Genomic DNA, 57,671 nt, shown 5'->3' with positions numbered 1-57,671 from the left:
GTACACCGTGGACGCGGTGTCGTGCCGGGTCGGCGAAACGGCCCGCCCGGTGCTGGGCCGGCCGCTGGCCAACACGCGCGCCTACGTCGTCGACCAGGCCCTGCGGCCGGTGCCCGCCGGCGTGCCCGGCGAGCTGTGCCTCGCCGGGGCGCAGCTCGCGCGCGGCTACCTCGGGCGCCCGGGCCGGACGGCCGGGAGCTTCGTCGCCAATCCGTTCGGGGCGCCGGGGGAGCGGATGTACCGCACCGGCGACCGGGTCCGCTGGACCGCGGACGGGCAGCTGGAGTACCTGGGCCGGCTCGACGACCAGGTGAAGATCCGCGGCTTCCGGGTCGAGCCGGGCGAGGTCGAGGCCGCGCTGGCCCGCCTGCCCGAGGTCGCCGCGGCCGTCGTGGTCGCCAACCGGCCGGACGGCGGCCACGCCCGGCTGGTCGCCTACGTCGTCGGCGCCGGACCGGTGCCGCCCACCGCCGACGAGCTGCGCGCCGCCCTGCGGGCCACGCTGCCGGACTACCTGGTGCCCTCGGCGTTCGTCCCGATCGACGCGATCCCGCTGACCCCCCAGGGCAAAGTCGACCGGCGGGCGCTCCCCGCCCCCGACGCGCCGTCGGACAGCGGCCAGGCCTACGTGCCCGCGCGCACCGCCGTCGAGCACCAGCTGGTGGCGATCTGGTCCGAAGTGCTCGGCAACGACCGCATCGGCGTCGAGGACAACTTCTTCGGCCTCGGCGGCGACTCGATCCTCAGCATCCAGGTGGTCGCCCAGGCCCGCCAGGCCGGCCTGCGGCTCACCTCGCGGGACATCTTCCTGCACCAGACCATCGCCGGGCTCGCGACCGCGGTGCAGACCACCGCGATCCACCCCCCGGCGGCGGGCCCGGTCGCCGGCCCGGCCCCGCTCACCCCGATCCAGCACTGGTTCTTCGCCACCCACGGGCCGCTGGCCCACTTCACCATGTCGCAGCTGCTCGAGCTGCCCGGCGGCGTCGACCAGCAGGCCCTGCGGACCGCCCTCGACGCGGTCGTCGCCCACCACGACGCCCTGCGGACCCGGTTCTTCACCGTCGACGGGCAGTGGCGGCAGGAGGTCGCGCCGGAGCCGCCGACCGGCGTCCTGCGGATCCGGGACCTGTCTTCGCTCGGCGAAGCCGGGCAGCGCGCCGGTATCGAGGCCGCGGCCGCGCAGGTGCGCGCCGGCCTGGACCCGGCGACCGGCACCCTGGCCGGCGCGGCGCTGCTCGCCCGCGGCACCCGGCCGCCGCTGCTGTTCCTGGCCGTGCACCACCTGGTGGCCGACGGCGTTTCGCTGCGGCTGCTGCTCGGCGACCTCGAAACCGCCTACGGCCAGATCGTCGCCGGCGCGCCGGTCCGGCTCGCGGCCACCGCCACGCCGTTCACCCAGTGGGCGCACCTGCTGGAGCAGCACGTCCGCGCGGGCGGCTTCGACGACGACCTCGAACACTGGACGCGGGTGGCGCGCCGGGTCCCGGCGGCACTGGCCGCCGACCACGCGGGCGCGGGCACCACCGGCTCCACCCGCACGCTGACCGTGACCCTCGGCGCCGAGGACACCGACGCGCTGCTGCACCGCGTCCCCGCCACCTACCGGACCCAGGTCAACGACGTGCTGCTGAGCGCCCTCGGCCGGGCCCTGGCCGACCGCACGGGGCAAAACGGGGTGCTGATCGCCCTTGAGGGGCACGGGCGCGAGGACTTCCTCGACGGCGTCGATCTTTCCCGCACCGTCGGCTGGTTCACCACGCAGTTCCCGGTGGCGCTCGACCTGCCGCCGTCGGGGGACTGGGGCGCCACCCTCAAGGCGGTCAAGGAGCAGTTGCGGGCGGTCCCGCGCCGCGGCTTGAGCTACGAAGCCCTGCGGTACCTCGGCGAGCCCGGCGCGCCGGGTCACGCGCTGCAGGCGTTCCCGCTGCCGCAGATCTGCTTCAACTACCACGGCCGCTGGGACGCCCAGGCCGGTGCCGACGGGCTGTTCCGCGGCCGGCACGACAGCCCGGGCGCCGACGTCGCCCCGGACGGGGCCAGCACCTACCAGCTGGACGTGACCGGCGTCGTCGAATCCGGCGAGCTGTCGCTGACGTGGTCCTACTCCGACCAGGTCAACGACTCCGGCACCGTCCGCGAGCTGGCCGAGGCGATGCTCGCGGGCCTGCGGGAGATCGTCGCCCACTGCGCGCGACCCGGCAGCGGCGGCCGCACGCCGTCGGACTTCCCGCTCGCCCGGCTCGACCAATCCACTGTGGACAGGATTGCCGGCGACGGCCGCGCCGTCGACGACATCTACCCGCTCACCCCGCTGCAGGCGGGCATGTTGTTCCACAGCTTGCTCGATCCCACCGCCGACGCCTACGTCGACCAGGCGCGGATGCTCCTGGACGGTGTTCGCGACCCCGACGCCTTCGCGCAGGCCTGGCAGCAGGTCGCCGACCGCACCCCGGTCCTGCGGACCGAACTCGTCTGGGAGGGCGTCAAGGACCCCGTGCAGGTCGTGCGGCACCGGGCGGTCGTCCCGATCACCCGCCACGACTGGCGTGGCCTGTCCGAAGCCGAGCAGAGCGCCCAGCTGGACCGGCTCTCGGCCGCCGACGCCGCCACGGGCCTGGATCTCACCACGGCGCCGCTGATGCGGCTGGCGATCATCGCGCTGACCCACGACCGCGTGCTGCTGATGTGGACCTCCCACCACATCGTGCTCGACGGCTGGAGCCTCGCCCAGATCTTCACCGAGGTGTGCGAGCAGTACGCCGCGCTCACCGAGCAGCGGATCCCGCGGGTGCCGGCGCACCGGCCGTTCCGCGACTACCTCGGCTGGCTCGCCGCGCAGGACGTCACCGCGGCCGAAGACCACTGGCGCGGGGTGCTGGCCGGCTTCGCCGCCCCGACCCCGCTGCCGTGGGACCGGTCCCCGGCGCAGGCGCACCGGACGCGCTCGTCGCGGACGGTCCGGACGTCTTTGTCCACTGAGGACACCGCGCGGCTGCGGGAGGTGGCCCGGCGCCACGGCCTGACCGTCAACACGCTCGTGCAGGGCGCCTGGGCGCTGCTGCTGGCCCACTCCAGCGGCGAGTCCGACGTCGTGTTCGGCACCACCGTCTCCGGCCGTCCCGACGACCTGCCGGGCGTGGAGACCATGATCGGGATGTTCATCAACACCGTCCCGACCCGGACGTCGATCGAGGGCGGCGAGCGGGTGCTGCCGTGGCTGCGGCGGCTGCAGGACGAGCAGAACCAGGCCCGCCGCTACGACTTCCTCGCGCTCGGGAAGCTGCGCGCCCTCAGCGACGTCCCGCCGGGGGAGAACCTGTTCGACAGCATGGTCGCGTTCGAGAACTACCCCTTCGACGAGAACGCCGCCGCGCAGGCGGGTGTCACCCTGCGCGAGGTGACCGCCCTCGACGCCACGACGTTCCCGGTCACCCTGCGCGCCTACGTCGACCGGCGCCTGGGCTTCGAGCTGGGCACCGACCCGGCCCTCTTCGACGAGGAGACCGCCGCCGCGATGGCGGCCCGGCTGGAGACCCTGCTGCTCGGGCTGGCCGAGAACCCGGACCGCCCGATCGCGCGGCTGCCGTGGCTGTCGGCCGAGGACCGCGCCGGGCTCACCGCCGGCCGGCCCCCGTCGCTGCCCGCCCCCACCATCACCGAGCTGTTCGCCGCCCAGGTCGTGGCGCACCCGGACGCGGTCGCCCTCACCGGCGACGGCGTCTCCCTGACCTACACCGAGCTCAACGCGCGGGCGAACCGGCTGGCGCACCGGCTGATCGAGCTCGGGGCCGGGCCGGAGCGGTTCGTCGCGCTGCGCCTGCCGCGCTCGCCGGAGCAGGTCGTCGCGATCCTCGCCGTGCTCAAGGCCGGGGCCGCCTACCTGCCGATCGACCCGGCCACGCCGGCCGAACGCGTCGACCGGATGCTCGCCGACACCGAGCCCGTCGCCGTCCTCGCTCCGGAAGACGTCGACGTCGAGACGGGCCCGGAGACCGACCCGCCGCCGCGGTGCACGCCGGACCACCCCGCCTACGTCATCTACACCTCCGGCTCGACCGGGCTGCCCAAGGGCGTGGTGATCCCGCACCGCAACGTCACCCGCCTGTTCGCCGCGACCGGCGCCCGGTTCGGCTTCGGCGCCGAGGACGTCTGGACGCTGTTCCACTCCTACGCCTTCGACTTCTCCGTGTGGGAGATCTGGGGTCCGCTGCTGCACGGCGGCCGGCTCGTCGTCGTCCCGCACGCGGTGTCCCGGTCGCCGCGGGAGTTCCTGCGCCTGCTGGCCGACGAGGGTGTCACCGTGCTCAACCAGACGCCGTCGGCGTTCTACCAGCTCGTCCGGGCCGACGAGGACGATCCGGAGGCCGGCGCCCGGCTCGCGCTGCGGTACGTGGTCTTCGGCGGCGAGGCCCTGGACACGCGCCGGCTGGCCGGCTGGTTCGGCCGCCACGGCGACCGCACGCCGCGGCTGGTGAACATGTACGGCATCACCGAAACCACCGTGCACGTCACCCACCACGACCTCGTGTCCGACAGGGACACAGTGGACGCTCCGGGACTCATCGGCACCGCCCTGCCCGACCTGCGCGGGTACGTCCTCGACGCGGATCTGAACCCGGTCCCGGCCGGGGTGCCCGGCGAGCTCTACGTCGCCGGCGACGGCCTGGCCCGCGGCTACCTCGGCCGCCCCGGGCTGACCGCCGCCCGGTTCGTCGCCGACCCGTTCGGCGCGCCCGGCTCCCGGATGTACCGGTCCGGCGACCGGGTGTCCCGCACCCGCGAGGGCGCCCTGCGCTACCACGGCCGCGCCGACCAGCAGGTGAAGATCCGCGGCTTCCGGATCGAGCCGGGCGAGATCGAAGCCACCCTGCTCGCGCTCCCGGAAGTCGGCTCGGCGGCGGTACTGGCCCGCGAAGACGAGCCCGGCCGCAAGCGGCTGGTCGCCTACGTCGTCGCCGCGACGCCGGAGGAGCCGCCGAGCACCGCGCGGCTGCGGGAGCACCTCGGCCGGTCGCTGCCGGACTACATGGTGCCCTCGGCGTTCGTCACGCTCGACGAACTGCCGTTGACCCGCAACGGAAAGCTCGACCAGCGCGCGCTGCCGGCCCCCGCCGCGGCGGCGCCGGAAAGCGCCGAGTTCGCCGAACCCCGCACCGAAGCCGAGCGCACGGTCGCGGCCGTGCTGGCCACCACGCTCGGCCTGGAGCGCGTCGGGGCCGACGGCAACTTCTTCACCCTCGGCGGGGATTCCATCCTCAGCATCCGGTTCACCTCCGCGCTGCGGGAGGCCTTCGGCGTCGAAGTGTCCCCGCGCACGGTGTTCGACCACCCGACGGTGGCCGGCCTGGCGGCCGCGCTGCCGGCCGCGTCCGCCACGCCGCTGACCGCGGCGATCACCCCGGTGGCCCGCGACGCCGAGCTGCCGCTGTCCTTCGCCCAGCAGCGTCTCTGGTTCCTCGACGACTTCGCGCCCGGCAGCACCGACCACGTCACGGTCTTCGGCGTGCGGCTGCGCGGCGCCCTGCGGCCCGACGCGCTCGGCCGCGCGCTCACCACGCTGATCGCCCGGCACGAATCGCTGCGCACCACGTTCCCGGCCGTCGACGGCCGCCCCCGCCAGGTCGTGGGGGAGCCGTGGCAGCTCGCGCTGCCGGTCACCGACCTCTCGGGCCCGGCGGTGGAGGAGGAGCTGCGGCGGCTGCTGGCCGAGGACCTCGCCCGGCCGTTCGACCTCGCCCGGGGCCCGCTGCTGCGGGCGCGGCTGGTCCGCCTGGCCGCGGACGGCCACGCGCTCGTGCTGTCCCTGCACCACATCATCACCGACGGCTGGTCGATGGGTGTCCTCGTCGGCGAGCTGGCCACGCTCTACGGCGACGAGCGGGTCGACCTGCCTGCGCTGTCCGTCCAGTACGCGGACTTCGCGGCGTGGCAGCGCGAGCGCCTCACCGGTGCCTTCCTCGACGAGCAGCTCGGCTTCTGGCGCCACGAGCTCGAGGGCCTGCGCCCGCTGGACCTGCCGGCCGACCGCCCGCGCCCGGCCACCCGGACGTCGAACGGCGCCGAGCACGAGTTCGCTCTCGGCGCCGAGGCCCTCGCCGGGCTGCGCCGGCTGAGCCACGACCGCGACACGACGCTGTTCACCGCGCTCGTCGCGGCCTGCCAGCTGGTGCTGCGCCGCTGGTCCGGCCAGGACGACGTCGCCGTCGGCACCGTGACCTCCGGCCGCGACCACCCGGAGGTCCAGGACCTCGTCGGCCTCTTCGTCAACACCGTCGTGCTGCGGTCCCGAGTGGACGGTCGGCGGGGCTTCGGCGAGCTGCTCGGTGCCGTCCGCCGGACGGTCCTGGACGCCTTCGCCCACCAGGAAGTGCCGTTCGAGCGGATCGTCGACGAGCTGAGCCCCGACCGCGACCCCAGCCGCACCCCGCTGTTCGAGGTGCTGGTGACCCTGCAGAACGCCGGCAACCGCCTGCCCGCCCTCGCCGGGCTCACCGCCGGTGAACTGACGCTGCCGATGACCACCGCGGGCTTCGACCTGAGCGTCGAGTTCGAGGAGCGGCCCGACGGGCTGCGCGGCCTGCTGAACTACAACACCGACCTGTTCGACGCGGCGACGATGCGGCGCTTCGCCGAGCACCTCACGGTGCTGCTCACCGCGGTCGTGGCCGACCCGGACCGGCCGGTCGACGCGCTGCCCCTGCTGCCCGCCGCCGAACGCGACCTCGTCGTCGAGACGTGGAACGCGACCGGCCGGGCGATGCCGGACACGACCGTCGTCGAGCTGTTCGAGGCCCAGGCCGCCCGGACTCCGCACGCGACCGCGCTGGTCAGCGGCGACACGACGCTGACCTTCGCGGAGCTGAACGCCCGCGCCAACCGGGCCGCGCGGGTGCTCGTCGCCCGCGGTGCCGGGCCCGAGCGGCTGGTGGCGGTCGCCCTGCCGCGGTCCGCGGAAGCCGTGGTCACGATCCTCGCCGTCCTCAAAGCCGGTGCCACCTACCTGCCCCTGGACCCGGAGCTGCCCGCCCCGCGGCGGGAAGCGTTGCTGGCCGATGCCCGGCCGGTCCTGGTGGTCACCGAACCGGTGGTCGCGGACGGAACCGACACGAACCTCCGCACCCCGATCAGCCCGGACCACGCGGCCTACGCGATCTACACCTCCGGCTCGACCGGGACGCCCAAGGGTGTGCTCGTCACCCACCGCGCGCTGGCCAACTTCGCCGTCGACCACGGGGATCAGTTCACCGCCGCGGCCGGGAAGGACCGGCTGCGGGTGGCGCTGACCGCCGCCTTCTCGTTCGACGCGTCCTGGGAAACCGTGCTGCTGACGCTCACGGCCGGGCACGAGCTGCACGTGATCGACGGCGACACCCGGCTCGACCCGGCCCTGCTCGCCGGGTATGTCGCCGAGCACGAGATCGATCTGGTCAACTCGACACCGTTGTTCGTCCGGCACCTGCTGGAAGCGGGACACTGCCCTCCGGTGCTGCTGGTCGGGGGAGAAGCCGTCGGCGAAGCGCTGTGGCGCGACCTGAGCGACCTCGACGGCGTCACCGCGTTCAACCTCTACGGCCCGACCGAGTGCACCGTCGACGCCACCTTCTGCCGGATCGGCGAGACCGCGCGCGAGGTGATCGGCCGCCCGCTCGGGAACGTGCGGGCCTACGTCCTCGACGACCGGCTGCGTCCGGCACCGATCGGCGTGCCCGGCGAACTGCACCTGGCCGGCGTCCAGCTGGCCCGCGGCTACCTGAATCGGCCCGGGCTGACGGCGGACCGCTTCCGCGCCAACCCGTTCGGCCCGCCCGGCAGCCGGGTGTACGCCACCGGCGACCGCGCCCGCTGGACCGCCGAGGGCTACCTGGAGTACCTCGGCCGCGTCGACGACCAGGTCAAGATCCGCGGCTTCCGGATCGAGCCCGGCGAGGTCGAGGCGGCGCTGCGGGCCCTGCCCGAGGTCGCCGACACGGTCGTCGTCGCCCGCCGCGACGACGGCCACGCCCGGCTGGTCGCCTACGTCGTCCCGGGTTCCACAATGGACCCGGCCCGGCTGCGGGCGGAGCTGAAGGAAACCCTGCCCGACCACCTGGTGCCGTCGGTGTTCGTCCCCCTGGACCGGCTGCCGCTGGCCACCAGCGGCAAGGTCGACCGCCGCGCGCTGCCCGCGCCCGCCGTCCACCCGGCCCCGGCCGAGGGCCGGACCGCGCCGCGCACCGCGACCGAACGGCTGCTGGCCGAGATCTGGGCGGATGTCCTCGGCGTCGCGGAACCGGGCGTCGACGACAACTTCTTCGCCCTGGGCGGGGATTCCATCCTCAGCATCCAGGTCGTCTCGCGGGCCCGGCGGCGCGGCCTGCGCCTGACCTCCCGGGACGTCTTCCGCCACCAGAGCATCGCCGAGCTCGCGCTCGTCGCCGGCGCCGAAGCGGCCGCCGAGCCCGAAGCCGCGTTCACCGGCTCGGCGCCCCTCACCCCGATCCAGCGGTGGTTCTTCGAAACCGGCCACCACGACCACTTCACGATGTCCACGCTCGCCGAACTCGACCCGGACGTGGACGTTCCCGCATTGGAAACGGCTCTGGGCGCGGTGCTGGCGCGGCACGACGCCCTGCGCACCCGGTTCACCCGCACCGGCGACGGCTGGCGGCAGGAATTCCGGCCCGACGCGGAAATCCCGGCGCTGCGGCACGTGCCCGATGGAGACACTGTGGACATCAGCACGGTCGCGGCCGAGGCTCGGGCGGCGCTGCGGGTCGAGGGCGGCCCGCTCGTCGCGGCCGCGCTGATCACCGCTCCCGGGCGGGCACCGCGGTTGCTGCTGGTCGTCCACCACCTGGTGGTCGACGGCGTGTCCTGGCGCATCCTCTTCGACGACCTGGAAACCGCCTACCGCCAGGTGGTTTCCGGGCGGCCGGCCGACCTCGGCCCGGCGCCGGTCAGCTTCCTCCGCTGGGCGGACCGCCTCGCGGGGCACCCGTTCGACGCCGAACAACCGTACTGGAGCGAAGCGCTCGACGGAGTCGACCCGGACCTGCCGGTGGACGCGGCGGGGGAGAACACCGCCGGAAGCGCCCGCACGGTCACCGTCCGCCTGGACTCCGCCACCACCGACGCCCTGCTGCACCAGGTGCCCGAGGTCTACCGCACGCAGATCAACGACGTCCTGCTCGGCGCGCTCGGCCGGGTACTGGCCCGCTGGACCGGCCGTGAACGCGTCCTCGTCGGCTTGGAAGGGCACGGCCGCGAGGAAATCTTCGACGACCTCGACCTGTCCCGCACGGTCGGCTGGTTCACCGCCGAGTACCCGGTCGCGCTCACCCTCCCCGCGACCGAAGACTGGGGCTCGACCCTGAAGGCCGTCAAGGAGCAGCTGCGGGCCATCCCCGGCAAGGGCCTCGGCTACGGCGCGCTGCGGCGGCACGACGACCCGGTGCCGCAGATTTCCCTGAACTACCACGGGCAGTGGACCGCCGGCGGCGACGACGGCGGGCTGTACCGCGGCTGGGGCGGCGACCTCGGCGACGACATCGACCCCTGGCGGCCGCGCACGGCCCTCCTGGACGTCGTCGGCATCGTCGACGGCGGCCGGCTCGAACTCGCCTGGACCTACGCCCCCGGCGTGCACCACGAGGACACCGTGCGCGGGCTCGCCGAGCAGGTCCTCACGGCCCTGCGCGAAATCGTCGAGCACTGCGCCGGCCCGGACGCCGGCGGCCGCACGCCGTCGGACTTCCCCCTGGCCCGGCTGAGCGCGGCCGAGCTGGACGCCGTGGCCGGCAACGGCCGCGCGGTCGAGGACGTCTACCCGCTGACCCCGCTGCAGGCCGGGATGGTGTTCCACACCCTGGTCGACGACGGCTCCCCGGCCTACTTCGAGCAGGTCCGCATCCGCCTCGCCGGCGTCACCGACCCCGCCGCGCTCGCCGCGGCCTGGCAGCGGGTCGTCGACCGGACCCCGGTGCTGCGCACCCGGCTCGTCTGGACGGGTGTCGAAGAGCCCGTGCAGGTGGTGGACCGCGCCGCGACCCTGCCGGTCACCCACCACGACTGGCGCGACCTCGGCCCGGAAGAGCGCGAAGCCGCGCTGCGGGACGCCCTGGCGGCCGACCGGGCCGTCCCGTTCGACCTGACCCGGGCCCCGCTGACCCGGCTGACGATCGGCGCGCTGCCCGGCGACGAGGTCGACCTCGTGTGGACCTCCCACCACGTGCTGTTCGACGGCTGGAGCTCCGCGCAGGTCTTCGCCGAAGCCTGCGAGCAGTACGCCGCCGCGACCGCCGGCGTCCGCCCGGCCCTGGTCACCCGGCGCCCGTACCGCGACTACCTCGGCTGGCTGGCCGGGCGCGACCAGGCCGCGGCCGACGCGTTCTGGCGGGACACCCTGGCCGGCTTCGACGCGCCGACCGCGTTGCCCTACGACCGCCCGCCGGCCGAAGCCCACCAGTCCCGGTCCACCGATTCGGTGCGGATCGAGCTGCCGCCGGCCGCGACGCTGCGGCTGCGGGAGTTCGCCCGGACCCACGGCCTGACCGTCAACACCGTCGTGCAGGGCGGCTGGGCGCTGCTGCTGGCGATGCTTTCCGGCGACCGTGACGTCGTCTTCGGCACCACGGTCTCCGGCCGCCCGGCCGACCTGGCCGGCGTCGAAACGATGATCGGGCTGTTCATCAACACCATCCCCACCCGCGTCCGCATCGACGGCACCCAGCCGGTCGCGCGGTGGCTCGGGCAGCTGCAGACGGCCCAGAGCGAGGCCCGTGACCACGACTTCGTGTCGCTGGCCCGGCTGCGCCCGCTCAGCGACGTCCCGGCGGGGCAGAACCTGTTCGACAGCATGGTCGTGTTCGAGAACTACCCGATCAGCGAACCCGCCACCGCGGGCGCGCCCCGGGTCGTCGAGGTCGCCTCGGCCGACGCCACGAACTTCCCGCTGTGCCTGCGCGCGTCCCTCGACGAAGGACTCGCGCTCGACCTCGCCTACGACCCGGCGCTGTTCGACCGCGACACCACGGCGGCCCTGACCGACCGGCTGGGCCGGCTGCTCGACGCCGTCACCGCGGACCCGGACCGCCCGCTGGCCCGCGTGCCGTGGGTCGCCGCCGCCGAGCGCGCCCGGGTGCTCGCGGACGCCCACGGCCCGGGTGCGGCCGGGACACCGTCCACGGTGCCCGCGCTGTTCGCCGACCAGGTGCGGCGGCGTCCGGACGACGTCGCCGTGCTCGCCGGCGACCGGACCCTGACCTACGCCGAGCTCGACGAGCGGGCGAACCACCTGGCCGCACGGCTGGCCGAACTGGGTGTCGCCGTCGAGGACCGGATCGGGCTGCTGCTGGAGCCCTCGGTCGAGCACGTCGTCGCCGAACTCGCCGTGCTCAAGGCGGGCGCGGCCTACGTGCCCCTGGACACCCGGGCGCCGCACGAGCGGCTGCGGGCCGTGCTCGCCGAGGCCGGGGTCTCGGTCGTGGTTTCCGGCGACACCTGGGTGCCGGCCGCCGAAGCCGTCCACAGTGGACCAGTGCTGACCGTGGGCGAGCGGCGCTCGCGGACCGCGCCGGAATCCGCCGTGGTGCCCGAAAACCTCGCCTACGTCATGTACACCTCCGGCTCCACCGGCGTCCCCAAGGGGGTCGCCGTGCGCCACCGCGACATCACCGCGCTGGCCCAGGACGGCCGGTTCGCCGGCGGCGCCCACACCCGGGTGCTCGCGCACTCGCCGCTGGCCTTCGACGCCTCCACCTACGAACTGTGGGTCCCGCTGCTCAACGGCGGCGCGACGGTCCTGCCCGACGGGCCCGACCTCACCGTGGAATCGTTGCGGCGCGCGGTCTCCGCGCACGGGGTGACGGCGGCGTGGCTGACCGCCGGGCTCTTCCGGCTGCTCGCCCAGGACGCCCCGGACGGCCTGCGCGGCCTGCGCGAGGTGTGGACCGGCGGCGACGTCGTCCCGCCCGCCGTGGTCCGCGCGGTCCAGGCCGCCTGCCCCGGCCTCGTCGTGGTCGACGGCTACGGCCCCACCGAAACGACCACCTTCGCCACGTCGTTCCGGATGACCGGCGGGGCGGGCGTGCCCGAGCCCGTGCCGATCGGCCGGCCGCTCGACGGCATGCGCGCGTACGTGCTGGACGCCGAGCTGCGGCCGCTGCCCGCCGGGGCGCCCGGCGAACTCTGCCTGGCCGGTGCGGGCCTGGCCCGCGGCTACCTCGGCCGGCCCGGCCTGACCGCCGAGCGGTTCGTGCCCGACCCGTTCGGCGCGCCGGGGGAGCGGATGTACCGCACCGGCGACGTCGTCCGGCGCGGCGCGGACGGCGAGCTGGTGTTCCTCGGCCGTTCCGACGACCAGGTCAAGCTGCGCGGGTTCCGGATCGAGCTCGCCGAGGTCGAGGCCGTGCTGGCCGCCCACCCGGCGGTCGCCCAGGCGGTCGCGACCGTCCACACGGACGCCGCCGGCACGCGGCGGCTGATCGCGCACGTCGTCCTCACCGCCGGGCGGACCGCGGACCCCGCCGGGCTGCGCGGCCACGCGGCCGCGTCCCTGCCCGAGTACATGGTGCCCGCCGTCGTGCTCGTGCTGGCCGCGCTTCCGTTGAACCGCAACGGGAAGGTCGACCGCCGCGCGCTGCCCGCCCCGGACGGCCCGGTGGCGTCCCGGCGGCCCTACGCCGAGCCGGCCACCGCGACCCAGCGCGCCGTCGCCGACATCTGGCAGCGGCTGCTCGGGGTCGACCGGGTCGGCGCGCAGGACAACTTCTTCGAGCTCGGCGGCGACTCGATCCTCAGCATCCGGCTGGTGTCCCGGCTGCTGGCCGAATGCGGCGTGTCGCTGTCGCCGCGAGCGGTGTTCGCGCACCCGACGGTGTCCCGCCTCGCCGCCGCGATCGAAACCGTCGGGGCCACCGCCCAGGACCCGATCCCGGCCGTGCCCCGGGACGGCGAGCTGCCGCAGTCCTTCGCCCAGCAGCGCCTGTGGTTCCTCGACGAGTTCGAGCCGGGCGGCACCGAGTACGTCACCAGTTCCGCGGTGCGCCTGCGCGGCGCACTGGACGTCGGCGCGCTCGCCGAGGCGTTCACCGCGCTGGTCGCCCGGCACGAACCGCTGCGCACCACGTTCGGCTCGGCCGACGGCCACGGCGTCCAGGTCGTGCACCCGCCGTCGCCGGTTCCGCTGCCGGTCGTCGACGCTCGCGAGGAGGAGCTCGCGACCATCCTGCGTGCCGACGGCGAACAGCCCTTCGACCTCAGTGCAGGGCCGCTGCTGCGGGCCAAGCTGATCCGGCTCGCGCCGGAGGAGCACGTGCTCACCGTGGCGGTGCACCACATCGTCACCGACGGCTGGTCGAACGGGCTCATCGCCGAGGAGGTCGGGGCGTTCTACGCGGCCGCGTTGCGCGGCGAACCGGCGGACCTGCCGCCGCTGCCGGTGCAGTACGCGGACTTCGCGGCCTGGCAGCGCGGCCGGCTCGCCGAGCGGGTCCTGGCCGGCCAGGTCGACTACTGGGCCGGGCGCCTGCGCGACCTCACGCCGCTGGAGCTGCCCACCGACCGGCCCCGCCCGCCGGTGCGCACCACCCGCGGCGCGACGCGCGAGGTCGTCGTCCCGGCGGCGGTGACCGCGCGGCTCGAGCAGGTGAGCCGGCAGCGCGAGACGACCCTGTTCACCACGCTCGTCGCCGCGTGCCAGGTGCTGCTCGGCCGCTGGGCCGGCCAGGACGACGTGGCCGTCGGCACGGTCACCTCCGGCCGGGAGCGGCCCGAGCTCGAAGGGCTCGTCGGGTTCTTCGTCAACACGCTGGTGCTGCGCTCGCGGGTCCGCCCGGACCTGGCGTTCACGGCGTTCCTCGACGAGGTCGGGGCGGGTGTCCGCGCGGCGTTCGACCACCAGGACCTGCCGTTCGACCGGGTCGTCGACGCGGTGCAGCCCGGCCGCGACCCGAGCCGCACGCCGCTGTTCCAGGTGATGGTGGTGCTGCAGAACAGCCCCCGCGAGGCAACCAGCCTGCCCGGTCTCGAAACCGAAGAGCTCCCGCAGCCGGCGACGGCGGCGAACTTCGACCTGACGCTGGAGTTCCAGCCGGACGGCGAAGTCCTGCGCGCGGCGCTGACGTACAACACGGACCTGTTCGACGCGGCCACGATCGACCGCCTGGCCACCCACCTGGGTGTCCTGCTGGCGGGCGTCGCGGACGACCCGGACCGGCCGCTGGCCCGGCTGCCGCTGATCGGCGCGGCCGAGCGCGAGCTGGTCCTGGGTGCCTGGAACGACACGGCCGTCCCGGTGGAGCCGCGCACGCTGCCCGAACTGGTGTCGGCCCGCGCGCGGCGGACGCCGGACGCACCGGCGGTCATCGCGGGCGAGACCCTCACCTACGCGGAGCTGGAGGGCCGCGCATCCCGGTTGGCGCGGGTGCTGGCCGGGCACGGCATCGGCCCGGAGCGGATCGTCGCACTGGCCCTGCCGCGGTCGGTGGAGATCGTGGTGGCGCAGCTCGCGGTCCTGAAGGCGGGCGGAGCGTTCCTCCCGGTGGACCCGACTTACCCGATCGAGCGCATCACGTTCATGCTCGCCGACGCCCGCCCGGCCCTGGTCCTGACGCTGGCGGGGCTGGCCCCACCGGTCCCGGATGACGTGCCGGTGCTGTCCCTGGACGACCCCGAGTTGTTCGGCGGCGAACCCGCTCCGCCCGTCCCCGTCCGGCCGGAGCACCCCGCCTACGTCATCTACACCTCCGGCTCCACCGGCCGTCCCAAGGGCGTGGTCGTCACCCACGCCGGGCTGGCCTCCTTCGCCGCCGCCGAAGCCGAGCACCTCCAGGTCACCGCAGGGGATCGCGTCCTGGCCTACTCTTCGCCCAGCTTCGACGCGTCCATCCTGGAGCTCTGCCTGGCCCTGCCCAGCGGCGCCGCGCTCGTCGTGGTGCCGCCCGAGCCGCTGCTCGGCGAACCCCTCGCCGAGTTCCTCACCGCCCACCGGATCACCCACACCCTGATCCCGCCCGCCGCGCTGGCCACCGTGCCCGCCACCGACCTGCCGGACCTGCGCACCCTCGTCGTCGGCGGGGACGCCTGCCCGGCGGAGCTCGTCGACCGGTGGGCGCCCGGCCGGCGGATGATCAACGCCTACGGCCCCACCGAATCGACGATCGTCGCGACCTGGAGCGACCCCCTGGAACCGGGCACGCCGCCACCCATCGGCCGGCCCATCCCGAACACCCGCGGCTACGTGCTCGACGCCGCGCTCCAGCCGGTGCCGGTCGGCGTGGCCGGCGAGCTGTACGTCGCCGGGCCGAGCCTGGCCCGCGGCTACCTCGACCGGCCGGGCCTGACCGCCGACCGGTTCACCGCCAACCCCTTCGGCGCGCCGGGGGAGCGGATGTACCGCACCGGTGACGTCGTCCGGTGGACCGCCACCGGGCAGCTGGAGTTCACCGGCCGGGCCGACGACCAGGTCAAGGTCCGCGGCTTCCGCATCGAGCTCGGCGAAGTCGAGGCGGCGCTGACCCGCCACGCGAGCGTCGCCGCCGCGGTGGCCGCCGTCCAGCAGGACGAGTCGGGGCACAAGCGCCTGGTCGCCTGCTTCGTCGCCGAACCGGGCGCCGGCCCGGTCGGCGCCGGCGAACTGCGGGAGTTCCTCAGCCGGTCGGTGCCCGGGCACCTGGTGCCCGCCGCGCTGCTGGAGCTGCCCGCGCTGCCGCTCGGGCCGAGCGGCAAGGTCGACCGCCGCGCCCTGCCCGCGGTCGCCGCCGCGGCCGAGCCGGCCACCCGCCACGTCGAGCCGGTGACCCCGGCCGAGCGCGCGCTCTGCGAGATCTGGGCCCAGGTCCTCGGCCTGGACCGGGTCGGCACCGCCGACAACTTCTTCGAGCTGGGCGGCGATTCCATCCTCAGCATGCAGGTCGTGTCCCGGGCCCGGCAGGCCGGGCTGCGGGTGTCCACGAAGGACATCTTCCTGCACCAGACCGTGGCCGCGCTGGCGCCCGAAGCCGGCACGGTGGCCGGGGAAGCGGCGGCGGACGGGCCGGTCGTCGGCGAGGTCCCGCTGACCCCGATCCAGGATTGGTTCTTCGCCACCCACACCGTCAACCCGCACCACTTCAACCAGTCGATGCTGCTCGAGCTCGCCGACGGCTTCGACGCCGGCGCGCTCGAGCGGGCGCTGGCCGCGGTGTGGACCCACCACGACGCCCTGCGCATGCGGTTCACCCGCACCGAAGAGGGCTGGCGCCAGCACAACGCCGACGTCGAGCCGGTGCCCGGGCTGCGCCGCGAGGACCTGACCGCCGTACCCGCGCCCGGCCGGGCGGCCGCGCTGGAGCGGATCGCCGACGGCGTCCACGCCGGGTTCGACCTCGCGGAAGGCCCGCTGCTGGCGGCCGTCCTGGTCACCGCCGATCCGGCGTGGCGGCCCCGGCTGTTCCTGGCCGCGCACCACGTCGTCGTCGACGCCGTCTCCTGGCGGATCCTGCTCGACGACCTCGACACCGCCTACCGCCAGGCCGCCCGGGGCGTCCCGGTCGACCTCGGGCCGCGGACGACGTCGTTCCGGGACTGGGCGCACCGCCTGCGTGACCACGTCCGTGCCGGCGGCTTCGACGACGAACTGGCGTACTGGACGAGCCTGCCCGCCTCGGGCGCGCTGCCGGTCGACCACGACACCACCGACGCCGACGCCGATACCGGTACCGCCGAAGTCACCGTGGCGCTGGACGCCGCCGACACCGACGCCCTGCTGCGGTCGGCGCCGTCGGCCTACCGCACGCGCGTCAACGACGTCCTCCTCGCCGCGCTGGCCTGGGCGCTGGCCCGGTGGACCGGCCGCCCGGACGTTTCGATCGCCCTGGAGGGCCACGGCCGTGAGGACATCCTCGACGGTGTCGACCTCAACCGGACCGTCGGCTGGTTCACCACGCTGTTCCCGGTCGCGCTGTCCCTCGAGGACACCGGCACCCCCGACTGGCGGACGCTCGTCAAGTCCGTCCGCAAGCAGCTGCGGGCCATGCCGGGCAACGGGTTCGGCTACGGTGCCCTCCGCCACCTCGGCGACCCGGACGTCCGGAAACAGCTCGCGGAAACCGGGCCGCAGCCGGAGATCTCGTTCAACTACCTCGGCCAGTGGGACGGCTCCGGGGGCGCCGGGACGGTGTCCGACAGCCTCTACGCCGCCGCCTGCGGTTCGCTCGGCCTCGACCACGACCCGGCCGAGCACCACCCGCACCTGCTCGACCTGGTCGGCGCGGTCCAGGACTGCGAGCTGGTGTTCTCGCTGATCTACCAGCCCGGCCGGCACGACCGGCGGACCGTCGAAGCGGTGGCCGGCGACTTCGCGGGCGCCCTGCGGCGGATCGCCGCCGACTGCCAGGCCCCGGGCCACCGGAAGGAGCGGCGGTGACCACGCGGCTTTCGCGCAACCGCAACTACGGGCTGCTGTGGGGCAGCCAGGCGCTGTCGGAGGCCGGGTTCAGCGCGTCGATGATCGCGTTGCCGCTGCTGGTGCTGGCGGTGACCGGCTCGCCGGCGCTGTCCGGGCTGGTGCTCGGCGTCGACGCGATGGCCCAGCTGGTCGCCGGGCTGCCCGCCGGCGCGCTGGCGGACCGGTGGGACCGCAAGAAGATCCTGCTCGGCTGCGAAGCGGCGTACGCGGTGACGGTGGCGAGCCTGGTGGCGGCGATCTGGTGGGACGGCGTGAGCATCCCGCACCTGATCGCGGTCGCGGCGGTCATGGGCTGCTGCCGGTCGCTGTTCGGCCCGGCCGAAGGCGCGATGCTGGCCGGGGTGGTGCCCCCGGCCCAGCTGCCCACGGCGGTGGCGATGAACTCCGCGCGCGGCGCCCTCGGCCAGCTGTCCGGCACCGCGGTCGGCGGGTTCCTCTACGGCATCGGGCGGGCCGTCCCGTTCGCCTTCGACGTGCTCGTGCACCTGGTCTCGCTGGTCGCGCTGACCTTCGTCCGGGCGCCGCGCCGCGAGGCCGCCCGGCTGGAGGGCGGGCACCTCGGCCGGGAGATGGCCGAGGGGCTGCGCTGGGTGTGGAGCGAACGGCACGTGCGCGTCACGGTGGCGTGCGCGGTGAGCCTGAACTTCTTCTTCAGCGCCTACTACATCGTCATCATCGTGCTGGCCAAGGAGCGGGGCGTCACCTCGGGCGAGATCGGCGTGATGGCCGCGATGCTCGGCGTCGGCGGGGTCGTGGGGTCGCTGATCGCGCCCTACCTGCAGCGGCGGCTCAGCCCGTACGTGTCGATCATGAGCGTGTTCTGGGTGCTGACCCTGCTGACCCCGCTGGCGGCCGTGATCCACGACGGCTACCTGCTGGGCGCGCTGTTCGTCGCCATGGCCCTGCTCCCGCCGACCGCCAACACGACGATCGGGACCTACCAGCTGCTGCTCACCCCGGACCGGCTGCGCGGCCGGCTGACCAGCGTGATGGGCGTGATCGGCGGGGTGTCCGCGGCGACCGGGCCCGCCTTCGGCGGCCTGGTGGTGCAGGCGTTCCCCGGCACCGGCGCCGTCGTGCTGTGCGCCGCCGGGATCGCCCTGGTCACCCTGGTCGTCACGGTCAGCCCGACCCTGCGCCGGTTCCCCCGCAGCGACACCCTCGTTCCCGCCCCCGAGCCGACGACCACCGAGGAGAAGACGTCATGACCACCCAGGAACCCGACCTCGCGTTCGCCTTCGAAGACCTGCTGGCGCGCTCGGCCGAGCTGCGCGAGCGCGGCCCGGTGCACCACGACGAAGAGCGGGGGCTGTGGCGGGTGCTCGACCACCCGGGCGTCTCCCGGGTGCTGTCCGACCCGGCGGCGTTCTCGTCGGACTTCAGCGGGCTCACGCCGGTCCAGGAGGACTTCGAGACCTTCCGCAAGGGCAACTTCGTCGGGATGGACCCGCCGGACCACCGCAAGCTGCGCACGCTGGTCAGCCAGGCGTTCACCCCGCGGGTGGTGGCCGGCCTCGAGCCGAGGATCCGGACGATCGCCGGTGAGCTGCTCGACGAGGTCGGCGGGGCGTCCCGCTTCGACGTCGTCGACGCGCTGGCGTACCCGCTGCCGATCATCGTGATCGCGGAGCTGCTCGGCGTCCCGGTGGCGGACCGCCCGCTGTTCACCCGCTGGGCCCAGGTCCTCTTCAGCGGCGACCAGCTGGGGGAGTCGGCCGACATGGCCGACATCCAGCGGGCCCTCGACGCGATCGCCCCGACGATCCGCGAGATGAACGCCTACATCCTCGACCACATCCGGCACCACCGCGCCCACCCCGGCCCGGGCCTGACGAGCCGGCTGGTGGAGGCGGAGTTCAACGGCGAGCGCCTCGAGGACCAGGAGATCGTGGGGTTCGTCGCGCTGCTGCTGATCGCGGGCCACATCACGACCACCGCGCTGCTGGGCAACGCGATCGTGACGTTCGACCGCAACCCGGCCGCGGCGGCGGCGCTGCGGTCCTCGCCGGCCGGCCTGCCGGCGGCGCTGGAAGAAGTGCTCCGGCTGCTGCCGCCGTTCCCCGAGCTGGGCCGCCGCACGACCCGCGAGATCGAGCTGGGCGGCCACCGCATCCCGGAGAACTCGATCGTGATGGCGGACCTGGCGGCGGCCAACCGGGATCCCGCGTTCTTCGACCGGCCGGACGCGTTCGACCCGGCCCGGACCCCCAACCCGCACCTGACGTTCGGCCACGGCATCCACTTCTGCTTCGGCGCGCCGCTGGCGCGGCTGGAGGGCCGGATCGCGTTCGAGGTGCTGTTCGAGCGCTACCGCGATCTGGCGGTCGCGACGGACGCGCCGGTGGTGTTCCAGAACCCGTCGGTGATCGTGAGCGTCCGGCACCTGCCGCTGGACGTGGAGCGGGCCTGAGCGGCCCTCGGCTGACGCCGATGGGTGGTCCGAGGTTCCGGATGCGCCTTCACTGGGTAGCCCACAGGTGTGAGCTGAGCAGGTGATGCCTGCTGCGACGAGTGAGAGGTGATCACATGAGCCAGGGCGACGCCCCGGTCGGGCGATCGGTGAAGACGGCGGCGGCCGGCGTACGGGATCTCGCCGCGGAGGCCGCGCGGGTGGGGGCGGCCGCGGCCGCGCGGGCGGTCGAAATCACCGATCGGAAGCTGGCCGAAGGCAAGGACGAACTGACGAAGGTCGGCCGCGCGGCGACCAAGGACCTCGACAAGAGCACCCGGTCGTCCCGCCGTGACGTGCTGGCGAACTCCGGCGCGGCCCGCGACGAGGTCCTGGCCCGCGCGGTGAAGCTGCGCGACCCGGGTCGCAAGGCGGCCCAGGCGGTGGCCACGGTGGTGAGCTCGGCGGGCGAGTCCGGCCGGAAGCGGCGGAAGGCCGTGGCCACGGCGAAGCGCGACTTGGCGGTGGCGCTCCAGGAGGCCAAGAGCGTGGCCCGCGGAGAGCGCACGAAGCGCGCCCGCTGGCCGTGGCTGCTGGCACTGGGCGCGGTGGCGGCGGCGGTCGTCGCGGTGGTCAAGGTCCGGCGGCCGAACCCGCTGGCCGAGAACGCTCCGGCCCAGCCGGCCGACAAGCCGGCCACGCAGCCGACGGCGACCACGGCGGACAAGCCGGCCGGGACGACGGCGACCCAGCCGGCGGGGACGACCGCGGACAAGCCGGCGGCGGCCGCACCCAAGCCGGCGACCCCGGCCTCGCCGCCGGCGGCCAAGCCGGCCCGGGCGCCGGGTGAGAAGCCCGCACAGCAGGCGGCCAAGGCCGCCGACGGCGCGAACGGCCGTGCGCCCGCGGGCCGCGGCCAGAACAAGGCCCACTAGGCCACGCGCCGGTGCCCGCGCCCGAGGTGATCACGGGCGCGGGCACCGGCACGCCCGGAAACGGCGAGGGTGCCGCGCTCGCGGGTTATTGCGGGTGCGGCTCGTTGAGGCGGCGTAGCCGTGCCGCCGAGTCCGCGAACCGGCGCCTCGGGCCGAGCCGAAGCGGGGCTCGCTGCCCTGAGCTCCACCGCGGGCAAGCGCCCCCAGTCCTGGCGTCCCCGGCAGCGCAACCCCAGTCACCGCCGTTCCCGCTGAAAGCGCTTACACTCGCCCCCGAACCAAACCCGGGAGGCCATCGATGGACCGGCAGTTCGCGGTGAGCACCCTGGGCACGCCCGGCATCCCGGTCCGCGAAGCCGCCCGCACCGCCCGCGCCCACGGCTGCACCGGCCTCGAACTGCGCGTGCACCCCGACGAAGAAGTCCACCTGGGACTCCCCGGCACCGCCACCGACACCGTCCGGGCGCTCCTGGAGAGCGAAGGCCTCGCCATCTCGTGCCTGGCCGGGTACGCCAAAGTCGCCTCCCCCGGCGACGACCAGCCCGTGATCGACGAACTCCGGGCCCTGATCGCCCTCGCGCACCGCATCGGTGCGCCCGCGATCCGCGTCTTCCCCGGTGGTGACGGGGACGCGCAGCCCCGCATCGCCGCCGTCCTCGGGGAGCTGCGGGATGCCCGCGTTCGGTTGCTCGTCGAGACGCACGATTCGCACCCCACCGGGGCCGCCGCCCGGAGTCTCGTCGCCGGGTTCGGGGCACCGGATCTGGCCGCCGTGCTGTGGGATGCCGTCCACCCCTGGCGCGCCGGTGAGGCACCGGCCGTCACCAAGGCGGTGCTCGGCCCCTACCTCGGCTACTTCCAGGTCAAGGACGTGGCGAGCCGGGAAACGCCGACGCCCGTCTCGCCGGGCGACGGCGCCGTCCCGCTCGATGACTGCGGTGAGCTGCTGCGTTCGTGGCCCGGCTGGGTGTCCCTCGAATGGGAAAAAGCCTGGTACCCCGACCTCGCACCGGTCGACGTCCCGCTGCGGGCCGCCGCGGCCTGGTACGACCGGTACTTCACGCCACCCGGATGATCGTCCGGCCCCGCGCGCCGAACGCCGCCGGGGCTTCGGCGAGCGGGCGCACCGTGTCGATCCGCGGGCGGAGACGTCCGTCGCGGACCCGCTGGGCCAGGTCCGCGAGACGGGCCCGGTCGGGCTCCACGACGAAGAAGATCCCGGGCCGGACGCGGGGCGGCTCGGCGATCGTGACGAGCGTGCCGCCGTCGCGCACCAGCTCGGCGGAGCGGTCGAGGACCTCGCCGCCGAGGACGTCGAGCACCAGGTCTACCGGGCCGATGTCCGGGGAGAGCGGGTCGAAGAACGCTTCCGCACCGAGCCCGAGAACCGTGTCGCGGTCGGCGGCCCGGCCGGTGCCGAGCACGCGGGCGCCCGCCTCCCGCGCCAGCTGCACCGCGAGCGACCCGACGCTGCCGGCCGCGCCGTGGACGAGGACGGTCCGGCCCGCGGTGAGACGGCCGTGGTCGAACAGCGCCTGCCACGCCGTCAGCCCGGAGATCGGCAGGGCCGCGGCCGTGACGTGGTCGACGTCGGCCGGCAGCGGTGCCAGGTTGCGCGCTTCCACCGCCGTGTACTCGGCCAGCGAGCCGTTCCGGGCCCAGTCGGCCATGCCGAAGACCCGCTGGCCGACGGTCAGGCCGGTGGTCCCGTAGCCGAGGTCCGCGACGACGCCCGACAGCTCGTGGCCCGGGACGCTCGGGGTCCGGTCCCGGCCGGCGCGGTCGGTCCAGGTGGCCGGCCAGGTCAGCTCGCCGGGGGTGAACCCGGCCGCGTGCACCCGCACGACGACGTCGTTCTCGGCGGCGTGGGGGTACGGCAGTTCGGCCAGGGCCGGGTCGGCGGACCGGTCGGCGACGGTGATGGCTTGCACGTCAGTTCTCCTCGAGCGGGTTGCGGGCCATGCGGGTGGCGAGGTCGTTGCGCATCGCGGCCGCGGCGGAGCTCTCCGGCTTGCGGGCCGCCTGGTCGCCGAAGCAGCGGAGGAACTCCGCCACCAGGTCCAGCCGCGGGTAGCGCTCGAGGACCTCCGCGCGCAGGTCGGCGGGCAGGTCCGCGACGTCGCGCCCGGCGATGTCGGCCGCGGCGGCCCTCGACAGCAGGAAGCCCTCGGGGTCCTCGGCCGGGTCGACCTCGGCCCACATGTGCCGGACGATCACCTCCGCCAGCCGCGCGCGCCGCTCGGGCGGCCAGCCGGCGCCGGCGGCGAACACCCACGCCACGTGCCCGCCGGCCACCTCGAACGGCTTGGTGTGGCTGTCGAACTCCGGCGCGAGCCCGACGTCGTGCAGCATGGCCGCGACGAACAGCAGCTCGGGATCGAAGTCGACGTGGTGGACGCCGCCGAGCGCGACCGCCCAGGCGTACACCCGCATCGAATGGTTGAGCAGGGACGGCGCCGAGTAGGCCGCCGCGACCTCGGTGGCGTGCCCGCAGGCCGGGCCGCCGGGCAGGGTGAGTTCCATACCCCGAGCGTACGCCTTGCATTACGACCAATTCATGTAACGTAACTTACTCGCAGAGCCGGGCCGCGGGGGTGCCCCGCGGCCCGGTGCGTGCAGTCCGGTCAGCGGCCGGAGAAGTTCACGTCACTGCAGAAGTAGTACGACTGGTCGAGGTGGCTCGCCTGCCAGATGGTGTAGACGACGTGCCGCCCCGTCCGGGTGCCCGCGTTCACCGCGACCTGGTACTGCCCGGCCTGGGCGTAGCGGCCCGTCTGGGCGACCAGCTCCAGGTTGCCCCAGCCCAGGGGCTGCGTGGCGGGGTCGGAGCCCTGCTTGGTGATGTACACCAGCAGGTAGTCGGCGCCGTGGTGGGCCTGGTCGGTGATGGTGAGGGTGAACCGGTTGTCCTTGTTCGCCATCTGCCACGCGCCGACCGTGTCGAGGGCGTTGTACCGGGGCGCCTGCGTGCGGCCGCCGCTGCACAGCGTTCCGTCGGGGATCGCGCCCTGGTGGTTGCCCTTGACGCCTTCGCGGTAGAGCCCGTTCCAGTTCCACATCGCGTTCGGGTCGGCTTGCCAGGCCTGCCAGCACATCGGGTCCTTCGTCGCCATGGCCGGGTTCTGGAAGTCGCTGCCCCAGCGGTTCCAGCAGCCGTAGTTGCGCGACGGCGGGTCGGTGGCCGAGCCGTGCGCGTCGGCGACACCGGTGAGCACGCCGCCCAGCAGCACGGCGGTCACCACCGTCACCAGCAGGGAAAGCAAGGTCTTGCGTCGGGGAACCACGCTGTCCTCCTTCGTCGGGACCGGATTTGGGAGCGCTCCCAAGGTGGCGCCGGACGACCATACGCGGCGGCGCGCGCCACCGGCCACCGCACGACCTCCGGGAACCGTTGTGGCGCACCGGTTTCCGGCACTGATCCGGACTGAACGGGTGCTGAACGGCGGAAGGGGTGCGGGCCCGGACCGCCCGATCGGTCCCGGGCCGGAAGACACCCGGTGAGCACGGCACCGGCCGGCTGCTCCGCACGGGTGTATCCGGAAAAATTGTCACCGGAAGGCGGCCGGAGCCGCCGGCTGGAGGTCCTTTGAGGACTTGAACCGATCTCCGTCCGGTGCTATACGAATAAGGGAACGCAAAACCTGGTGACATCGCGAGACGATCCGGGGAGTGAACGACGAATGCCGGACAGGATCACCCGTGCGGCCGACGGGTTCGCCGAGCTGGTGCTGGCCGACCCCGAGTGGGTCCGGGCCGAGTTCGACGCGATCGTGGCCGCGAACTTCGAGCCGCCACCGCCGGTTCCCGCCACCCGCCGCCGTCCCGGCGTGCCCCGGCCGGCCGCCGTCCTCGGTGTGCCGCGGCGACGACCGGGTGTTCGCCTGCTCGCCGCGAAGTGCCCGCGGCGGGAGCGAGCCCCTCCGCGGCCTCGGACGGCGAACCGCACGGACCGAACCCGAACAGACTGAACCCCACGGACTGAACCCCACGGACAACGAGGAAAGGGGAGTGATGCCGTGACGGCGCCCGGGTTTCCCACGACGCCGGTGTGCGCTGCCTGCCCCGACAGCGGCCGGTGAGACCTTCGCGGGCCCGGCCACCGCGCCCTCAGGCGCATCCCGCGGCAGCGACGCCGGCGTACCGGGCGCCGTCGAGTTCGCAGGACACGGACAACGGTTTCGACACGCTGGTTCCTCCGCAGGTCCCGGTGCCGCACGCCGGCACCGGGACCGCGCCGGAATCACAAGGAAAGGAATTCGCCCCGCTGCAGCAGGTGCACCCGCGTCGGCGGGCGCCGCCGGCGGACCTCCTCCAGGAAGTTCGACACCGGCGAGTGGAACAGGCCGTAGTCGTCGAAGTGCACCGGCACCGCGCGACGGGGCTCCAGCAGGTTCAGCAGGTCCACCCCGCCGCGGTGGTCGAGGGTGACCAGCACGCCGAACGCGCGCGTGCCGCCGAGGTGCACCACCGCGAGGTCGAGGCCGGGGAAGTGGTCCCGGATGGCGCAGAGTTCGTCGTGCAGCACGGTGTCGCCGCTGAGGTAGATCCGCAGCGGATCGGCCTCCGGCGTCGCGCGGTACTCCAGGACGCTGCCCATGACCGGCGGCAGCAACCGCCGGGCCGGCCCCGGGGCGTGCCGCGCCGGAACGGACGTCACCGCCAGCCGCGCGTCGCCGTCCGAGAAGTTCTCCGTCGTCCACGTCGGAAGCGGGAGCGGGGCGTGGAAACCCCGCCGCAGCAGGCGGGTGGCGGCGTGCCCGGTGGTGAGGATCGGGGTGTCGCGGGGGAGTTCGCGCGCGGCGATCCGGTCGAAGTGGTCGCCGTGCAGGTGGGACAGGATGACCGCGGTCAGCGGCGGCAGGTCCGCCGGCTGCAGCGCGGGTTCGGTGCGGCGCCGGGAAAACAGTCCCTGCCCGAAGTACGACCACTGGCCGCGGTGCAGGAAGTTCGGGTCGGTGAGCAGGGTGAACGGGCCCAGCCGGAGCACCGTGGTCGCGGTCCCGACGAACATCAGCGAGTCGCCGCCGGGCGGGTCGTAGGCAGGCATCGGAGTCCTTCCCTGCTGTTCGGGGCCCGGATGACACGGGCCGGGGCGCGGCCGGGTGAGGCCGCGCCCCGGAACTCCCGCCTCAGCCCTCCGAGCGCACGTTCTCCCGGGCTTCCTGGGCGCGATCGGTGACGTCGCCGGTCGCGGACCGCGCTTCGTCCTTGACCGTGGACGCCGCGTCGGCGGCTTCGGACTGCACCGACTCGGCCGCGTGCTGCACGGGCTCGCGCAGGTTCTCCTTCAGCTCTTCGGCCGCGTGCTGGGCCACCGGCGCCACGTGCTCCTTGGCGAGGTCGGTCGCCTGGCCGGCGAGCCGGCGCTCCGGCTCGCTCGCGGGCAGCAGGGACGACACGAGCCAGCCGGCGCCGAAGGCGATCAGGCCGGCGGCCAGCGGGTTGCCCTGCGTGCCGCGGCGGATCGCCTGCGGCGCCTCGCTGACGGCGTCGGCGGCGGAATTCACCTTGTCCCCGGCGGCCGAGGCCACCGAGCCCACCTTGTCGCCCGCCGTCGATGCGTGATCCGACGCGGTGCCCATGACGCGGTCCCGCGCGTGGCCCACCGCCGAGCGCATCCGGCCGATGCGGCGTTCGACGATCCGGCCCGGGGTCACCTTTTCGGTGAGGGCGTTCACGTCCGTGCTGAGACTGCGTTGCGTGCCTTCGATTTCGCGGCGGATGCGCTCCGGTTCGGTCATCGTCGTTCGCCTTTCAGTGCGTCGGGGACCTGCTGCAGGGTCTCGACGGTGCGTTCGGGTTTCGGGTTGATCCGGCGGACTTCGCGCCGCCCGGTCGCGTAGAGCACGGCGCCGGCGATCACCCACACGACCGCGACGATCAGTGCCGCCCACCCCGCGTCCATGACGTTCGCCAGCCCCTGCCACAGGGCGATGGAGAGGAACAGCACGACCATGTAGCCGGCGAACCCGGCGCCGCCGAGCATCCCCGCGCCCTTCGCGGCCTTGCCCGCCTCGGCCTTCACTTCGGCCTTCGCCAGCTCCACTTCCTGCCGCACCAGGGTGGAGAGGTCCTTCATCACGTTGGACATCAGCTCACCGACCGAGGCGTCGGCGACGTCGACGGGTTCACCGGTGCGGGGCACGGGCCCGGGTGCCTGCGTCATCACGGCACCTGCCCCGGCCCGGAGAAGCGCGGGCTCGGCTGCGGGAGGTCTTCCGGCGGCTGGGGTGCGCTGTACCCGCCGGGCGCCCCGCCGGGATGGCTCGGCTGCGGGAGGCCCCCGCCCGGCTGCGGTGCGGCGTACCCGCCCGGGTGACCCGGCTGCGGGAGGCCGCCGGCCGGCTGGGGTGCGGGGTAGCCGCCCGGAGCCGCGTACCCGGCACCGCCCGGCTGCGGAAAGCCTTGCGGTGCGGTGTATCCGGCGTCGTCCGGCCGCGGCACGGGCGGGGTCGCGGTGGGCCCGGCGTGCGGCTGAGGAGCGCCCGCCCGGCCGTTCGGGGAGCTTTCTTCCTTCTGCTGCGCCACGACGCCGCGAGTCAGCCGCCCGACGAGGGCACCGGCGACGGCCGCGCCGACCAGGAACGTGCCGGGACGACGGCGGGCGAAGCGCCGCACCTCGTCCAGGAGGTCACCGGGCTCGCGGTGCTCGAGCCAGTCGGCGACCGTCCGCGTCCGGTCGGACACCTGGCGCGCGACGTCGCCGGCGAGACCGGGGGAATCGGTCTGCTCCGCCATCCGCTCGAGCTGACCGGCCAGCTGGTGGAGGCTCTCGGCGGCCTTCCGCTGGCCGTCCTTGGCCTGCGCCTCCAGTTGTTCCCGGCCTTCGCGGACCAGGTCGCGTGCTTCCTGCTGGGCGTGCGCGGCCACGTGCTTCGCTTGGTCCGCCGCCGTTTGGGCGACTTCGCCACCCCGATCGGCGGCGGTGGCGGCCACCTCGCGGGCTTCGCCCTTGGCGGTTTCCGGCATCGACGGCGATCCGGGGGCGTGCTGCGGCGGTGACTGACCGCCGGGTCCCTGCGTCATCTCGACCTCCTGCGGGAGAGGCACTTCCGCGCCTACGTGGGTGCCGATGGCGACCATCGGCCTGGTAGTGCGGCTGGCTACCCGGGTGGCCTGGGGATAAACCGGGCGCAGCTCGTCGTCAGCAGCGAAACCGCGTCACGCAGGCTGTCCGGGCCTCCGGTCCCCGGTGGCCGGCCGGGCCCGGCCAGGACGAGCCGCGGCACCGGGAGCCCGCTCGGGGGAGTGGCCGGGCGGCTGCTCCACAGCACGACCGCGGCGGGCCGGATGCGGTCGATCGCTTGCCGCAGCGCGGATTCCGGGATCGAAGCGCCGAGGAACAGCGCCTCGCGGCCGTGTTCGGCCAGCGCCGCGCGCAGGGCTTCGGAGGGCAGCGTGTGCCGGTCACCGTCCACACAGGCCAGCAGAACCGGGGGCCCGGCGCCGGTGGGCGTGGGAATCCGGTGCAGGGCCGCGGCAATGGCCCAGGACAGGCCGTGCACGAGGTCGATGCAACGGTCGGCGTCCGGGCCGCAGAGGGCGGTCAGCGCCGGGCGGCAGAGCTCGTCCCAGGTGCCGAGGACGCCACGCTCGGCGAGGTGCGCGTCGAGGAGCGCGGCGGCGGTGTCGATCTTCAGGCCGCGGACGGCGGCCAGCAGCGTGCCGACGTCGGTCGCGCTCGCCTGGAACGCCCGCGCGGCCGCGGCTTCCGCGCTAAGTCCCTGCTCGATCAGGTGCTTCATCCGGAGCAGCGCCTCGATGTCCGCCCGCCCGTAGTGGCGGTGGGTGCCGGTCTGCGGCGCGGACAGCGGGAGGTCGTACCGCCGGTGCCACGCGCGCAGCGTGGACGCGGGCAGGCCCAGCATGCGTGCGGCCGCCCCCGCCGTCCAGGTGACGGCGGGGGCGGCCGCGGGGCGGTCCACCGGCAGGCTCAGTTCCCGGGACGGGCGACATCCCCGCGCCAGGCGCCGGTTTCGTGGCTGCCGCGTTCCTCGATGAACGTCTTGAACCGGCCGAGGTCGGCCTTGACGCGGCGGTCCAGGATGCCGAGCTTGTCGGCGACGTTCTCGACGAACCCCTCCGGGTCGATGTCGAGCTGGGCGGTGACCCGGGTGTGCCGGTCGTCGAGGCGGTGGAACGTGACGACGCCCGCGTGGGTCGGGCCGGAGTCGGACTTCCAGGCGACGCGCTCGTCCGGGTGCTGCTCGGTGATCGTCGCGTCGAATTCGCGGGTCTGCCCGCCGACACTGATCTTCCAGTGCGTGTGGGTGTCGTCGAGCTGCCGGATCTCGTCGACGCCCTCCATGAACTGCGGGAAGGACTCGAACTGCGTCCACTGGTTGTAGGCGGTGGTGACGTCGGTCTCGACGTCGACGGATTCCGTGACGGTGCTCATCGAAGCCTGTCCTCTCTGCACTGGGTCGGGTTTCTCTCCTCCCCGGTTACCCGGCAAATCGATGACAAAACGATGCAACCGTTCTAAAGTCGGCAGCAGCGAAGGGAGCCCCCCGTGACCGATGACCGGCCGCCCGTACTGACGGTGCGCGTGCGCACCGTGCCCGAAGCCGTCGTCGTCGCGGCGGCCGGGGACCTGGACCTCGGCACCGCGCCGGTGCTGCGCGCGCGGGCCAAGGCCGCGCTGGCGGAAGGGGCGGGGGCCCTCATCGTGGACCTGGGCGCGATCACCTTCTGCGGCTCGGCGGGGCTGCAGGTCCTCGCCGAGCTCGTCACCGAGACGGCGGTCGCGGACCTGCCGTTCGCGGTGGTCGCCGACGGGCGCCCGGTGCTGCGCTCCCTGCAGGTCACCCGGCTGGACGGCACGCTCGCGCTGCACTCGACGGTCGACGGCGCCCGCGCGTGGATCCGCCAGCGGCCCGCGAACGGCGGTTAGGGCCGCCCCCGGCGCGGGTAATCCTCCGCCATGGAAGCGGAGGCGCTGCTGCAGAGCCTGACCCGCGTCGTGACCGCCCTCGACGGCACGGACATCCGGTTCGCCGTCGCCGGTGGCCTGGCCGTGTACGCCCGCGGCGGGCCGCCGTCGGACCACGACGTCGACCTGTTCCTCAAGCCGGGCGACGCCGACCGGGCGGCGGAGGTGCTCACCGCCGCCGGCCTGCGCCGCGTGCACCCGCCGGAGGACTGGCTGACGAAGGTCTACGACGGCGACATCCTCGTGGACCTCATCCACGGCCCCAACCACCGGCCGGTGACCGACGAGCTGCTCGACCGCGCCGCGCTGATGCGGATCGGGTCCACCGCGGCGCCGGTCGTCTCCGGCACCGACCTGCTGGTGGACAAGCTGCTCGTGCTGAGCGCGCACCGGTGCGACTTCGCCCCGCTGCTGCGGATCGCCCGTGACCTGCGCGAACAGGTCGACTGGACCGACGTCGCCGTGCAGGTGTCGGCGTCCCCCTACGCCCGGGCGTTCCTGGCGCTGCTCGGCGACCTGGCCGTGATCGACCCGAAGGAGGCCCTCGTGCCCGAACCACCGCAGTACCTCGTCGCCCGGCTCAGCCGGGCCCTCGCCGAAGACCCCCGCACCGCCGAGCTCGGCGTGCACGTGACCGTGCGGGGCGAGCACGTCCACCTGAGCGGCGAAGTGATCTGCGCCGCGCGCAAGGAGGAGGTGGACGCCGTCGTCGGTGAGTACCTGACCGGGGAGCTGGTGCACAACGACATCCGGGTCGCCGACGTCCGCGAACCGGCGAGCGCGGAGGAGATCGGCCGATGAGGATCGCCGCGGTCGGGGACGTGCACCTGGGCGAAGACTCCCGCGGCCTGCTCCGGCCCGCCCTGGAGCACCTGGCGGGCACCGCCGACGTCCTGCTGCTGGCCGGGGACCTCACCCGGCACGGCACCATCGAGGAAGCCCGGGTGGTGGCCGACGAGCTCGCCGGGCTCGGCGTGCCGATCGCCGCGGTGCTCGGCAACCACGACCACCACAGCGACCTCGGGGAAATGATCTCGAACCTGCTCCGCGAGACCGGCGTCGAGGTGCTGGAGGGCGACGCGGTCCGCTTCGACCTGCCGGACGGTTCCCTGGGCGTCGCCGGGGTCAAGGGCTTCGGCGGCGGGTTCGCCGGCAAGTGCGCCAGCCGCTTCGGCGAGCGGGAGATGAAGGACTTCGTCGAGCACACGATGGCCTCGGCCGATTCGCTGCGCAAAGCGTTGCAAACCCTCGACACGGACGTCGTCGTCGCGTTGACGCACTACGCGCCGATCTCCGGCACCCTGCACGGCGAGCCACCCGAGATCCACCCGTTCCTCGGTTCGTACCTGCTCTGCGAGCCGATCGACGAGGTGGGCGCCGACCTGGCCCTGCACGGCCATGCCCACTTCGGGTGCGAGCAGGGCGTGACGCCGGGCGGGGTACGGGTGCGGAACGTGGCGCAGCCGGTGATCCGGAAGGCGTATGCGCTGTACGAGCTGCACCCGGCTGAGTTGTCCACGCGCCCCTGACGAGTCCCCTCGTGAGTGGTAAGGCGGGTTCTAACCCGCCTTACCACTCACGACCGGCCGCGGCAGAGGTCACTGGGCCCTCTCTCCCTGAAGCGGAAGGGGCGGGCGCTGCAGGCCCCCAGCCTGCAGTGCGCGTCGAGAACGACGCGGGAAGAGCTCCCCCAGTACCCCCTGGCCGTCAGGCGACCGGCACCCGCCACCGGCAAGTCCCCCCGGACCGGTGAGCTCCGGGCCCCCGCCCCTCGACCGGCCACCTGACGAAGCCGATCTTGCCGGGCGCCGGTCAAAGCCGGGCAAAACCGGCTCAGGCGGCCAGCTGCGCGGCCGCGGCCAGGACGTGCGGCGCCAGGCCTTCGGCGATCACGCCGTAGCCGGCCGAAGACGGGTGGAACCGGTCAGCGGAGAAAAGGGCCGGGTCGGCGGCGAAGCGAGTGGCGAGTTCGGGGCCGGCGGTGGCCACGGCACCCCCGGCCCGGATGGCCGCTTCGGCCTGGGCTTGGGCGTAGTGACCGCTGGCCGCCGAGACCAGCTGCCGGTAGGGGCCGGGTACCCGCGCCACGATCCCCAGGTCGGGCGCCGGCACCACGATGACGCGGGCGCCGGCGCGGACCAGCCGCGCCACGGCGTCGTGCAGCTGGCGCGCGCCGACGGCGGGGGAGACGAACCCGGCGAGGTCGTTCGCGCCGATCACGATCAGCGCCAGGTCCACGCCCTCGCGCAGGGCGAGGGCGACCTGGCGGTCGAGGTCGGCCGAGCGGGCTCCGGGCACGCCGAAGTTCCGCAGGCGCACGGTGTGGCCCGCCTCGCGGAGGCGGCGGGTGAGCCGCCGGCCGAGGGTGTCGTCCTCGCGAGTGCTGCCGACGCCCGCCGCCAGCGAGTCGCCGAGGACGCAGAATCCGAGTGGTGCGGTCATCACGGGGGTACAACGTGGCCACGCCGTCATTGTTTCCCGTCGAGGTTCCCGTCGAGCTGGAGGTCACGCTGACCAGAACCGTGCTCGTGCGCGTGGTGCTGGTGGCCATCGTGGTCGCGGTGCTGCTGCTGGCGGCCGTCTGGGTGGTCCAGCGGCGGCTGATCTACCTGCCGGACCGCCGGCCGGTGCCCGCGGCCGCGAGCGTGCTGCCCGGAACCTCCGGAACGATCGTGGAGGACGTCCGCCTCCGCACCGCCGACGGGCTGGAGCTGGGCGCCTGGTACCTGCGCCCGGCCGGCCGTGACCCGGCGGCGACGGTGCTCGTGGCGGGCGGCAACGGTGGCAACCGGGCCGGCCGGGCCCCGCTGGCCGCGAAGCTGGCGCAGGCGGGGCTGGCCGTGCTGGTGTTCGACTACCGCGGGTACGGCGGCAATCCGGGCGAGCCCACCGAGGACGGCCTGGCCCTCGACGTCCGCGCGGCCCGCCGCTTCCTGACCGAGGACCGGCGCGTGCCGCCCGGGCGCCTCGTCTACTTCGGCGAAAGCCTCGGCTCCGCCGTCGTCACGGAGCTGGCCCTCGAACACCCGCCGGCGGGCCTGCTGCTGCGGTCGCCGTTCGTCGACCTGGCCGCGGTCGGCGCGGAGCTCTACCCGTACCTGCCGGTGCGCCTGCTGCTGCGCGACCGCTTCCCGGTCAAGGAGCAGGTCGCCCGCCTCCGCGTCCCGGTGGTGGTGGTCATGGGCGGCCGGGACTCGATCGTCCCGCCGGCCCAGAGCCGCGAGGTGGCGGCCGCGGCGTCGGCCCGGCTGGTGGAGATCCCCGGCGCCGACCACAACGACCCGGTGCTGCTCGACGGCCCGGAGCTGGTCGCGGCGGTGACGTCGCTGGTGCCGCGCTGAGCCGCGGCGCTGCCTGGTCCTGGCGAACCCAGGTCCGGCCGGACCTGGTCCGGTGCTCGCGGCCGCCGCAGGATCGGGGCCATGACGAACAGCATGAAGGCGGTCACCATCCCCGAGTTCGGCCCGGCCGAGGTCCTGCGGCTCGGCACCGTGGCGGTGCCGGAGCCCGGGCCGGGCGAGGTCTCGATCGACGTCGCCTACGCCGGCGCCAACTTCGCCGAGGTCCTCTACCGGCAGGGGGTCGTGGACGTCCCGCTGCCCTTCGTCCCCGGCATCGAGGTCTCCGGGCGGATCCGCGCGCTGGGCGAAGGCGTCGAGGGCCTGTCGGTGGGGGAGCCGGTCGCCGCGTTGACGATCGTTTCGAGCGGGGGCTACGCCGAGGTGGTCACCACCTCCGCCGCCCTGGTCGCCCCGCTCCCCGGAATCGGGCCGGCGGTGGCGGCGGCCGTGCCGTCCAACAGCACCACCGCCTTCCTCGTCCTCGAGCGCGTGGCCCGGCTGGAGCGCGGCGAACGCGTCCTGGTGCACGCCGCCGCCGGCGGGGTCGGCAGCCAGCTCGGCCAGGTCGCCCGCCTGCTCGGCGCCGGCCGGGTGGTCGGCACGGTCGGGAGCGAAGCGAAGATCGCCGCCGCGAAGGCGTTCGGCTACGACGAAGTCGTCCTGCGCGACGAGGTGGGCGGCACCGGCGAGTTCGACGTCGTGGTGGACATGGTCGGCGGCCCGGCGCGCCGCGCGAGCCTGGACCGGCTCGCGCCGATGGGGCGCCTGGTGGTCATGGGCAACGCCTCGGGCGCCGGGGACGTCGGCATCTCGGCCAACGAGCTGTGGTTCACCACCAAGACCGTGTCGGGGTTCAACCTCGCCGCGGTTTCCGCCGTGGCACCGGAAACGGTGGGCCAGGCGTTGCGCCGCGCGGTCGCGGCCGTGGCGGACGGGACCCTGCGCGTCGACGTCGAATCCCTGCCCCTGGCCGACGCGGCCACCGCGCACCGCCGCATCGAGTCGGGGTCGACGACCGGCAAGCTGGTGCTCCGCGTCCGGTGACCCGCGGGTGTGACGGGCGTCCGCCTTGAGACCTCGGCCGGATCGCGCATAATGGCCACTGACCGACTGCTTGGTATGTGCCGGGCACCACAGCCGAAGGAGACCGCCTGCCGTGAACTCGTTCAAGGACCGCGTCGCGATCGTCACCGGGGCCAGCCGGGGCATCGGCCTCGGGATCGCGAAGACGCTCGTCGAGCGCGGTGCCCGGGTCTGCCTCACCGCCCGCAAGCCGGAGGCGCTCGAAGAGGCCGTCAGCTCCCTCGGCGGTCCCGACGTCGCCATGTTCGTGGCGGGCAAGGCCGACGACACCGACCACCAGGACGAGACGGTCGCCAAGACGATCGAGACCTTCGGCCGGCTGGACTACCTGGTCAACAACACCGGCATCAACCCCGTCTACGGGCCCACGCTCGACATCGACCCGGCCGCCGCGGCGAAGATCCTCGGCGTCAACGTGCTCGCGCCGCTGGGCTGGACCAAGCGGGCCCGCGACGCGTGGATGGGGGAGCACGGCGGTGCCGTCGTCAACGTCGCCTCCGTCGCCGGCCTCGGCGCTTCGCCGGGCATCGGCATGTACGGCGTCAGCAAGGCGGCCCTGATCCGGCTGACCGTCGAGCTCGGCGCCGAGCTGGGGCCGAAGATCCGCGTCAACGCCGTCGCGCCGGCCGTGGTCAAGACGAAGTTCGCGACCGCGCTGTACGAGGGCCGCGAGGAGGAGGTCGCCGCCGCGTACCCGATGAAGCGCCTCGGCGTGCCGTCCGACATCGCGGGCGCGGTGGCGTTCCTGCTGTCCGACGACGCGGGCTGGATCACCGGCCAGACGGTGGTCCTCGACGGTGGCGTGACCCTCGGCGGTGGCCTGTGACCGGCGTCGTCGTCACCGGGGGCGGCGGCGGGATCGGCGCGGCACTGGCCCGCCGCTTCGCCGCCGACGGCGCCCAGGTCGTGGTGGCCGACCTCGACGGCGACAAAGCCGCCGAGGTGGCGGCCGAAGTCGGCGGGACGGCGTTCGCCGGGGACGTGGCGAGCCTGGACGGCGTCACGAAGCTGATCGACAGCGCCCGCTCGGCGCTCGGCGAGATCGACGTGTTCTGCGCGAACGCGGGCATCGCCCCCTTCGGCGGCGCGGAGAGCGGCGAGGAGGTGTGGGCGCGCACGTGGGACGTCAACGTCATGTCGCACGTCCGCGCGGCGAACCTGCTGCTGCCGGCGTGGCTCGAGCGCGGCCGCGGCCACTTCGTCGCGACGGTGTCGGCGGCCGGCCTGCTGACCAGCCTCGGCTCGGCGCCGTACTCGGTGACCAAGCACGGCGCGCTGGCGTTCGCCGAATGGCTGTCGGCGACCTACCGCCACCGCGGCATCACGGTGCAGGCGATCTGCCCGCAGGGCGTGCGCACGGCGATGCTGGAAAGCACCGGCACGGCGGGCCGGCTGCTGATGGGCGCCTCGGCGATCGAGCCGGAGCAGGTCGCCGACGCGCTGTTCGCGGCGATGGCGGAGAAGCGGTTCCTGGTGCTGCCGCACCCCGAGGTCGCGGGGTATTACGCGGCGCGGGCCACCGACACCGACCGGTGGCTCGGCGGGATGAACAAGCTGCAGCGCAAGGTCGAGGAGGCCGTCGGGGAGCTGTGAGCCCGAGTGCCTCCCGCTAGCGGATCACCCGGTACCAGTTCGGGCGCAGGCGTTCCAGCTCGATCGGGCCACCGCCGGGGCGGTCGAACATCCGGACCCCGTCGCCGAGGAACACCGGGACGGGCAGTGCGAGGACCTCGTCGAGCACCCCGGCCTCGAGACACTGCCGGGCCACCTCGGCGCCGAGGACGTTGACGTACTTCTCGCCGGCCGCCGCCTTGGCCGCGGAAACCGCCGAGGCCAGGTCGGCGGCGAACGTCACTCCGGGCGCCGGGGCGGCGGCCCGGTGGGTCAGGACGAACTGCGGCCCCTCCCAGCCGCCGCCGAACGCCTGGCCTTCGCCCGGGCCGCCGCGGTGGGGGTCGTCGCCGTCGTAGGTGCGGCGGCCCACCAGCAGGGCTCCGATGCGGGGGATCAGGGCGTCGACCTCCGGGTCGGGGTGCAGGTGGGGGGTCAACCAGGACATGTCGCCGCCCGGGCCGGCGAGGAAACCGTCGATCGAGCAGCTGAACGCGTAGAGCAACTTGGCCATGCCGGTACTGACGACCGGGACGCCGAAAACTCATCGGTGCGGCGGGAACCGCGGCGGACGGCGCTCGTTCCAGCCGGCCAGCCCCTCCGCCAGCTCGGGACGGCCGAACGACTCGATCATCAGCTCGGTGGCCGAGCGGGCCGCCTCGGCCAGCGGCAGCAGCGCCTCCCGCGCGAACTGCGCCTTCATCACCGCCATCGATCGCGGTGCGCTGTACGTCGCCAGCTCGGACGCGTACGCGTGTGCGCGCGCCACCAGCTCGCCGGGCGGGACCACCTCCTGGACCAGGCCGTACTCCAGCGCCTGTTCCGCGGTGAACGTCCGCCCGGACAGCAGCAGGTCGCGGGCGCGGCCCTGGCCGACGAGCTCCGGGAGCAGCTTCGCGATGCCGTACTCGGCGATCAGGCCGCGGCGGGCGAACGCGGTGGTGAACTTCGCGCCGGCGGCCGCGAACCGGACGTCCGCCGAGCAGGCGATGACGAACCCCAGACCGGCGCAGCCGCCGTTGACCGCGGCGACCACCGGGACGCCGGCCCACGCCGCCGCCAGCACGTCCCGGAAGTTGTCCTCGACCGGGGGCCGGGTGGCGATCGTGCCGAGCAACTCCAGGTCCGCGCCGGGGCAGAAGGCCCGGCCCGCCCCCGTGACGACGACCGCGCGGACCGCCGGGTCGGCGTCGGCCTGCCGCAGCACGGCGCCGTAGCGGGCCTGCATCGGGACGTCCATCGCGTTGCTGCGGTCCGGCTTGTCGAAGGTGCACGTCGCGACCGCGCCGTCCGCCTCGTACCGCACGCCATCCACAATGGACATCGCCGCCTCCTCGGGGTCGACCACCATACTAAGCGGTCGCTTGGCAAGAAGTCACGCGCCGGACCGGCGAGCGGGCGCCGAGTTCGAAATCATCGAACCCTTTGATTGCCGGAAACCTCTGTGCCATAGTGCTTTCCGCCCGCACGACGCCGCGCTGGAAGGGACTCGCCCGATGCCGGAAGTAGAACCGAGTGGTCTCCGCAGGCGGGTCGTGCTGGGTGGGGCCGGTGCCGCCGTCGCCGTGTCGGCCGTCGCGCCGGTCGCCCGGGCCGCCGACGCGCTCACGCCGCCGGACCGGACCCGAGAAAGCGATTTCACGACCGGCTGGCGGTTCGCGCTGGCCAACCCGGACGGCGTCACCGATCCCGGCGGCCGCTTCGCCGACGCTCCGAAGCCCGGCTTCGACGACTCGGCGTGGCAGGTCGTCGACGTCCCGCACGACTGGAGCATCGAGCTCCCGCCGACCGGCAACGGCACCAGCAGCGGTTCCGGCTTCTTCCGCGGCGGGCTGGGCTGGTACCGCAAGACGTTCACGCTGCCGCCGTCGCTCGCCGGCAAGCGCGTCTCGGTGGAGTTCGACGGCGTCTATTCGGACCCCCACGTGTACCTGAACGGCGAGTTGCTCGGCCACCACCCGTACCCCTACACCGGGTTCGCCTTCGACCTCACCGGCCGGCTGCACACCGACGGGCGGACGCCGAACGTCCTCGCCGTGCGCGCGACGAACCCGCTGCCCAGCAGCCGCTGGTACTCCGGCAGCGGGATCTACCGGCGCGTCCGCCTGGTGGTGACCGAGCCGGTGCACGTCGCCCGGCACGGCACGTTCGTCACCACCCCCGACATCGCCGCCGGCCGGGGCACCGTGCGGGTGGCCACCGACGTGGTCAACGACTCCGGCGCCGCGGTCACCGCGCAGGTGCGCACGACCGTCACCGATCCGGCGGGCCGCGTGGTGGCGAACGGCTCGACGACCGTGGCGGTGCCCGGCGGCCGGACCGCGACGGCGACGACCGGGTTGCGGGTCGAACGGCCCCAGCTGTGGTCGGTCGGCGCACCCCGGCTGTACCGGCTGCGCACCGACGTCGTCGTCGCCGGGCGCGTGCTCGACACGACGACCGCGGACTTCGGCTTCCGCTACACCGAATTCCACCCGGACCACGGCTTTTCGCTCAACGGCAAGCCGATGAAGCTGCGCGGGGTCAACCTGCACGCCAGCCAGGGCGCGCTGGGCGCGGTGATCGACCCGGCCGCGCTGGAGCACCAGATGCGGCTGATGCTCGCGATGGGCGCCAACGCGCTGCGGACCGCGCACAACCCGCCGGACCCGCAGCTGGTGACGGTCTGCGAACGGCTCGGGATCGTGATGATGGTCGAGGCGTTCGACTGCTGGCGGACCGGCAAGCTCGACTACGACTACCACCGCGACTTCGACGAGTGGAGCGGGCGCGACATCGCCGAAATGGTGCACGCGGCCAAGAACTCGCCCGCGGTCGTGCTGTGGTCGATCGGCAACGAGGTGCCGGACGCGTCGATGGCGGGCGGCCCGCAGATCGCGGCGGACCTGATCGCCGTGGTCCGCTCGATCGACACCACCCGGCCGATCGTCATGGGGTCCGACCGCTACCGCGGCGTGCCCGCGCCGGGCTCGCCGCAGGACCTCATCCTCAAGCAGCTCGACGGCCTCGGCGTCAACTACAACACCGCCCAGTCCATCGACGGGCTGCACAAGCAGTACCCGGACAAGTTCTTCTTCGAGTCCGAGTCGTCGTCGGAGACCTCCACGCGCGGGGTCTACCAGGACCCGGACCTGCTCAACACCGGCGAGAACCACACCCCGGGCAAGCGGGCGACGTCGTCCTACGACAACAACCTGGCGTCGTGGACCTTCAGTGGCGAGTATTCGCTGAAGAAGGATCGCGACCGGAAGTTCTGCCAGGGCCAGTTCCTCTGGTCCGGGCAGGACTACCTCGGCGAGCCGACGCCGTACGACGTCTTCCCCGTCAAGACGTCCTTCTTCGGCGCGATCGACAGCGCCGGCCTGCCCAAGGACGCCTTCCACCTCTTCCGGAGCCAGTGGACCACCGCGCCGATGGTGCACCTGACCCCGATGGACTGGACGAACCACCGCCCCGGCGAGCCCGTCGCGGTCTGGGTCTACTCCACTGTGGACACCGTCGAGCTGGTGCTGAACGGGAAGTCGCTTGGCATCAAGAAGTTCGACCGCAAGACCACAGTGGACGGCCGGGCGTACCTGGAGACGAGCGAGCCGGCCGGCGACGACAAGAACGATCCCTCCGGCAGCTACACCAGCCCGAACGGCAGCACCGGCAAGCTGCACCTGACCTGGACCGTGCCCTTCGAGCCCGGCACGCTGACCGCGATCGCCCGGGCCGGCGGCCGCGAGGTGGCGCGCGACGAGCTCGTCACGGCCGGGCCGCCGCGCGCGGTCGAGCTGAGCGTGGACGCGCCCGGTGGCGAGGTGGTTTCCGGGGCGATGACGTTCGTGACGGCGTCGGTCGTGGACGCCCACGGGGTCGTCGTGCCCGGCGACGGGCCGCTGCTGCGCTTCACCGTCGCCGGTCCCGGCCGGATCGCCGGCGTCGACAACGGACGGCAGGAACTCGCCCAGAGCTACCAGCAGCCGGCGATCCCGGCGTTCAAGGGGCTGGCGGTCGCCGTCGTCGCGGCGACCGGCGGGCGCGGGCCGGTCACCGTCACCGCAAGCGCTCCGGGACTGACGCCCGGGAAGCTCACCTTGCCCGGCTCGCCTCTCGGCCGGCGCAACGGCCCGGGAGCGCGTGCGGTCGAAACCCCCGTGGTCCCGGCCGCTTCGACGGCGGACGCGAGCTACTCGGGCGCCCCGGACACGCTGCCGGCCGCGATGCTGGACGGGAACCCGGCCACCGGCTGGTCCAACTACTACGTCAAGCCGGCGACGTCGACGCTGAAGGCGGTGAGCCGGCCGCGGGCCGCGGACTGGGTGTCCCTGGCCTGGCCGTCGGCTCAGCGGATCGGTGCCGTCACGGCGAACTTCGTCGTGGACGCGAACCTGGCGCTGCCGGTCGCCGTCGAAGTCGCCTGCCGCACCGCCCGGGGCTTCGAGCCGGTGCGGAACCTGCGGATCACGTGGGGGACCGGCTCGAACGACCCGACGTCGTTCGCATTCGATCCGGTCGTCACCACGGAAGTGCGGGTGACGATGGCCGCCCGGGGCTTCCTGCGGATCAGCGCGCTGCTGGCCCGGTGAGGCGCGGGTCCGGCGGGGCGCACCCCCCGCCGGACCCGGCGTGGTCACCGGCTACAGGGCGCGAGCGCGTCGAGACCCTGCGGCTTGGCCGCGTTGCGGCCGATGGCGGTGGCGATCCGGTTGATCGTCGCCACGCGCTTGTCCTCGAGCGGGCCGAGGATGGCGTTCTGCACGAAGTTCGGGCCGCCCTGGCCGACGGTCGTCTGCAGGCGGTTGTTCGCTTCGGCGATCTGGGTGTTCAGCAGCTCGAGGTTGCGCTGCACCTCCGCCTGGGCCTGGGCGGGGATGGCCGGGAGCTTGCTCGCGACGTCGGGGCAGGAGATCTTGCCGACCCCGGCGTTGCCGGTGTTGCCGCTGTTGCCCGTGTTCCCGTTCTGGCCGCCGTTGCCCGTGCCCTGGGCCGGGGCGGGAGCCGGCGCGCCGGCACCGGCACCCGTGCCGGCCTGCCCGCCGACCGCGCACGTGGCCAGGCTGTCGAGGCCCTGCGGCTTCTCGGCCCGGCGCCCGATCGAGATGGCGATGCGGTCGATCGTCGACTTCCGCTTGTCCGCCAGCGGGCCGAGGATGGCGTTCTGGACGAAGTTCGGGCCGCCCTGGCCGACGGTCGTCTGCAGGCGGTTGTTGGCTTCGGCGATCTGGGTGTTGAGCAGGTCCAGGTTGCGTTGCACCTCGGCCTGGGCTTGCGCGGGGATGGCGGGGAGCTTGCTCGCCACGTCGGGACAGCTGATCTGGCCGACGGCGGCCTGGCCGCCCGAGGCGGCGCTGGCGGCGCCGGGCTGGCCGAAGGTCGTGGCGACCGCCAGCGCTCCACCCGCGATCGCGAGGGCGAAGACCCCGGTCGCGATCTTCGTCCGCCGGGACAGGCGGTGTCGTCCACCGGAAGCAGGCATGAATGACTCCGTTTTCGTGCGTGAGTTAGCGTGAACATATGGGTACTCCGCCGTGTTCGGGGGATACGGCGGGGTTCTTTGATGGGGCGGACCTATCTGGTCGCCGACGCCCATGGTGGCTTCTCCACCAGGGGTTTGTCCAGTGTGATCGACACGAAAAAGAAGATGTGAACCATTTCGAACCGGGGCACGTGTACTCCTGTGACGGCGGCATCCGGCTGCATTGCTTTGAGTGATTCAGTGGCGTACCGGAATTGTCGTACGCAATTTTGGCGTGCGTGCGCGGGCTTGACGCGGGCCGCCGTGTCCTCCTAGCTTCGACATACCGACCGGTCGGTGTCCAAGGGAGGCCACTGCATGAGCTGGTACGACGCGAAGCCCTGGCTCGCGAGCTACGACGAACGCGCGCGGGCCGCGGGGCCGGCGAAGCCGACGACGTTGCCCGAGTCGTTCCGCCGGGCCGTGGACCACGTCCCGGACCGGGCGGCGATCGCGTACTTCGACGCGCGGCTGACCTACCGCGAGGTCGACGAGCTCTCCGACGGCGTCGCGCGGTACCTGGCGGCCCACGGCTTCGCCCGCGGCGACCGGCTCGCCCTGGTGCTGCAGAACATCCCGCAGTTCGTCATCGCCCTGCTCGGCGCATGGAAGGCCGGCGGGATCGTCGTGCCGGTCAACCCGATGTACCGCGACCGCGAGCTCACGCACGTGTTCACCGACGCCGGCGTCAAGGCGGTCGTCTGTTCGCAGCGCGGCTGGAACGCCTACATCGGCGAGACGGCGGCCGCGAACGGGGTCGGCATCGCGCTCACCACCAGCGAACTCGAGTTCCAGACCCGCGACGACGAGCGCGTCCTGGCCAAGGTCGGACGGGAGGAGACGCCGGGGGCGGCCGAGCTCCTCGAAGTTGCGGCCACGCCGGGGCCGAAGCCCCCGGAACCCGCCTTCGCCCTCGACGACACCGCGTTGATCAGCTACACCTCCGGCACCAGCGGCACGCCGAAGGGCGCCACCAACACCCACGGCAACGTCGGCACCAACGCCGCGGCCCTCGGCTCGTTCAGCGGCCTGCCCGCCGGCTCGACGCTGTTCGGCCTGGCGCCGCTGTTCCACATCACCGGCATGGTCTGCGAGGTCGGCTCCGCGATCGACATCGAGGGCACGCTGGCCCTGGCCTACCGCTTCGAGCCGGGGGTCGTGCTCGACGCGTTCCTCGAGCACCGGCCGTCGTACACGGTCGGGCCGTCCACGGCCTACATGGCGCTGATGGCGCACCCGTCGTTCAGCCGGGAGCACTTCGCTTCGTTCGCCCTGCTGTACTCCGGCGGCGCCGCGCTGCCGCCCGCCGTCGTCGAGGCCTTCCGGGCGAAGACCGGGCACTACATCCACAACGGCTACGGCCTCACCGAAACCACGGCGGGCTGCGTCGTCGTCCCCGGCACCCTCGAGGCGCCGATCGACCCGGAATCCGGCACCATCTCGATCGGCCTGCCGGTGCCGGACACGATCGTCCGGATCCTCGGCGAGAACGGCGAGGAGCTGCCGCCCGGGCAGCCGGGCGAGATCGCCGTCGAGGGCCCGATGGTCGTCTCGGGCTACTGGAACCGCCCGGACGCCACCGCCGAGGCGCTGCCGGGCGGGCGGCTGCTCACCGGCGACATCGGCTTCATGGACGAGCGCGGCTGGGTCTACGTCGTCGACCGCAAGAAGGACATGATCAACGCGTCCGGCTTCAAGGTCTGGCCGCGCGAGGTTGAAGACGTCCTGTACACGCACCCGGCGGTCCGCGAGGCCGCCGTCGTCGGGATCGCCGACCCCTACCGCGGCGAGACGGTCAAGGCGTACGTCAGCCCGGCGCCCGGGGCGACCGCCGATCCCGCGGAGCTGGTCGCGTGGTGCAAGGAGCGGCTCGCCGCCTTCAAGTACCCGCGCACCATCGAAGTCCTCGACGAGCTGCCGAAGACCACGAGCGGCAAGATCCTGCGCCGCGAGCTGCGGGCCCGGGGGTAGCGCGGTGATCGAGACCGCCCGCGGCGCGATCGCGCCCGGAGCGCCGGGCCGGGTGCTGATGCACGAGCACCTCTTCGTCCTGAGCCCCGAATTCGCCGAGAACTACCCGGAGCACGAAGGGTTCCGCGAGGACGAGCACGTCCCCGAGGCGCTCCGGCGCCTGAAGGAGCTGAAGGAAGCCGGGATCGACACGATCGTCGACCCGACGGTGATCGGGCTGGGCCGCGTGCAGCGGGTGGCGGCCGAGGTCGACGTCGACATCGTCGTGGCGACCGGGCTCTACACCGACAACGACGTGCCGCACCACCTGCACTACCTGCACTTCCGCGGGCCCGGCACGCTGCTGCAAGGCGAGGAGCGGGTCGACACGGTCGCGGCGCTGTGCGAACGCGGTCACGCGGGCAGCATGGTGCTCTCGCACGACGCGTCGTGCTACATCGACTGGCTGCCCGCCGCGCCGCTGCCCGCGATCGCGCCGAACTGGCACTACCTGCACATCACCCGGGACGTGCTGCCGGCCGTGCGGGGCCCGCGGGGTGTCCGAAGCGGACATCACGACGATGCTCGTGGACAACCCGCGGCGCTTCCTGTCGTGGCGTTATCCTGGTGCGTCCTGAGAGGGGGTTCGCGGTGACCCGAGCAAGCACCCGCAAGCCGGGCGAGGCCACCGGCGACGACCAGGCCGCCGTGCCCCGGCGGCTGCTGGAGCACGCCACGAAGCTGTTCGCCAAGAAGGGTTTCGACCGCACGTCCGTCCAGGAGATCGTCGAGGCGGCGGGCGTCACCAAGGGCGCGATGTACCACTACTTCGGCTCGAAGGACGACCTGCTCTACGAGATCTACGCGCGCGTCCTGCGCGAGCAGACCCGCCAGCTGGAGAGCGTGGCCTCGTCGGGCGCGCCGCTGCGGGAGCGGCTGGCGGCGGCGGCGTCCGACGTCGTGGTGTCCAGCATCGACAACCTCGACGACAACACGATCTTCCTGCAGTCGATGCACCAGCTGTCCCCGGACAAGCAGAAGGCGGTGCGGGCGGAGCGGCGCAAGTACCACGAGCGGTTCCGCGGGCTGGTCGAGGAGGGCCAGGCTTCCGGCGAGTTCCGCACGGACAAGCCGGCCGACGTGGTGGTGGACTTCTTCTTCGGGTCCGTGCACCACCTGGGGTCGTGGTACCGCCGGAGCGGCTCGTTGACGGCCCGCCAGATCGGCGACCACTACGCGGACCTGCTGCTCGACGCCCTGCGGCCACCTGGTTAGTTCACGGGGTGACCGAGTACCCGCCGCTCCCCGTCGTCGACGACCTGACCGGACCGGAGCGGCAGCTGCTCGACGCCGCCCGGCACGGCCGTTCGTTCGCGGCCGATGCCCCGGTGCGGGCGCTCGTGCTGCGTGAACTGCTGCTCGGCCTCCGGGGCCCGGTGGACCCCCGCGGGGTGCGGGTGGAGCGAACCCGGATCACCGGGGAGCTCGACCTCGACGACGTGGAGGCCGTCGCCGGGCTCGGGCTGGTGGACTGCGTGCTCGCCGAACCGATGAGCGCCCAGCACGCCCGGCTGCCGTGGCTGGACCTGTCCGGCAGCGAGCTGACCGGCGGCTCCGGGTGCGCGCTGGACGCCGAGGGCCTGCGGGTGGACGACCTGCGCCTGACGGGCACCCGGATGTCCGGCTCCGGGGAGTACGGCGCGCTCTGCCTGCTGGACGCCCGGGTCAGCGGCCGGACCCGGCTCTCCGGCGCGGAGTTCACCGGCGCGGATGGGCCCGCGCTCTACCTCGACGGCCTGCGGAGCGGTGCGCTGAAGGCCGTCGGCCTGCGGGCGACCGGGGCGGGTGAGCTGGGGGCGGTCCGGCTGCTCGGCGCGCGCGTCGACGGCCAGGCCGACTTCGGCCACGCCGTCCTCACCAACGAGTCCGGGCCCGCGCTGAACGCCGACGGCCTGGTCGTCGGCGACAGCCTGCTCCTGACCGAGGCCACGGTGACCGGGGAGCTCCGCCTGCTCGCCGCCCGGCTCGGGGAGGCCGACCTGACCGGGAGCACGCTGCGGGGCGGCAGCGGGACCGAGTTGGAGGCCGACCGGCTCCACGCGGGGGAGCTGCGCCTCGGCGAGGTCACGGCCACCGGCTCCGGGGCCGCCACGATCAGCCTGACCGGTGCGCGGGTCGACGGGCAGTTCACCTTCGACGGTGCCGTGCTCGTCAACGACGGCGGGCGCGCGCTGAGCGCCGACGGCATCCGGGTCGGCGACACCCTCTCCGGCGAGGGTTCGCGGGTGTCGGGTTCGGGCGAGTACGGCGCCCTCTGCCTGATCGGGGCCCAGGTCGGCGGGCACGTCGACCTCGAGCGCGCCGAGCTCGCCAACGACACCGGCGCGGCACTGAGCGCCGACCGGCTGCGCGTCGACGGCTCCCTGCGCCTCGACGGGGTGACGGCGACCGGGTCCGGCGAGGTGGGCACGCTCCGCCTGCTCGGCGCCCGGATCGGCGGCCAGGCGACGATCGAGGACGCCCGGCTCACCAGCGGCACCGGCCCGGCGCTCTACGCCGACGGGCTGCGCGTCGAGGGCAACCTGTACCTCGCGGGGACGCACGCCACCGGCGCCGGCGATCGCGGCGCGATCCGCGCGCACGCCGCCGGGATCGGCGGGCAGCTGCTGGCCGAAGGCGTCGTGTGCACGAACGAATCGGGTCCCGCGCTGAGCGCCGACGACCTCCGCGTCGGCACCTACCTCGACTTCACGGCCATGACGGCGACCGCCTCGTCCGAGGTGGCCGCGGTGAGCCTGTCCGCGGCGCAGGTCGAGGGCAAGGTGACCTTCGACGGTGCCGAACTCACCAACGACACCGGCCCGGCGCTGCTGGCCGACCGGTGCCGGGTCCGCGGCAGCTTGGCGTGCACCGGCCTGCGGGCCACCGGCGGCGGCGACCCGGCGGCCGTCGGCCTGGTGGGTGCCCACGTCGGCGGCCAGCTGACCTTCACCGGCGCCGAGATCGGCCACGGCGACGGCGGCACGCTCGTGAGCTTCGCGGACGTGGTGGTCGAGGGGCCGGTCTTCTTCCCCGTCGAAGTGGTCGGCTCGGACGGCCTGGTGTTCCTCGACGGGTTCCGGTTCGGCTCGCTCGAGGACGTCACCTGGCGGGAGTGGCTGGAGCTGATCGGGTCGCGCACCGCGGGCTACCGGCCCGGGCCGTACCAGCGGCTGGCCGCGGCGGAACGCGCGCACGGGCACGACGGCCAGGCCCGGGCGGTCCTCATCGCCCAGCAGCGCGACCTGCGGCGCGGGCGCCCCAAGCCATCGGCGGGTGGCCGGCGCGGTGGTTCCACCGCCTGTGGGGACTCTTCGCCGGCTACGGCTACCGGGCGCGGCGGGCGGCCGCCGCGCTGCTGTTCGCCGTGGTCGCCGCCGGGGGACTGGGGTTCTGGGCCGGGCACGTGGCCGACGGGACCCATCGAGCCGCCGAGCGCGTGGCGGCCTTCGAGGCGCCGGCGGGCACGCCGTGCACGACGGTGGAGCTCATCGGCGTCGGGCTGGACCGCGGGCTGCCGCTGTCCCCGGGGGTGCGCGGGCGGTGCGACCTCAACACCGGAGTCGGTTCCGTTGCGGTGTTCACGGTGGCGATCTGGGTGGTCCAGGCCGCGATCTGGGCGCTGGCGACGCTCGCGCTCGTCGGCTACACCGGGCTGGTCCGCAAGCCGGCCGGTGCCTAGTGCCGCTGGACGTGGTCCAGCAGCAGCGCGCTCACCTCGTCCGGGGCCTCCATCGCCATCCACTGGCTGGCGCCCTCGATGATCTGGAAGCGGTACTCCGCGTCGATGTGGTGGACCGTCTGCTCGGCCGCGCTCTGGCTCAGGTACGGGTCCTCGCGGCCCCACAGGTACAGCGTCGGGACCTTGATGCGGCCCGCCGGGATGTCGAACTCGTCGTTCGTGGCCCCGCGGTACCAATTCAACGTCGCGGTGAGGGCGCCCGGTTCGGAAAGGCGCGTCACCGTGCCTTCGACGATTGCTTTCGGAATGCGGCGGTTGTAAACAGCCCGTAATTGGGCGGCTTCGTCGCGTAAGAGGAAATTCTCGGCTTTGCCGACCGCGCGGCGGAAGAAGCGGATGTAGCCGAGGTCGTGGAACTGGCCGTCGTCGGTGGCCACCGCGCGCTGGAGGGCCGACGGGTGGGGCGTCGAGAGCACCGTCAGGGACCGGAGGCGCTCCGGGTGGGCCGCGGCGAGGGCCCAGGCCACCATGCCGCCCCAGTCGCGCGCGATCAGGTGGAAGCGGTCCGCTCCCTGGGTGTCGGCGAAGGCGAGGGCGTCGCCGACCAGGTGATCGAGCGTGTAGTGCTCGACCCCCTCGGGTCGCGCGCCCGCCGCATAGCCGCGCTGGTCGACGGCCAGCGCGCGGTAGCCGGCCTCGCCGAGGGCGTGGAGCTGCTCGGTCCAGGAGTCGGCGAACTCGGGCCAGCCGTGCAGCAGCAGGACCAGCTCACCCGAGGTGGGCCCGGCCGCGAGCGCGCTGTGGCGGTGACCGCCGATCGCGACGGTCAATTGTTCCAACGCGCCGGCGTCGGCCGGCGCGACGGCTGTTTCCATGGCGCACACATTAGATCCGGGCGACGACGAGAACCATGGGAAGAAGGGCATTTTTGTCACCCTTTTACCCGTGAAGTGGCCTGGCTCACAAATTTTCGCTCATCTGAGCGATAATTCGGAAGGAAACTGAAGGTTCTTCATGAATTTCGGCCCAGGCGCGGGAGGTCGATCACGGCCTTGTCGAACGTGAAGACGTCGGCGGGCAGGGGCTTCGCCGCGTCCGCCGCCGGGCCACCGAGCAGGGTGACGTAGCAGCCGTAATCGATCGCGTACCCGTCGTACAACCGGCCCGGCCGGCGCGGGTCGACGACGCCGTGCCGGACGATGTGGAGCAGCCGCGCGTCGCAAAGCGTGTCGATCGCCGCCGTGCGGTCCCGCGCGGCCAGCAGGAACGTCCGGCTCCGGCGCCGGCCGACCACTTCGTCGATCAGGAGGCCCAGCAGCAGGTCCGCCTCCTCGTCGCGGCTGATGACGGACTGCTTGTCGCGCAGGTACCAGTCCCGCGCCGCGCGCCGCACGTGCGCACCCGTGATCCGGCCGCCGTGGGCGTGCTGGGCGGCCAGGGCCGCGATGTTGATCGCGTCGCGGGGGACACCCTCCGCGGCCCGGACGAGCTCGGGGAACGCGCCGCCGTGGAAGGCGGCGTCGACGAACTCGCCGGGGACCGCCGTCCGCAGCATCGAGGCGAGGATCGGCCGGACGTGCCTGGCGAACAGCTCCCGGAAGAACGCCTGGGCCGCCTCCGGCGACCGGTCGAAGACGAGGGCCTCGTCGAGGCTGACGGCGGACGCCGCGTCGGAGCCGACCTCGATGCCGAGGTAGTCCTCGTCGAGCGGGACGAAGAAGCGGGCGCGGTGCTCGATCGCGGCGATCTTCACCGTGACCCCGCGGACCGGCAGGACGCTGCGGCGCAGCAGGTCCGCCAGGAACGGCTGCAGGTCCAGTGGCACGCTGCTCCACTCGTCGAGCAGCAGCCACAGCCGGGCGGGCCGGACGCCGTCGGCCACGGCCTGCACGGCCCGGCTCAGCGGGCCGAACAGCACCCGGTGCTGCTCGACGCCGGTGCGCTTGCGGCGGCTCGACGTCGTCACGGACGTGCGGTGCCGCGCGGACGCTTTGGCACCGCCGTTCGGGGCGACGGACAGTTCCGCCGCATAGCCGCGTTCCACCGCGCCGCCGGAAGTCTGTTCCTGTTCCGTTTCGCCGATGACTTCCACTTCGGTGGCCGCGGAGACCAGCGCGTCGAGGCCGCGCAGAAGCGCGTCCGGATCCGCGCTTTCGCCGTCGACAGCGACGGCGAAAAGCCGTTCGTGGACGGCTTCGAGGGTGTCCACCAGCAATTGCGTGCCGCGCTGGGCGGGGCTCAGCGCGGTGTTGGCGTACAAGCCGCCGGTGGAGCCGATCGTCCGCAGGTCGAGGTGGATCGCGATGTCCCCGGTGCGCTCGGCGAGGTCCTGCAGGTGCAGCAACGCGTGCGTCTTCCCGGTGCCGCGGCGGCCGAACAGGATCTGGTGGTCGGCCGAATTGATCATCGCGGAAAACGAGCCGGCGGCGACGTAGGTCGCGGCCAGTGTCGAACGGTCGGCGCTTTCCGCCCGCCGGGGAATGCGCATCAGGGCCTGGTTGAGGTGCAGCTGGATGGCCGGCGCCATGGAAGCCAGCGTACGGCAGGCCGCGCGTCGCCCGGCACGGCCGAATGTGTTGCGGAACGCGGAAACGGCCCGTTCCCCGAGCGGGGAACGGGCCGTTTCCGGGAACTCAGGCGGGCAGGTCGATCAGGTCCGCCAGCCGGGCCCGGTGCCGGCCCGGGGTGCCGAGGGCGAGCTCGTCCGCCTTGGCGCGCTTGAGGTACAGGTGCGCCGGGTGCTCCCAAGTCATCCCGATGCCGCCGTGCAGCTGGATCGCCTCCTCCGTCGCGTGCACGGCGATCGGGGCGTTGCGGGCCTGGGCCACCGCCACCGCGATCGGCACGTCGGTGCCCGTGGCCAGCGCGTCCGCGGCGTTGCGGGCCGTCGCGCGGGCGAGGACAAGGTCCGTGTACAGGTTCGCCAGCCGGTGCTTGAGGGACTGGAACCCGCCGACCGGGCGGCCGAACTGGTACCGGCCCTTGAGGTAGGTCACCGTCTCGGTGAGCGCCCACTCGGCGACGCCCGTCTGCTCCGACGCGAGGATGCCCGCCCCGAACAGCAGCGCCTGCTCCAGCGCCGCGGCGGCCTCCGGCCCCGAGGCGACCAGCGTGGCCGGGGCGTTGTCCAGGACCACGTCGGCCACGCGCCGCGTCAGGTCGAACGACACCAGTTCCGACACCGTCGCCGCCGACGCCTCGACCACGTACAGCGCCGGCCCGTCGGGGCCCGCGGCCGGGACGACCAGCAGGTCCGCCACCGACGCGTCGGCGACCGTGCCCACGCGGCCGCGCAACGTGCCGTCCGCGGCCGCCGTCACCGACGACGGGAAGCCCGCGCCCGGCGCCGTCGACAGCGGCACCGCCAGCGCGCCGATCGCCTGGCCCGCCGCGAGCCGGCCGACGAAGTCACGCGCGCCGGCGTGCACCAGCGCCGTCGTCGCCAGCACGACGCTGCCGAGGAACGGCACGGGCGCGACACTGCGGCCCAGTTCTTCGGCCACCACGGCGACTTCGCGGGCCGAGGCGCCGTGGCCGCCCAGCTCCTCCGGCACCGCCAGCCCGGCCACGCCCACCTCGTCGGCCAGCGTGCGCCACAGCTTCAGGTCGTAGGGCTCCGCCGTCTCGACGCGCGCGAGCAGGGCTTCGGCGCCGGCCTTGGCCTTGAGCAGGTCGCGGACCGAAGCCCGCAGGTCCTCTTCGACCTCGGAATAGAGCAGATCGGTCATCGGGGGAGGTCCTTCCAGGCGACGTCCTTGTCGACGCGCGGCTCCGAGGGCAGGCCCAGCACGCGCTCGGCGATGATGTTGCGCAGGACCTCCGAGGTGCCGCCCTCGATGGAGTTCCCCTTCGCGCGCAGGTAGCGGTAGCCGGCTTCGCGGCCGGTGAAGTCGACGATCGCCGGCCGCCGGAACGTCCAGTCGTCGTAGGCCAGGCCCTCTTCGCCGAGCAGTTCGACCTCCAGGCCGGTGAGCGCCTGGTTCAGCTCCGAGAACGCGACCTTCATGGCCGAGCCCTCCGGCCCGGGCGCGCCCGCGGTCAGCTGCTGGCGCAGCCGGGTACCGGCCAGCCGCAGCGTTTCCGCCTCGACCCAGTGCCGGACCAGGCGGTCGCGCAGCTCCGGCGTGCGCAGCTCGGGCCGCTCGCGCCAGGTCTTCGCGACGATCCCGATCAGGCCGCCTTCGCGGGGCTGGACGTACCCGCCGATCGCGACGCGCTCGTTCATCAGCGTCGTCTGCGCGACCTTCCAGCCTTCGCCGACCGCGCCGAGGCGCTGGGTGTCCGGGATGCGGACGTCGGTCAGGAAGACCTCGTTGAACTCGGCCTCGCCGGTGATCTGGCGCAGCGGCCGGACCTCGACGCCGGGCGCGGTCATGTCGCACAGGAAGTACGTCATGCCCTGGTGCTTCGGCACGTCCGGGTCGGTGCGGGTGACCAGGATCGCCCACTGGGACTCGTGCGCGCCCGAGGTCCACACCTTCTGGCCGGTGACGATCCAGTCGTCGCCGTCACGCACCGCCCGGGTGCCCAGCGCGGCGAGGTCGGAGCCCGCGCCCGGCTCGGAGAACAGCTGGCACCACACCTCCTCGCCGGTCCACAGTGGACGCAGGAAGCGCTCGCGCTGCTCCGGCGTGCCGAAGGCGAGGATGGTCGGCGCGGCCATGCCGAGGCCGATGCCGATCCGGCGCGGGTTGTTGTCCGGCGCGCCCGCCGCGGTGAACACTTCGTCCACAGCGGACTGCAGCGCGCGCGGCGCGTTCTGCCCGCCGAGCCCGGCGGGGAAGTGGATCCAGGCCAGCCCGGCGTCGAACCGGGCCCGCAGGAAGTCCATGCGGTCGGTGGACGCGGGGTCGTGCGCGGCCAGGAATTCGGTGGCCTGGCGGGTCAGGTCTTCGGCGGTGACAGTCACTTCGCGCCCTCCGAGAGGTACTTCTTCAGTTCGCGCCGGGCCAGCGAGCGCTTGTGGACCTCGTCCGGCCCGTCGGCCAGGCGCAGCGTGCGGTTCCCGGCCCACATCGCGGCCAGCGGGAAGTCCTGGCTGACCCCGCCCGCGCCGTGCACCTGCACGGCCTTGTCGAGGATCCACTCGACGGTGATCGGGGTGGAGATCTTGATCGCCTGGATCTCGGTGTGCGCGCCCTGGTTGCCGACGGTGTCCATCAGCCACGCGGTCTTGAGCACCAGCAGCCGCTGCTGCTCGATCTTGACGCGCGATTCGGCGATCCAGTCCTGCACGACGCCCTGCTGCGCGATCGGCTTGCCGAACGCCTCGCGCGAGATCGCCCGGCGGCACATGAGCTCCAGCGCGCGCTCGGCCATGCCGATGGCGCGCATGCAGTGGTGGATGCGGCCCGGGCCGAGCCGGGCCTGGGCGATGGCGAACCCGTCGCCCTCGCCGGCGATGAGGTTCTCGACCGGCACGCGGACGTCTTCGAAGAGCACCTCGGCGTGGCCGCCGTGGTCGCTGTCGTCGTAGCCGAAGACGTGCATGCCGCGCTTGACCGTGACGCCCGGCGTGTCGCGGGGGACCAGGATCATGCTCTGCTGCTTGTGCGGCGCGGCTTCGGGATCGGTCTTGCCCATCACGATGAAGATCTTGCACGCGGGGTTCATCGCGCCGGAGATGTACCACTTGCGGCCGTTGACGACGTACTCGTCGCCGTCACGCCGGATGGCCGTCTCGATGTTGCGGGCGTCGGAGGAGGCGACGTCCGGCTCGGTCATCGCGAACGCCGAGCGGATTTCCCCGTTCAGCAACGGTTCCAGCCACTGCTTCTGCTGCTGCTCGTTGCCGAACATGGTCAGCACTTCCATGTTCCCGGTGTCGGGCGCGGCGCAGTTGAGCGCGGTCGGCGCGAGCCGGATGCTGCGGCCGGTGATCTCCGCCAGCGGCGCGTACTGGAGGTTCGTCAGGCCCGCGCCGTGGTCGCCGGGGAGGAAGAAGTTCCACAGGCCGCGCTTGCGGGCCTCGGCCTTGAGCTCCTCGACGACCGGCGGGATGGCCCACGGGTCGTCGCGTTCGGCGAGCTGTTGCTCGAACACCGGCTCGGCGGGGTAGATGTGCGAGTCCATGAACTCGAGGAGCCGCCCGCGCAGCTCCTCGGTCTTCTCGTCGAACGCGAAGTCCATTTACTTCTCCTCTTTGAGAATCTCGTTGCCGTGCGCGATGAGCGGCGCGACCCCGGCACCGACGCCTTCGAAACCCGCCCCGACCGTCTGGCCCTTGCTGAAGCGGTAGTAGATGCCTTCCAGGATCACGGCCAGCTTGAAGAACGCGAAGCTGACGTACCAGTCCAGCTGCGAGACGTCCCGCCCGGACAGCTCGGCGTAGCGGGCGACCACTTCGTCGGTGCCCGGGTAGCCCGGCGCCGAGCTGGCGTTGGACACGAACGGCAGCGACACCTTGTCGCGCTCGGCGTAGGCCACCAGCAGCGCGAGGTCGGTCAGCGGGTCGCCCAGCGTCGACATCTCCCAGTCGAGCACCGCCGAGATCCGGTCGTCGCCGTCGACCAGGACGTTGTCGAGGCGGTAGTCGCCGTGGATGATCGACGGCTCCCCGGACACCGGCACCGCCGCCGCGAGCCGGTCGTGCAGCTCGTCGACGCCCGGGAGATCGCGGCTGCGGGAGGCGTCCAGCTGCTTCTTCCACCGCCGCAGCTGCCGTTCCAGGAAGCCCTCGGGGCGGCCGAAGCCGCCCAGCCCGACGGCGGCCGGGTCCACCGCGTGCAGGTCGACGAGGGTGCCGACCAGCGCGTCGGCCATCGTCCGGGTGCGGTCCGGGCCGAGTTCGCTCAGCTGGTCCGCGGTCCGGTAGGGCGTGCCCTCGACGAAGCTCATCACGTAGAAGGGCGCCCCGAGGACGTCGGGGTCTTCGCAGAGCAGCAGCGCTTCGGGCACCGGCACGGCGGTGTCGCGCAGGCCGGAGATCACCCGGAACTCGCGGCTCATGTCGTGCGCGGTGGGCAGCACGTGCCCGAGCGGCGGGCGGCGCACCACCCAGCGCGACCGGCCGTCGCCCACCACGTAGGTGAGGTTCGACCGGCCGCCCTCCACGACGTCCGCGGTCAGCTCGCCGGCGGCCATCCCGGGCCGGTGCGCGTCCAGGTGGGCGCGCAGGCGGCCCAGGTCGAGTCCTGGCGGGTTCATGCGGCCTCCTCAAACTCCATTCCGGAGAGCATACCGACTAGTCGGTATGTCGTACAGCGGACCCGGCCGGGGCGCACCCCGGCCGGGTGGTCACGCCAGGAACCGGGTGACCCACTCGGCGACGCAAGCGGGCTTCGCTTCGCCGTCGATTTCGACCGTCCACTTCGACACCGCCTGCTTGCCGCCCGGGATGTCGGTGATCTCCACCAGCTCCGCCCCGGCGCGCACCTTCGAGCCGACCTTCACCGGCTGCGGGAAGCGGACCTTGTTGAGGCCGTAGTTGATGCCCATCCTGATGCCGTCGACCCGGTAGATCTTCGGGCCGAACGCCGACAGCAGCGACAGCGTCAGGAAGCCGTGGGCGATGGTGCCGCCGAACGGGCCCGCGGCCGCCATCGGCTCGTCGACGTGGATCCACTGGTGGTCGTCGGTGGCGTCGGCGAACTGGTTCACGCGCTCCTGGGTGATCGTCAGCCACTCGCTGTACCCGAGGTGCTCGCCGGCTGCGGCGGCGAACTCGTCGAGGGTGCCGAATACGCGCATGTGCTCAGTCCTTCGGTCCGCCGGCGACGTAGACGACCTGGCCGGAGACGAACCCGGCGCCCTCGCTGACCAGGTACGACGCCAGGTTGGCGATGTCCTCGGGCGTGCCGACGCGCTGCACCGGGATCTGCGACGCGGCCGCCGCCTTGAAGTCCTCGAAGCTCATGCCGAGCCGCTCGGCGGTCGCCGCGGTCATGTCGGTGGCGATGAAGCCCGGCGCGATCGCGTTGGCCGTGACGTTGAACTTGCCCAGCTCGATCGCGAGGGTCTTGGTGAAGCCCTGCATGCCGGCCTTGGCGGCGGCGTAGTTGACCTGGCCGCGGTTGCCCAGCGCCGAAGTGCTCGACAGGTTGACGATCCGGCCGTACTTCTGCTCGGTCATGTGCTTCTGCACCGCGCGGGTCATCAGGAAGGAGCCCTTGAGGTGCACGTCGAGCACGGAGTCCCACTCCTGCTCGGTCATCTTGAAGATCAGGTTGTCCCGGGTGATGCCGGCGTTGTTGACCAGCACGACCGGCGGCCCGAGCTCGTCGGCGACGCGGGCGACGGCCGACTCGACCTGCTCGGCGTCGCTGACGTCGAGGGCGACCCCGACGGCCTTGCCGCCCTTGGCGACGATCGCCTCGGCGCCCTGCTTGACGCCGGCCTCGTCCAGGTCCAGCAGCCCGACGGCGAAGCCGTCATCGGCCAGCCGGGCGGCCACGGCGGCGCCGATGCCGCGGCCGGCACCGGTGACCACGGCGACACGGGAAGGGGAATCGGTCACGGGGGACCTCCTCGTCGTTGAGAAACGGGCTCGTGCCCGCGAGCCTACTAAGCGGTTGCTTTCTCGACGATACGCGGGAGTGATCCCCAAAGTGGTGACACCATGCGCACGATCATAGCGGCGTCCGATCGCGCGATGGTCACTGCTCCGCTTGGTGGAACCGCTTCGGGTAGTCCGGCCCGCCGTGCTCTTGACTCGCTGGAACATGTTGCTGTACCCCGACGGCGTCGGTTCGGAATATTCGAGCGCGGTTTTGGTAGGCTTTCGGCTGATGGTCGAACTGGGAGCGAGGTCTGATGAGTGAGACAGCCGCTGTCGCGCGCATGGTCCGCACGGTGCGCGAAGCCCGACGCTGGGCTCAGGTCGACCTGGCCCAGGCAGCTGGAGTCTCACAGGGGTTCGTCTCGAAGGTGGAAAAAGGACTCCTCCCGCTGTCGGCGGAGTACCTCGTCGCCATTGCCGACGCCTTGGCTGTGCCCGCGGATTTGCTGCGGGTAACCGATCCGATCGGTGGCGTCGAGGTCACCTGCCTGCACCATCGCCGGCGCTCCAGCGCCATGTCGGTGAAGGTGATGCGTGCGGTCGAAGGGCTCACCCAGCTGACGCGGTTGTCCGTCGACGGCTTGTCCGAAGACGTGAATGACTCGAGGCCGCAGCTCCTCCAGTTGACCCGGATGCCGATTGCCGAACACGGTGATCCCTCAGCCGTCGCAGCTTCTCTACGGCGTGCGTGGGGTCTACCGGACGGTCCCGTCGAGGACCTGGTCGGACTGCTGGAGTCCGCCGGCGTCCGCCTTGTGCGCCGTGACTTGGGCACTGCCGCGCAGGACGCGGTGAGCACCTGGCCCATGGACGGGCAACCGCTGATCCTCCTCAACCGCGACCTTCCACCTGACCGCGAGCGTTTCACCCTTGCGCACGAGGTCGGCCACCTACTCATGCACCAGTTGCCGTCCGACGACCAGGAGAAGGAAGCGAACCGGTTCGCCGGCGAGTTCCTCGCACCGGCGAAGGAGCTTGAACCCCTGCTGCGAGGGTTGACCGTGCGGCAGTTCGCGAAGCTCGCGGACCTGAAGATGACCTGGAAGGTGTCCATGGCGATGCTCATCCAGCGCGCGGCCGATCTCGATTGCATTTCCGCGAGCCAGTTCAAGACCTTCCGCATCCGACTGAACCAGTACGGCTGGAGCAAGCACGAACTCGGGGACCTCCCGACCGAGACACCTCGTCATGTCGCCGGCTTGATCGCGGCTCAGCTCGACCGGCATGAGCAGGATGTCGACGCCGTCGCTGGACTCGCGCTGATGCTGCCGGAGCCGTTCCGGCGTCACTACTTGCCCCTTGTGGTGGACGAGTTAGCCGCCGTGGAGGTGCGATCATGAATCCGGACAACTTGGGACCCGAGGGGGTCAGCGTGGTCAACCCGATCGCCGCCACAACGGCGCAGAGCACGCCGTACAGCCGGATGAAGTCGGTTTTGGCCGACGTCCTGCTCGTTCAGGCAGATGCCAGCGACGCCGGTGTCGACATCGCGATCGAGCGCTCGGACCGCCTGGGTGGGGGCATCGTGTTGACTGGGGAGAGCGCTCTTCAGAAAGCTGAGCACCTCGTCCGCGGCCAGTGTTACCGCAGGCCGATTCTGGTTGACCGCAGCCGGTACACGGGCAAGAACCGGGCCTTGGCGTCGGATCACTTCGATCTCGGTTGGATTCAGCATCAGCGCCGGCTGGACCTTCCGGTCGTGATTCCGGACGCTGGCTATGTCGGCGAGCACGACGAAGCCGGGCTGGACAGCGTGCTGCAGCGATCTACAGCCCTGGGGCCGGACGTCGCTGCCTCCCTGTTCCTGCACGTGAGCTGGTTGCACCCGGACAAGCTGCCGCGCTTGGTCGACGCCGTCACGGATGCGGGCACGCCGATCGCTGTCGCTTTCGAGCACGCGAATGACCCCCTGGGCACGAAGTACGCGATCTACGGGTTGGCGGCCCTGCTGCAGATCCCCGCGCCGGTAATCCTGCTCCGGTGTGACACATCGTCGATCGGAGCACTCGCCTACGGTGCGCTCGCCGCGGCCGTGGGTACGCGGTCCAGCCTTCGCCACTTCTATCCGATCTCGGACAGCGCGGGCGGGGGAAAGCCCAAGCCGGCGGCTGTGGTCGAGCGGCTCTTGTCCTACGTGCACCTGGAGAAGATCGACCTGACCGCGCAGATGGACCCCGATCACCCGGACTGGCACTGCCCCTGCGACGTCTGCAAGGGTCTGCCCAGGGTTTGCTTGACACCTCATGTGTGAGGCTTCGGCCTTGCGTGGAAGGATGTCACCCGT

General features: G+C 73.3%; 40 protein-coding genes and 1 pseudogene (1 of these 41 running past the window's edge). 20 read left to right on the top strand and 21 right to left on the bottom strand.

Annotation, left to right across the window (positions count from 1 at the left end):
• The 5 genes from C2L58_RS13130 to C2L58_RS13110 form a co-directional block, all read left to right on the top strand.
• A protein-coding gene (locus C2L58_RS13130; RefSeq protein WP_103337856.1) for a non-ribosomal peptide synthetase crosses the window boundary here: on the top strand, positions 1-17,386 show its 3' portion. Its footprint begins 2,342 nt before the window's first position; only the last 17,386 of its 19,728 coding nucleotides appear in the window; its start codon lies beyond the left edge, outside the window; it ends in the stop codon at positions 17,384-17,386.
• Positions 17,383-18,636 carry an MFS transporter gene (locus tag C2L58_RS13125; RefSeq protein ID WP_103337855.1) on the top strand — a complete coding sequence of 418 codons (1,254 nt, stop codon included), beginning with the start codon at positions 17,383-17,385 and terminating at the stop codon, positions 18,634-18,636. Before C2L58_RS13130 ends, C2L58_RS13125 begins: the two co-directional genes overlap by 4 nt.
• A complete protein-coding gene (locus C2L58_RS13120; RefSeq protein ID WP_103337854.1) occupies positions 18,633-19,838 on the top strand; it encodes a cytochrome P450 in 1,206 nt (401 codons plus the stop codon). The genes C2L58_RS13125 and C2L58_RS13120 overlap by 4 nt, the downstream gene beginning before the upstream one ends.
• A gap of 116 nt (positions 19,839-19,954) precedes the next feature.
• The gene (locus C2L58_RS13115; protein ID WP_103337853.1) at positions 19,955-20,752 is read left to right on the top strand and encodes a hypothetical protein; all 798 of its coding nucleotides are present in this window, start codon (positions 19,955-19,957) and stop codon (positions 20,750-20,752) included.
• Between the two features lie 298 nt (positions 20,753-21,050).
• On the top strand, positions 21,051-21,827 hold the full coding sequence (locus C2L58_RS13110) for a sugar phosphate isomerase/epimerase family protein (RefSeq protein ID WP_103337852.1): 777 nt from the start codon (positions 21,051-21,053) through the stop codon (positions 21,825-21,827).
• On the opposite strand, the gene C2L58_RS13105 is transcribed toward C2L58_RS13110, so the two are convergent.
• From C2L58_RS13105 to C2L58_RS13095, 3 genes are all read right to left on the bottom strand, one after another.
• The gene (locus C2L58_RS13105; protein ID WP_103337851.1) at positions 21,811-22,683 is read right to left on the bottom strand and encodes an NADP-dependent oxidoreductase; all 873 of its coding nucleotides are present in this window, start codon (positions 22,681-22,683) and stop codon (positions 21,811-21,813) included. The genes C2L58_RS13110 and C2L58_RS13105 overlap by 17 nt on opposite strands.
• Before the next feature lies 1 nt (position 22,684).
• Entirely contained in the window at positions 22,685-23,275 is a 591-nt protein-coding gene (locus C2L58_RS13100) for an HD domain-containing protein (protein ID WP_103337850.1), read from the bottom strand.
• A 101-nt stretch (positions 23,276-23,376) separates the two neighbouring features.
• Positions 23,377-24,036, bottom strand: coding sequence for a lytic polysaccharide monooxygenase auxiliary activity family 9 protein (locus C2L58_RS13095; RefSeq protein ID WP_103337849.1), 660 nt, complete (start codon positions 24,034-24,036; stop codon positions 23,377-23,379).
• Positions 24,037-24,432: 396 nt separating this feature from the next.
• On the opposite strand from C2L58_RS13095, the gene C2L58_RS13090 reads away from it, so the two are divergent.
• Complete coding sequence (locus C2L58_RS13090) at positions 24,433-24,720, top strand: hypothetical protein (protein ID WP_103337848.1); 288 nt, start codon at positions 24,433-24,435, stop codon at positions 24,718-24,720.
• 272 nt (positions 24,721-24,992) lie between these two features.
• On the opposite strand, the gene C2L58_RS13085 is transcribed toward C2L58_RS13090, so the two are convergent.
• From C2L58_RS13085 to C2L58_RS13060, 6 genes are all read right to left on the bottom strand, one after another.
• Positions 24,993-25,799 carry an MBL fold metallo-hydrolase gene (locus C2L58_RS13085; protein WP_103337847.1) on the bottom strand — a complete coding sequence of 269 codons (807 nt, stop codon included), beginning with the start codon at positions 25,797-25,799 and terminating at the stop codon, positions 24,993-24,995.
• 82 nt (positions 25,800-25,881) lie between these two features.
• Positions 25,882-26,493, bottom strand: a complete 612-nt coding sequence (locus tag C2L58_RS13080) for a DUF3618 domain-containing protein (protein ID WP_103337846.1) — start codon at positions 26,491-26,493, stop codon at positions 25,882-25,884.
• Positions 26,490-26,918, bottom strand: a complete 429-nt coding sequence (locus C2L58_RS13075) for a phage holin family protein (protein WP_103337845.1) — start codon at positions 26,916-26,918, stop codon at positions 26,490-26,492. Before C2L58_RS13075 ends, C2L58_RS13080 begins: the two co-directional genes overlap by 4 nt.
• Complete coding sequence (locus tag C2L58_RS13070) at positions 26,918-27,778, bottom strand: hypothetical protein (protein WP_233225697.1); 861 nt, start codon at positions 27,776-27,778, stop codon at positions 26,918-26,920. Before C2L58_RS13070 ends, C2L58_RS13075 begins: the two co-directional genes overlap by 1 nt.
• 77 nt (positions 27,779-27,855) lie before the next feature.
• The gene (locus C2L58_RS13065; RefSeq protein ID WP_103337844.1) at positions 27,856-28,677 is read right to left on the bottom strand and encodes a MerR family transcriptional regulator; all 822 of its coding nucleotides are present in this window, start codon (positions 28,675-28,677) and stop codon (positions 27,856-27,858) included.
• A gap of 8 nt (positions 28,678-28,685) precedes the next feature.
• On the bottom strand, positions 28,686-29,150 hold the full coding sequence (locus C2L58_RS13060) for an SRPBCC family protein (protein WP_103337843.1): 465 nt from the start codon (positions 29,148-29,150) through the stop codon (positions 28,686-28,688).
• 114 nt (positions 29,151-29,264) lie between these two features.
• Here C2L58_RS13060 and C2L58_RS13055 point away from each other — a divergent pair, with 114 nt between their 5' ends.
• From C2L58_RS13055 to C2L58_RS13045, 3 genes are read left to right on the top strand one after another with little or no spacing between them, the layout of a single operon-like run.
• Positions 29,265-29,645, top strand: coding sequence for an STAS domain-containing protein (locus C2L58_RS13055; protein WP_103337842.1), 381 nt, complete (start codon positions 29,265-29,267; stop codon positions 29,643-29,645).
• Between the two features lie 30 nt (positions 29,646-29,675).
• On the top strand, positions 29,676-30,485 hold the full coding sequence (locus tag C2L58_RS13050) for a nucleotidyltransferase family protein (RefSeq protein ID WP_103337841.1): 810 nt from the start codon (positions 29,676-29,678) through the stop codon (positions 30,483-30,485).
• Positions 30,482-31,213, top strand: a complete 732-nt coding sequence (locus tag C2L58_RS13045) for a metallophosphoesterase family protein (protein WP_103337840.1) — start codon at positions 30,482-30,484, stop codon at positions 31,211-31,213. Before C2L58_RS13050 ends, C2L58_RS13045 begins: the two co-directional genes overlap by 4 nt.
• Positions 31,214-31,517: 304 nt before the next feature.
• Here the strand turns inward: C2L58_RS13045 and C2L58_RS13040 are convergent, their stop codons facing one another.
• Positions 31,518-32,126: an SGNH/GDSL hydrolase family protein gene (locus tag C2L58_RS13040; RefSeq protein ID WP_233225696.1), complete on the bottom strand. Its 609-nt coding sequence runs from the start codon at positions 32,124-32,126 to the stop codon at positions 31,518-31,520.
• Here C2L58_RS13040 and C2L58_RS13035 point away from each other — a divergent pair.
• The 4 genes from C2L58_RS13035 (at position 32,117) to C2L58_RS13020 (ending at position 35,701) form a co-directional block, all read left to right on the top strand.
• Complete coding sequence (locus tag C2L58_RS13035; RefSeq protein ID WP_369904181.1) at positions 32,117-33,025, top strand: alpha/beta hydrolase; 909 nt, start codon at positions 32,117-32,119, stop codon at positions 33,023-33,025. The genes C2L58_RS13040 and C2L58_RS13035 overlap by 10 nt on opposite strands.
• An 81-nt stretch (positions 33,026-33,106) precedes the next feature.
• Complete coding sequence (locus C2L58_RS13030) at positions 33,107-34,069, top strand: quinone oxidoreductase family protein (RefSeq protein WP_103337838.1); 963 nt, start codon at positions 33,107-33,109, stop codon at positions 34,067-34,069.
• Between the two features lie 112 nt (positions 34,070-34,181).
• Positions 34,182-34,934 carry an SDR family oxidoreductase gene (locus C2L58_RS13025; protein WP_103337837.1) on the top strand — a complete coding sequence of 251 codons (753 nt, stop codon included), beginning with the start codon at positions 34,182-34,184 and terminating at the stop codon, positions 34,932-34,934.
• Positions 34,931-35,701, top strand: coding sequence for an SDR family oxidoreductase (locus tag C2L58_RS13020; protein WP_103337836.1), 771 nt, complete (start codon positions 34,931-34,933; stop codon positions 35,699-35,701). The genes C2L58_RS13025 and C2L58_RS13020 overlap by 4 nt, the downstream gene beginning before the upstream one ends.
• Positions 35,702-35,717: 16 nt before the next feature.
• Here C2L58_RS13020 and C2L58_RS13015 read toward each other — a convergent pair whose 3' ends face one another.
• Together C2L58_RS13015 and C2L58_RS13010 are read right to left on the bottom strand one after the other, a co-directional pair.
• Positions 35,718-36,233 carry a dihydrofolate reductase family protein gene (locus tag C2L58_RS13015; protein WP_103337835.1) on the bottom strand — a complete coding sequence of 172 codons (516 nt, stop codon included), beginning with the start codon at positions 36,231-36,233 and terminating at the stop codon, positions 35,718-35,720.
• Between the two features lie 30 nt (positions 36,234-36,263).
• Entirely contained in the window at positions 36,264-37,043 is a 780-nt protein-coding gene (locus C2L58_RS13010) for an enoyl-CoA hydratase-related protein (protein ID WP_103337858.1), read from the bottom strand.
• Between the two features lie 172 nt (positions 37,044-37,215).
• Here C2L58_RS13010 and C2L58_RS13005 point away from each other — a divergent pair, with 172 nt between their 5' ends.
• Positions 37,216-40,290, top strand: a complete 3,075-nt coding sequence (locus C2L58_RS13005) for a glycoside hydrolase family 2 TIM barrel-domain containing protein (protein WP_103337834.1) — start codon at positions 37,216-37,218, stop codon at positions 40,288-40,290.
• Between the two features lie 44 nt (positions 40,291-40,334).
• Here the strand turns inward: C2L58_RS13005 and C2L58_RS13000 are convergent, their stop codons facing one another.
• Entirely contained in the window at positions 40,335-41,180 is an 846-nt protein-coding gene (locus C2L58_RS13000; protein WP_103337833.1) for a hypothetical protein, read from the bottom strand.
• A gap of 357 nt (positions 41,181-41,537) precedes the next feature.
• Here C2L58_RS13000 and C2L58_RS12995 point away from each other — a divergent pair, with 357 nt between their 5' ends.
• The 4 genes and pseudogenes from C2L58_RS12995 (at position 41,538) to C2L58_RS12980 (ending at position 46,972) form a co-directional block, all read left to right on the top strand.
• On the top strand, positions 41,538-43,190 hold the full coding sequence (locus C2L58_RS12995; RefSeq protein WP_103337832.1) for an AMP-binding protein: 1,653 nt from the start codon (positions 41,538-41,540) through the stop codon (positions 43,188-43,190).
• A gap of 4 nt (positions 43,191-43,194) precedes the next feature.
• Positions 43,195-43,807: pseudogene (locus tag C2L58_RS12990) on the top strand (hypothetical protein).
• A gap of 13 nt (positions 43,808-43,820) precedes the next feature.
• Positions 43,821-44,444, top strand: a complete 624-nt coding sequence (locus C2L58_RS12985; RefSeq protein WP_103337831.1) for a TetR/AcrR family transcriptional regulator — start codon at positions 43,821-43,823, stop codon at positions 44,442-44,444.
• An 8-nt stretch (positions 44,445-44,452) separates the two neighbouring features.
• Positions 44,453-46,972: a hypothetical protein gene (locus C2L58_RS12980; protein ID WP_103337830.1), complete on the top strand. Its 2,520-nt coding sequence runs from the start codon at positions 44,453-44,455 to the stop codon at positions 46,970-46,972.
• Here C2L58_RS12980 and C2L58_RS12975 read toward each other — a convergent pair.
• The 8 genes from C2L58_RS12975 to fabG all read right to left on the bottom strand — a co-directional run bounded on the left by C2L58_RS12975 (position 46,887) and on the right by fabG (position 55,345).
• Positions 46,887-47,765, bottom strand: coding sequence for an alpha/beta fold hydrolase (locus C2L58_RS12975; RefSeq protein ID WP_103337829.1), 879 nt, complete (start codon positions 47,763-47,765; stop codon positions 46,887-46,889). The genes C2L58_RS12980 and C2L58_RS12975 overlap by 86 nt on opposite strands.
• Positions 47,766-47,902: 137 nt before the next feature.
• A complete protein-coding gene (locus tag C2L58_RS12970) occupies positions 47,903-49,417 on the bottom strand; it encodes a hypothetical protein (RefSeq protein ID WP_103337828.1) in 1,515 nt (504 codons plus the stop codon).
• 106 nt (positions 49,418-49,523) lie between these two features.
• Positions 49,524-50,618 carry an acyl-CoA dehydrogenase family protein gene (locus tag C2L58_RS12965; protein WP_103337827.1) on the bottom strand — a complete coding sequence of 365 codons (1,095 nt, stop codon included), beginning with the start codon at positions 50,616-50,618 and terminating at the stop codon, positions 49,524-49,526.
• The gene (locus tag C2L58_RS12960) at positions 50,615-51,799 is read right to left on the bottom strand and encodes an acyl-CoA dehydrogenase family protein (protein ID WP_103337826.1); all 1,185 of its coding nucleotides are present in this window, start codon (positions 51,797-51,799) and stop codon (positions 50,615-50,617) included. The genes C2L58_RS12965 and C2L58_RS12960 overlap by 4 nt, the downstream gene beginning before the upstream one ends.
• Positions 51,796-53,019, bottom strand: a complete 1,224-nt coding sequence (locus tag C2L58_RS12955; RefSeq protein WP_103337825.1) for an acyl-CoA dehydrogenase family protein — start codon at positions 53,017-53,019, stop codon at positions 51,796-51,798. The genes C2L58_RS12960 and C2L58_RS12955 overlap by 4 nt, the downstream gene beginning before the upstream one ends.
• Positions 53,020-54,036 (bottom strand): phosphotransferase family protein, encoded by a 1,017-nt coding sequence (locus C2L58_RS12950; protein WP_103337824.1) that lies wholly within the window; start codon positions 54,034-54,036, stop codon positions 53,020-53,022. It abuts the gene before it with no gap.
• Positions 54,037-54,126: 90 nt separating this feature from the next.
• Positions 54,127-54,579, bottom strand: coding sequence for a MaoC family dehydratase (locus C2L58_RS12945; protein WP_013225005.1), 453 nt, complete (start codon positions 54,577-54,579; stop codon positions 54,127-54,129).
• 4 nt (positions 54,580-54,583) lie between these two features.
• Positions 54,584-55,345 carry a 3-oxoacyl-ACP reductase FabG gene (gene fabG, locus C2L58_RS12940; protein WP_103337823.1) on the bottom strand — a complete coding sequence of 254 codons (762 nt, stop codon included), beginning with the start codon at positions 55,343-55,345 and terminating at the stop codon, positions 54,584-54,586.
• Positions 55,346-55,641: 296 nt separating this feature from the next.
• On the opposite strand from fabG, the gene C2L58_RS12935 reads away from it, so the two are divergent.
• Entirely contained in the window at positions 55,642-56,727 is a 1,086-nt protein-coding gene (locus C2L58_RS12935) for a helix-turn-helix domain-containing protein (protein ID WP_103337822.1), read from the top strand.
• On the top strand, positions 56,724-57,638 hold the full coding sequence (locus C2L58_RS12930) for a hypothetical protein (protein ID WP_103337821.1): 915 nt from the start codon (positions 56,724-56,726) through the stop codon (positions 57,636-57,638). Before C2L58_RS12935 ends, C2L58_RS12930 begins: the two co-directional genes overlap by 4 nt.
• Positions 57,639-57,671 lie beyond the last annotated feature (33 nt).

This window comes from Amycolatopsis sp. CA-126428, assembly GCF_002904335.1.
Classification (GTDB): Bacteria; Actinomycetota; Actinomycetes; order Mycobacteriales; family Pseudonocardiaceae; genus Amycolatopsis.
Note: the sequence above shows the minus strand (reverse complement) of the source record. Positions and strands in the feature narration are given on the sequence as shown.

Coding starts and splice junctions, on each gene's coding strand:
- C2L58_RS12975 (WP_103337829.1), bottom strand. CDS start 47,765: ATGGAAACAGCCGTCGCGCCGGCCGACGCCGGCGCGTTGGAACAATTG.
- C2L58_RS13045 (WP_103337840.1), top strand. CDS start 30,482: ATGAGGATCGCCGCGGTCGGGGACGTGCACCTGGGCGAAGACTCCCGC.
- C2L58_RS13110 (WP_103337852.1), top strand. CDS start 21,051: ATGGACCGGCAGTTCGCGGTGAGCACCCTGGGCACGCCCGGCATCCCG.
- C2L58_RS13005 (WP_103337834.1), top strand. CDS start 37,216: ATGCCGGAAGTAGAACCGAGTGGTCTCCGCAGGCGGGTCGTGCTGGGT.
- C2L58_RS13040 (WP_233225696.1), bottom strand. CDS start 32,126: ATGACCGCACCACTCGGATTCTGCGTCCTCGGCGACTCGCTGGCGGCG.
- C2L58_RS13010 (WP_103337858.1), bottom strand. CDS start 37,043: ATGTCCATTGTGGATGGCGTGCGGTACGAGGCGGACGGCGCGGTCGCG.
- C2L58_RS13000 (WP_103337833.1), bottom strand. CDS start 41,180: ATGCCTGCTTCCGGTGGACGACACCGCCTGTCCCGGCGGACGAAGATC.
- C2L58_RS13085 (WP_103337847.1), bottom strand. CDS start 25,799: ATGCCTGCCTACGACCCGCCCGGCGGCGACTCGCTGATGTTCGTCGGG.
- C2L58_RS12970 (WP_103337828.1), bottom strand. CDS start 49,417: ATGGCGCCGGCCATCCAGCTGCACCTCAACCAGGCCCTGATGCGCATT.
- C2L58_RS13100 (WP_103337850.1), bottom strand. CDS start 23,275: ATGGAACTCACCCTGCCCGGCGGCCCGGCCTGCGGGCACGCCACCGAG.
- C2L58_RS13060 (WP_103337843.1), bottom strand. CDS start 29,150: ATGAGCACCGTCACGGAATCCGTCGACGTCGAGACCGACGTCACCACC.
- C2L58_RS12945 (WP_013225005.1), bottom strand. CDS start 54,579: ATGCGCGTATTCGGCACCCTCGACGAGTTCGCCGCCGCAGCCGGCGAG.
- C2L58_RS13120 (WP_103337854.1), top strand. CDS start 18,633: ATGACCACCCAGGAACCCGACCTCGCGTTCGCCTTCGAAGACCTGCTG.
- C2L58_RS13015 (WP_103337835.1), bottom strand. CDS start 36,233: ATGGCCAAGTTGCTCTACGCGTTCAGCTGCTCGATCGACGGTTTCCTC.
- C2L58_RS13115 (WP_103337853.1), top strand. CDS start 19,955: ATGAGCCAGGGCGACGCCCCGGTCGGGCGATCGGTGAAGACGGCGGCG.
- C2L58_RS12995 (WP_103337832.1), top strand. CDS start 41,538: ATGAGCTGGTACGACGCGAAGCCCTGGCTCGCGAGCTACGACGAACGC.
- C2L58_RS12930 (WP_103337821.1), top strand. CDS start 56,724: ATGAATCCGGACAACTTGGGACCCGAGGGGGTCAGCGTGGTCAACCCG.
- C2L58_RS13075 (WP_103337845.1), bottom strand. CDS start 26,918: ATGACGCAGGCACCCGGGCCCGTGCCCCGCACCGGTGAACCCGTCGAC.
- C2L58_RS12955 (WP_103337825.1), bottom strand. CDS start 53,019: ATGGACTTCGCGTTCGACGAGAAGACCGAGGAGCTGCGCGGGCGGCTC.
- C2L58_RS12965 (WP_103337827.1), bottom strand. CDS start 50,618: ATGACCGATCTGCTCTATTCCGAGGTCGAAGAGGACCTGCGGGCTTCG.
- C2L58_RS13070 (WP_233225697.1), bottom strand. CDS start 27,778: ATGACGCAGGGACCCGGCGGTCAGTCACCGCCGCAGCACGCCCCCGGA.
- C2L58_RS13050 (WP_103337841.1), top strand. CDS start 29,676: ATGGAAGCGGAGGCGCTGCTGCAGAGCCTGACCCGCGTCGTGACCGCC.
- C2L58_RS12950 (WP_103337824.1), bottom strand. CDS start 54,036: ATGAACCCGCCAGGACTCGACCTGGGCCGCCTGCGCGCCCACCTGGAC.
- C2L58_RS12935 (WP_103337822.1), top strand. CDS start 55,642: ATGAGTGAGACAGCCGCTGTCGCGCGCATGGTCCGCACGGTGCGCGAA.
- C2L58_RS13090 (WP_103337848.1), top strand. CDS start 24,433: ATGCCGGACAGGATCACCCGTGCGGCCGACGGGTTCGCCGAGCTGGTG.
- C2L58_RS13030 (WP_103337838.1), top strand. CDS start 33,107: ATGACGAACAGCATGAAGGCGGTCACCATCCCCGAGTTCGGCCCGGCC.
- C2L58_RS13080 (WP_103337846.1), bottom strand. CDS start 26,493: ATGACCGAACCGGAGCGCATCCGCCGCGAAATCGAAGGCACGCAACGC.